49 protein-coding genes (2 of these 49 running past the window's edge) are annotated in these 57671 nt (G+C 38.4%); 29 read left to right on the top strand and 20 right to left on the bottom strand.

The annotated features are described in order from the left end of the window. Positions 1–553: the start of a PDZ domain-containing protein gene (locus ACZ1GR_RS14715; protein ID WP_472609658.1), read on the bottom strand. The gene continues 797 nt to the left of window position 1, outside the view; the window shows 553 of its 1350 coding nt (coding positions 1–553); the start codon lies at positions 551–553; its stop codon lies beyond the left edge, outside the window. A gap of 155 nt (positions 554–708) precedes the next feature. Here ACZ1GR_RS14715 and ACZ1GR_RS14710 point away from each other — a divergent pair, with 155 nt between their 5' ends. From ACZ1GR_RS14710 to ACZ1GR_RS14670, 9 genes are all read left to right on the top strand, one after another. Then, complete coding sequence (locus tag ACZ1GR_RS14710) at positions 709–1902, top strand: pyridoxal phosphate-dependent aminotransferase (RefSeq protein ID WP_472609657.1); 1194 nt, start codon at positions 709–711, stop codon at positions 1900–1902. Then, a complete protein-coding gene (gene murB, locus ACZ1GR_RS14705) occupies positions 1899–2915 on the top strand; it encodes a UDP-N-acetylmuramate dehydrogenase (protein WP_472609656.1) in 1017 nt (338 codons plus the stop codon). Before ACZ1GR_RS14710 ends, murB begins: the two co-directional genes overlap by 4 nt. A gap of 197 nt (positions 2916–3112) precedes the next feature. After that, a complete protein-coding gene (locus ACZ1GR_RS14700) occupies positions 3113–3676 on the top strand; it encodes an RNA polymerase sigma factor (protein WP_472609655.1) in 564 nt (187 codons plus the stop codon). After that, the gene (locus ACZ1GR_RS14695; RefSeq protein ID WP_472609654.1) at positions 3676–4434 is read left to right on the top strand and encodes an anti-sigma factor; all 759 of its coding nucleotides are present in this window, start codon (positions 3676–3678) and stop codon (positions 4432–4434) included. Before ACZ1GR_RS14700 ends, ACZ1GR_RS14695 begins: the two co-directional genes overlap by 1 nt. 72 nt (positions 4435–4506) lie before the next feature. Next, positions 4507–4707: a membrane or secreted protein gene (locus tag ACZ1GR_RS14690; protein ID WP_472609653.1), complete on the top strand. Its 201-nt coding sequence runs from the start codon at positions 4507–4509 to the stop codon at positions 4705–4707. A 32-nt stretch (positions 4708–4739) separates the two neighbouring features. Further along, entirely contained in the window at positions 4740–5303 is a 564-nt protein-coding gene (locus ACZ1GR_RS14685) for an RNA polymerase sigma factor (protein WP_472609652.1), read from the top strand. A 55-nt stretch (positions 5304–5358) separates the two neighbouring features. Next, positions 5359–6234, top strand: coding sequence for a lipoyl synthase (lipA, locus tag ACZ1GR_RS14680; RefSeq protein WP_472609651.1), 876 nt, complete (start codon positions 5359–5361; stop codon positions 6232–6234). Positions 6235–6287: 53 nt separating this feature from the next. Next, positions 6288–7298 carry a type I glyceraldehyde-3-phosphate dehydrogenase gene (gap, locus tag ACZ1GR_RS14675; protein ID WP_472609650.1) on the top strand — a complete coding sequence of 337 codons (1011 nt, stop codon included), beginning with the start codon at positions 6288–6290 and terminating at the stop codon, positions 7296–7298. After that, positions 7295–9514 carry a hybrid sensor histidine kinase/response regulator gene (locus ACZ1GR_RS14670; protein WP_472609649.1) on the top strand — a complete coding sequence of 740 codons (2220 nt, stop codon included), beginning with the start codon at positions 7295–7297 and terminating at the stop codon, positions 9512–9514. Before gap ends, ACZ1GR_RS14670 begins: the two co-directional genes overlap by 4 nt. On the opposite strand, the gene lpxK is transcribed toward ACZ1GR_RS14670, so the two are convergent. Next, entirely contained in the window at positions 9486–10502 is a 1017-nt protein-coding gene (gene lpxK / locus ACZ1GR_RS14665; protein WP_472609648.1) for a tetraacyldisaccharide 4'-kinase, read from the bottom strand. The genes ACZ1GR_RS14670 and lpxK overlap by 29 nt on opposite strands. A gap of 48 nt (positions 10503–10550) precedes the next feature. Between lpxK and ACZ1GR_RS14660 the strand changes: the two genes are divergently transcribed. From ACZ1GR_RS14660 to ACZ1GR_RS14640, 5 genes are all read left to right on the top strand, one after another. Beyond that, a complete protein-coding gene (locus tag ACZ1GR_RS14660) occupies positions 10551–11645 on the top strand; it encodes a Nif3-like dinuclear metal center hexameric protein (RefSeq protein WP_472609647.1) in 1095 nt (364 codons plus the stop codon). 3 nt (positions 11646–11648) lie between these two features. Further along, on the top strand, positions 11649–12428 hold the full coding sequence (locus ACZ1GR_RS14655) for a zinc ribbon domain-containing protein (RefSeq protein ID WP_377764793.1): 780 nt from the start codon (positions 11649–11651) through the stop codon (positions 12426–12428). 169 nt (positions 12429–12597) lie between these two features. Further along, complete coding sequence (locus ACZ1GR_RS14650; RefSeq protein WP_472609646.1) at positions 12598–12726, top strand: DUF2256 domain-containing protein; 129 nt, start codon at positions 12598–12600, stop codon at positions 12724–12726. After that, positions 12727–14022, top strand: coding sequence for a DASH family cryptochrome (locus ACZ1GR_RS14645; protein WP_472609645.1), 1296 nt, complete (start codon positions 12727–12729; stop codon positions 14020–14022). A gap of 1 nt (position 14023) precedes the next feature. Then, positions 14024–15556, top strand: a complete 1533-nt coding sequence (locus ACZ1GR_RS14640) for a cryptochrome/photolyase family protein (RefSeq protein WP_472609644.1) — start codon at positions 14024–14026, stop codon at positions 15554–15556. Positions 15557–15693: 137 nt separating this feature from the next. Here the strand turns inward: ACZ1GR_RS14640 and ACZ1GR_RS14635 are convergent, their stop codons facing one another. Next, a complete protein-coding gene (locus tag ACZ1GR_RS14635) occupies positions 15694–16242 on the bottom strand; it encodes a ClpP family protease (protein WP_377764790.1) in 549 nt (182 codons plus the stop codon). A 405-nt stretch (positions 16243–16647) separates the two neighbouring features. Here ACZ1GR_RS14635 and ACZ1GR_RS14630 point away from each other — a divergent pair, with 405 nt between their 5' ends. The 3 genes from ACZ1GR_RS14630 (at position 16648) to ACZ1GR_RS14620 (ending at position 28395) form a co-directional block, all read left to right on the top strand. Beyond that, a complete protein-coding gene (locus tag ACZ1GR_RS14630) occupies positions 16648–25266 on the top strand; it encodes a Calx-beta domain-containing protein (RefSeq protein WP_472609643.1) in 8619 nt (2872 codons plus the stop codon). 260 nt (positions 25267–25526) lie between these two features. Continuing rightward, the gene (locus ACZ1GR_RS14625; protein ID WP_472609642.1) at positions 25527–26429 is read left to right on the top strand and encodes a PorP/SprF family type IX secretion system membrane protein; all 903 of its coding nucleotides are present in this window, start codon (positions 25527–25529) and stop codon (positions 26427–26429) included. A 19-nt stretch (positions 26430–26448) separates the two neighbouring features. Next, entirely contained in the window at positions 26449–28395 is a 1947-nt protein-coding gene (locus ACZ1GR_RS14620) for an OmpA family protein (protein WP_472609641.1), read from the top strand. Between the two features lie 46 nt (positions 28396–28441). On the opposite strand, the gene ACZ1GR_RS14615 is transcribed toward ACZ1GR_RS14620, so the two are convergent. The 3 genes from ACZ1GR_RS14615 to ACZ1GR_RS14605 are packed head-to-tail and all read right to left on the bottom strand — an operon-like array spanning position 28442 to position 30049. Continuing rightward, positions 28442–29260, bottom strand: coding sequence for a mechanosensitive ion channel family protein (locus ACZ1GR_RS14615; protein WP_472609640.1), 819 nt, complete (start codon positions 29258–29260; stop codon positions 28442–28444). 27 nt (positions 29261–29287) lie between these two features. Continuing rightward, entirely contained in the window at positions 29288–29476 is a 189-nt protein-coding gene (locus ACZ1GR_RS14610; protein ID WP_377767111.1) for a hypothetical protein, read from the bottom strand. After that, positions 29477–30049, bottom strand: coding sequence for an RNA polymerase sigma factor (locus ACZ1GR_RS14605; protein ID WP_472609639.1), 573 nt, complete (start codon positions 30047–30049; stop codon positions 29477–29479). Positions 30050–30186: 137 nt separating this feature from the next. Between ACZ1GR_RS14605 and ACZ1GR_RS14600 the strand changes: the two genes are divergently transcribed. Next, positions 30187–30870: a hypothetical protein gene (locus ACZ1GR_RS14600; protein ID WP_472609638.1), complete on the top strand. Its 684-nt coding sequence runs from the start codon at positions 30187–30189 to the stop codon at positions 30868–30870. 1 nt (position 30871) lies between these two features. Here ACZ1GR_RS14600 and ACZ1GR_RS14595 read toward each other — a convergent pair whose 3' ends face one another. Then, positions 30872–32020 carry an MFS transporter gene (locus tag ACZ1GR_RS14595; protein ID WP_472609637.1) on the bottom strand — a complete coding sequence of 383 codons (1149 nt, stop codon included), beginning with the start codon at positions 32018–32020 and terminating at the stop codon, positions 30872–30874. Positions 32021–32058: 38 nt separating this feature from the next. After that, on the bottom strand, positions 32059–32520 hold the full coding sequence (locus tag ACZ1GR_RS14590) for a GNAT family N-acetyltransferase (protein WP_472609636.1): 462 nt from the start codon (positions 32518–32520) through the stop codon (positions 32059–32061). Between the two features lie 46 nt (positions 32521–32566). Here ACZ1GR_RS14590 and ACZ1GR_RS14585 point away from each other — a divergent pair, with 46 nt between their 5' ends. Next, complete coding sequence (locus ACZ1GR_RS14585; protein ID WP_472609635.1) at positions 32567–33208, top strand: O-methyltransferase; 642 nt, start codon at positions 32567–32569, stop codon at positions 33206–33208. Here ACZ1GR_RS14585 and ACZ1GR_RS14580 read toward each other — a convergent pair whose 3' ends face one another. The 7 genes from ACZ1GR_RS14580 to ACZ1GR_RS14550 form a co-directional block, all read right to left on the bottom strand. Beyond that, positions 33209–33778 carry a phosphatase PAP2 family protein gene (locus ACZ1GR_RS14580; protein WP_472609634.1) on the bottom strand — a complete coding sequence of 190 codons (570 nt, stop codon included), beginning with the start codon at positions 33776–33778 and terminating at the stop codon, positions 33209–33211. After that, positions 33779–34057: a Sec-independent protein translocase subunit TatA/TatB gene (locus tag ACZ1GR_RS14575; protein WP_377767118.1), complete on the bottom strand. Its 279-nt coding sequence runs from the start codon at positions 34055–34057 to the stop codon at positions 33779–33781. 83 nt (positions 34058–34140) lie between these two features. Beyond that, the gene (locus tag ACZ1GR_RS14570) at positions 34141–36462 is read right to left on the bottom strand and encodes a M1 family metallopeptidase (RefSeq protein WP_472609633.1); all 2322 of its coding nucleotides are present in this window, start codon (positions 36460–36462) and stop codon (positions 34141–34143) included. A 62-nt stretch (positions 36463–36524) separates the two neighbouring features. Further along, on the bottom strand, positions 36525–37031 hold the full coding sequence (locus ACZ1GR_RS14565) for a DUF6702 family protein (protein ID WP_472609632.1): 507 nt from the start codon (positions 37029–37031) through the stop codon (positions 36525–36527). 48 nt (positions 37032–37079) lie between these two features. Continuing rightward, the gene (locus ACZ1GR_RS14560) at positions 37080–37889 is read right to left on the bottom strand and encodes a carboxypeptidase-like regulatory domain-containing protein (protein WP_472609631.1); all 810 of its coding nucleotides are present in this window, start codon (positions 37887–37889) and stop codon (positions 37080–37082) included. Then, the gene (locus tag ACZ1GR_RS14555; protein WP_472609630.1) at positions 37889–38701 is read right to left on the bottom strand and encodes a carboxypeptidase-like regulatory domain-containing protein; all 813 of its coding nucleotides are present in this window, start codon (positions 38699–38701) and stop codon (positions 37889–37891) included. Before ACZ1GR_RS14555 ends, ACZ1GR_RS14560 begins: the two co-directional genes overlap by 1 nt. An 18-nt stretch (positions 38702–38719) precedes the next feature. Further along, positions 38720–39463 carry a carboxypeptidase-like regulatory domain-containing protein gene (locus ACZ1GR_RS14550; RefSeq protein WP_472609629.1) on the bottom strand — a complete coding sequence of 248 codons (744 nt, stop codon included), beginning with the start codon at positions 39461–39463 and terminating at the stop codon, positions 38720–38722. 209 nt (positions 39464–39672) lie between these two features. Between ACZ1GR_RS14550 and ACZ1GR_RS14545 the strand changes: the two genes are divergently transcribed. The 7 genes from ACZ1GR_RS14545 to ACZ1GR_RS14515 all read left to right on the top strand — a co-directional run bounded on the left by ACZ1GR_RS14545 (position 39673) and on the right by ACZ1GR_RS14515 (position 50277). Then, positions 39673–42792 carry a beta strand repeat-containing protein gene (locus tag ACZ1GR_RS14545; RefSeq protein ID WP_472609628.1) on the top strand — a complete coding sequence of 1040 codons (3120 nt, stop codon included), beginning with the start codon at positions 39673–39675 and terminating at the stop codon, positions 42790–42792. 3 nt (positions 42793–42795) lie between these two features. Then, positions 42796–43959, top strand: a complete 1164-nt coding sequence (locus ACZ1GR_RS14540) for a gliding motility-associated C-terminal domain-containing protein (protein ID WP_472609627.1) — start codon at positions 42796–42798, stop codon at positions 43957–43959. A gap of 158 nt (positions 43960–44117) precedes the next feature. Continuing rightward, on the top strand, positions 44118–47219 hold the full coding sequence (locus ACZ1GR_RS14535) for a beta strand repeat-containing protein (RefSeq protein WP_472609626.1): 3102 nt from the start codon (positions 44118–44120) through the stop codon (positions 47217–47219). Next, positions 47216–48364, top strand: coding sequence for a gliding motility-associated C-terminal domain-containing protein (locus tag ACZ1GR_RS14530; protein WP_472609625.1), 1149 nt, complete (start codon positions 47216–47218; stop codon positions 48362–48364). Before ACZ1GR_RS14535 ends, ACZ1GR_RS14530 begins: the two co-directional genes overlap by 4 nt. Before the next feature lie 69 nt (positions 48365–48433). Continuing rightward, positions 48434–49168, top strand: a complete 735-nt coding sequence (locus ACZ1GR_RS14525) for a M15 family metallopeptidase (RefSeq protein ID WP_472609624.1) — start codon at positions 48434–48436, stop codon at positions 49166–49168. 43 nt (positions 49169–49211) lie between these two features. After that, positions 49212–49982 carry a M48 family metalloprotease gene (locus ACZ1GR_RS14520; protein ID WP_377767129.1) on the top strand — a complete coding sequence of 257 codons (771 nt, stop codon included), beginning with the start codon at positions 49212–49214 and terminating at the stop codon, positions 49980–49982. 127 nt (positions 49983–50109) lie between these two features. Continuing rightward, positions 50110–50277: a DUF6747 family protein gene (locus ACZ1GR_RS14515; RefSeq protein ID WP_377767130.1), complete on the top strand. Its 168-nt coding sequence runs from the start codon at positions 50110–50112 to the stop codon at positions 50275–50277. Between the two features lie 99 nt (positions 50278–50376). Here ACZ1GR_RS14515 and ACZ1GR_RS14510 read toward each other — a convergent pair whose 3' ends face one another. Then, the gene (locus tag ACZ1GR_RS14510) at positions 50377–50766 is read right to left on the bottom strand and encodes an ankyrin repeat domain-containing protein (RefSeq protein WP_377767132.1); all 390 of its coding nucleotides are present in this window, start codon (positions 50764–50766) and stop codon (positions 50377–50379) included. Positions 50767–50976: 210 nt separating this feature from the next. Here ACZ1GR_RS14510 and gpmI point away from each other — a divergent pair, with 210 nt between their 5' ends. After that, on the top strand, positions 50977–52479 hold the full coding sequence (gpmI, locus tag ACZ1GR_RS14505; protein ID WP_472609623.1) for a 2,3-bisphosphoglycerate-independent phosphoglycerate mutase: 1503 nt from the start codon (positions 50977–50979) through the stop codon (positions 52477–52479). Positions 52480–52528: 49 nt separating this feature from the next. Next, complete coding sequence (map, locus tag ACZ1GR_RS14500) at positions 52529–53332, top strand: type I methionyl aminopeptidase (protein ID WP_472609622.1); 804 nt, start codon at positions 52529–52531, stop codon at positions 53330–53332. Positions 53333–53339: 7 nt separating this feature from the next. Here the strand turns inward: map and ACZ1GR_RS14495 are convergent, their stop codons facing one another. Next, a complete protein-coding gene (locus ACZ1GR_RS14495; RefSeq protein WP_472609621.1) occupies positions 53340–54560 on the bottom strand; it encodes a carboxypeptidase-like regulatory domain-containing protein in 1221 nt (406 codons plus the stop codon). Positions 54561–54684: 124 nt separating this feature from the next. On the opposite strand from ACZ1GR_RS14495, the gene ACZ1GR_RS14490 reads away from it, so the two are divergent. Then, on the top strand, positions 54685–55449 hold the full coding sequence (locus ACZ1GR_RS14490; RefSeq protein WP_472609620.1) for a class I SAM-dependent methyltransferase: 765 nt from the start codon (positions 54685–54687) through the stop codon (positions 55447–55449). Here the strand turns inward: ACZ1GR_RS14490 and ACZ1GR_RS14485 are convergent, their stop codons facing one another. The 3 genes from ACZ1GR_RS14485 to nqrF form a co-directional block, all read right to left on the bottom strand. Further along, positions 55450–56460 (bottom strand): FAD:protein FMN transferase, encoded by a 1011-nt coding sequence (locus tag ACZ1GR_RS14485; protein ID WP_472609619.1) that lies wholly within the window; start codon positions 56458–56460, stop codon positions 55450–55452. Positions 56461–56470: 10 nt separating this feature from the next. Further along, entirely contained in the window at positions 56471–56839 is a 369-nt protein-coding gene (locus ACZ1GR_RS14480; RefSeq protein ID WP_472609618.1) for a Na(+)-translocating NADH-quinone reductase subunit F, read from the bottom strand. 71 nt (positions 56840–56910) lie between these two features. Then, positions 56911–57671, bottom strand: partial view of an NADH:ubiquinone reductase (Na(+)-transporting) subunit F gene (gene nqrF / locus ACZ1GR_RS14475; RefSeq protein WP_377767143.1) — the 3' portion only. 547 nt of this gene lie beyond the right edge of the window; 761 of the gene's 1308 nt are visible here — the last part of the coding sequence; its start codon lies off the right edge, out of view — the gene reads right to left on this strand; it ends in the stop codon at positions 56911–56913.

Here is a 57671-nt window from a genome sequence, read left to right as displayed (position 1 = left end):
TTTTCTTATAAATAGCTAAAGGCAATTCTTGGTGTTTGGTTAATTTCTCTTTCTTGTATGAATCTGGATTATAAAGTTTTATATAACTCCTAGTATAGTTAACGTCAACTATAAAATTTTCAAAAACATCATAGCCAATTATACCGTGTACCGGAATTCCCAGTGAAGTGGAGAAGTTTAAATCCTTATCTAAAACAACAAATAACGATTGTTTAAAATTTGCTGCATTGCCTAGTTTTACTATGTTGTTTCTAGATTTTAATGCTTCCATTGGCTCTCCCTCGCCTAAACCTCGCAAGGTTATTTTAGATACATCGTTAATCTGAATCGAATCTTGATTTGTAATATTGAATAATATAGGGCTACTAACCCCTGAATCCAATATAAAAGAAAGCTTAGCCCCGTTCACCTCAACAGGAACAATCATTAGATTATTAACGAGCTCAAAATTTATTTTCTCGAACTTCTTACCTGGAGGAATCTGAAATTTTTGGGCGTACAAAATGCCCCCAAAACATAGAAGAAAGCATGTTATGTAGCTAACTCTTAACATGAAAGAAGTAGTATTTAATTGATTGACTCTTTTAAAGATAGCAAATAAATAGCTTGGTTACATTTAATTTAACATTAGTCAAACTGATAAATAAAACACCGTTAAATTGTTTTGTTTAAGTGGTTTATCGATTTTTGTGAAAAATTAAGCGCGAAATGCCAAAAATTTCTTTAAAAGGGAGCAAGATGCCTTCCTCGCCTATTCGTAAACTAGTTCCTTATGCTGAAGCAGCCAAAAAAAGAGGCACTAAGGTTATTCATTTAAATATTGGGCAGCCGGATATCAAAACTCCAAGAATCGCTTTGGATGCAATAAAAAATAGTGACATTGAAGTTTTGGCCTATAGCAGAACCGAAGGTTCAGAAGAGTATCGTGGTAAAATTGCGAAGTACTATGCCAAACATCATCTAAAAGTTGAGGCCGAAGAAATTATTGTAACTACCGGAGGTTCTGAGGCCTTATCATTTGCAATGGGAAGTATTCTAGACGAGGGCGACGAAGTCATTATTCCAGAGCCCTTTTACGCCAACTATAATGGCTTTGCGACGGCAAATGGTGTAAATGTCGTACCGATTGTCTCTAAACTTGAGGATAATTTTTCATTACCGGCAATATCTGAGTTTGAAAAATTGATTTCACCAAAAACCAAAGCCATTCTTATTTGTAATCCAGGTAACCCAACAGGTTATCTGTATAACAAAGAGGAAATTGAGCAACTGACTGAATTGGTAAAAAAACACAACCTTTTCTTGATTGCCGATGAAGTGTATCGTGAATTTGCTTATGATGGCAAACAGCATTATTCCCTATTAGGTATTTCCGGATTGGAAGATTATGCCATTGTTATTGATTCGGTTTCTAAACGATATAGCATGTGTGGTGCAAGAATCGGATGTTTGGTATCAAAAAATAAAGAAGTGATACAAACGGCCTTAAAATTCGCACAGGCAAGGCTATCCCCTCCAACTTTGGCACAAATAGCAAGTGAAGCAGCTTTGGATACGCCTCAAAGCTATTTTGACGATGTCATAGAAGAATACGTCTCTAGAAGAGACTTATTGATATCAGAATTACAAAAAGTTGAAGGAGTCAAAGTTGCCCAACCCAGTGGTGCTTTTTATTGTGTCGTAGAATTACCTGTAAAAGACTCTGATGACTTTGCACAATGGCTGCTTGAAAAATTCAATGTGGACAACGAGACCGTTATGGTCGCGCCAGCTGCTGGCTTTTATGCTTCCGAAGGTTTAGGAAACAATCAGATACGAATAGCATATGTGCTGGAGAAAGAACAGCTTAAAAAAGCAGTTCACATTCTCTCCGAGGGATTAAAACAATATCACAATTCGTGAACATTCAAGAAAACATCTCTTTAAAATCTTACAATACATTTGGTATTGAAGCAAAAGCTAAGTTCTTTTTGGAGGTGAACAGCTTATTGCAGCTGCAAAAAGCATTACAATTGTCGGCCTACCCCGAGAAATTTGTAATCAGTGGTGGTAGTAATATGTTGCTTACCAAAGATATTGATGCTTTAGTATTGCATATCAATCTCAAAGGAATCTCTGTCTTTGAAGAAGAGGAAGAAGCTGTAGTTATTAAAGTTATGGCGGGTGAAAATTGGCACCAACTTGTACTCTGGTCTTTGGAACAAGATTATGGAGGTTTAGAGAATCTTTCCTTAATTCCCGGAAATACCGGTACGGCTCCTATACAAAATATAGGAGCTTACGGAACCGAGCTGAAAGACATCTTTGTTAGCTGTGAGGCCATGGATATCCGCACGCAAGAACTAAAGGAATTCAAGAAGGAAGATTGTAAGTTTGGTTATCGAGAATCAATTTTTAAAAAAGAGGTAAAAGGGCAATTCATCATTACCTCGGTCAAACTAAAACTTACGAAAAGCAACCATAAGTTAAACACCCTTTATGGGGCCATCGAAGATGAATTAAGTAAACATAATATTATTCACCCCACCATAAAAGATGTATCAAATGCTGTAGTGGCTATTCGAAAGAGTAAATTACCAGACCCTCAAGAGATAGGTAATAGTGGCAGTTTTTTCAAAAACCCAGTAGTTTCAAAAAAGACCTTTGAAGCTTTCAGCAAAAAAAATCCAGACGCTCCGTTTTATGCGGTGGATAACAAAACCTTTAAAATACCTGCAGGTTGGCTTATTGAGCAATGTGGTTTTAAAGGAAAGCGTTTTGGTGATGCCGGAGTGCACGAAAAACAGGCTTTAGTACTCGTAAACCATGGCAATGCCACCGGAGAAGAAATTTTAGACCTAGCATACGAAATTAAAAAGGCAGTTTTAGATAAGTTCAATATCAGTATTGTTCCAGAAGTAAATATTATAAAATAACCCCCGAATTTCTAAGTAGAAAAACAGGGGTTATACCAAACCAAACTAACCAAAAATTTATATACGTTTAAACTGTTGTCTTTATTTTAAATTAAATACGCTGTAATAATCAATTTCTTACTTTAGCGTTTGTATATATACGATAAGAAATATTTTTTGGACTTTTTTAGAAGCTATTTTTTATCAACGCCCTATAAATGAGCACACTACTTGAAAAACATATTGTAGAATTATTACAAGATCGAGATGAAAAGGCAATTTCACTACTTTATGACAACTATGGTGATACCCTTTATGGAGTTGCCTATAAAGTAGTGAAAGATGAAGATTTAGCGCAGGATGTATTGCAAGAGAGTTTTATAAAAATCTGGAAGAAATCAGATTCTTATGATGCTAGCAAGGCAAAGCTTTTTACTTGGTTATTTAGAATTACAAGAAATACGGCAATCGATAAATTAAGGAGTGTAAACACAAAAGCCGATAAAGAAATCCAAATTGACGTTTCAGACGTATATAACTTAGGCACAAGAGGTATTATGCCCGAGTTGATGGATGTTAAGGAGAACCTTGACAAAATTGAGCCGAAGTATAAAGTAGTCCTCGAAGCCTTATTTTTTGAAGGAATGACCCAACAAGAAGCGAGTGATGAACTCGACATCCCTTTGGGTACAATTAAATCGCGACTGAAAATTGGACTTCGCGAATTGCGTAAAATATATGGCACATCAATGGTGCTGGCAATAGTTTTAAGTGTGTTGTAATGAAAGAAAAGATTAAAATATTTTTGGATACCGACCTGTTGGAAAAATACCTCTTAGGTTCTACAACAACGGAAGAATCGCTCAGAGTAGAGCGTTATATTGCCATGTACCCTGAAGTAAGGGAAGCATATAACGAACTGCAAGAAAATCTTGAAACTTTTGCCAAAATGCATGCCTTAAAGACACCTCAAGGCCTTAAAGAGCAGATTCTTTTTAGAATTAGGCAAGAAAAGCGAAGTAGAAGTAAATTTTACAGATTTGCTGTAGCGGCGAGTATTGCGGCCTTAATTTTTGCCGGAGCAACCTATTTCTTTTACAATCAGAATAAGAGTTTACAAGAAGAAAATTTGATTGTTAATAGTAAGATTCAAGATTTGGAGAATGATATGAAAATTCAACTTGAAGACATCAGAAACCAATATATCGTTCTTAACAATCCTAATACAAGAAGATTTACCGTTAATGGTAATAAAAAAGCCCAGGAGTTAAAGGCTGTTGCCTACGTAAACCCGGTAAAGAAATTATCGTATATAAACGTAAGTAACCTTCCACAACTTCCTGAAGACAAATGTTTTCAAATGTGGGCGGAAGTTAATGGTGAAATGGTGAATCTAGGAATCATCAAACAATTCGATGATAAGGAAAAACTGTTGGCCCTACCCTACGCAGATAATGCTGTTAGCTACATCACCATAGAACCTCAAGGAGGAAATGAAACGCCTACAGTGCAAAATATCGTAGCGAATATCAAGTACTAAATTTCCCTTAAAGGAAAATAGTTTCAGCATTTCTTCAGTGCATATTTTGTACTTTTGTACAAAATTCAATACATGAAGTTGATTCTTCTCACTATAGCACTTTTGGCCTTAGCTTTCGCCGGTATAGCCATTAAAATTTGGTCAAAGAAAGATGGCAAATTTGCAGGAACTTGTGCCAGTCAAAATCCTTTTCTAAATAAAGAGGGCGAAGTCTGCGGTTTCTGTGGAAAACTGCCCGATGAACAAGACTGCAAAAAAGATGCAGTTGCTTAATGCCCCTTGCAGACAACCCGTAAATTACTTTTTTGGATAAAACAGACGAAGTTTTAAAAGAGAGAATAGACAAGGCTAAAGCTGGAAATCAAATTGCTTTTAGTTCTTTATTAGATACCTTTTGGAATTATGTGTACTATTTTCAATTGGACCGGACCAAAAATGAAAATGACGCCGAAGACATTACCATTCAAACCTTCTCAAAGGCATTTGATAAAATAAAGACTTATGATGATAAGTATGAGTTTAAAACTTGGCTCATTACAATTTCGAAAAATATACACGTAGACCTTATTAGAAAACGAAAACATAATGTGTTGGCAGGTATTGAAAATAGTACTTCCGATGCTGTCAAAAAAGTGCTGGACGAATCCCCTACGGTGGAAGACCAGCTAATTACGGAACAAAATTTGGCTACTTTACTTTCTCATATCAAAAAACTGAAGCCCCACTATCAAGAAGTTATCAATCTGCGCTATTTCAATGAATTGAGCTATGCAGCTATTGCAAAAGAGCTTAACGAACCAGTAAACAACGTTAAGGTAAAGCTCTTAAGAGCGAAAAAATTATTAGCGGAAATCATTAAAAGCAAGTAGGTTTTCTAAAAAACAGTTGACCCCCAATTCGTATATTTGCAATAAAGAATTTGTTATGAGTGTAGAAACAGCCGAACATGTGCGCCCACCAAAAGGCAAACCAAAATGGTTAAGGGTAAAATTGCCCACAGGTAAAAAATACACTCAACTTCGCGGATTAGTTGAAAAATACGACCTTCATACCATATGCACCTCGGGTAGTTGCCCTAATATGGGTGAATGCTGGGGAGAAGGTACCGCGACTTTTATGATTTTAGGTAATGTTTGCACACGCTCTTGCGGCTTTTGCGGTGTTAAGACAGGCCGACCAGAAAGTGTAGATTGGGCCGAACCAGAAAAAGTAGCACGTTCCATCAAAATCATGGGGATCAAACATGCCGTAGTTACTTCTGTTGATAGAGATGATTTAAAGGACATGGGGTCCATCATTTGGGCCGAAACGGTAAAAGCTATCCGTAGAATGAATCCTGAAACTACTTTAGAGACGTTAATTCCAGATTTCCAAGGTATTGAAAATCATTTGGACAGAATTATAGAAGTTGCTCCTGAAGTAATTTCGCATAATATGGAAACTGTAAAAAGGCTAACCAGAGAAGTGCGAATACAAGCGAAATACGACCGAAGTCTTGAAGTTTTGAATTACCTCAAAAAAAATGGTGCTAACCGAACAAAATCTGGAATTATGCTAGGTTTAGGCGAGCTAGAAGAGGAAGTAATACAAACCATGAAAGACCTTAGAGTAGTAGATGTTGATGTAGTGACCATAGGTCAATATTTACAACCTTCTAAAAAACATTTACCTGTCAAACAATTTATCTTACCTGAACAGTTCAAAAAATATGAAAATATTGGTTTAGAACTAGGTTTCAGGCATGTAGAAAGTGGGGCTTTAGTGCGTTCTTCATACAAAGCGCACAAACATATTCATTAATAGACACCCGTTTTAAAGCACAATTTCATATTCGCTCTAACATATAATATCAAATGAAAAATATCACTATTGGTATTAATGGTTTTGGAAGAATAGGCAGGACGCTCTTTAGACTTCTAGCTGATAATCAAAACATAACTGTTGTTGCTATAAATGATTTAGCCGATGCGGAAACACTTTCGCATTTGGTGAAATATGATAGTATTCATGGCATGTTCCATAAGGAAATTTCCTTTAAAGAAAATAACATTCTTTTCAAAAATCAAGAGATACCCGTTTTAAACTTTTCCCGCCCTGAAGCCATTAATTGGGGCGATTATGACGTGGATATTGTAATAGAGGCTACCGGTAAATTTAAGTCGAAAAAGGATTTAGAAGGTCATCTTAAGAATGGTGCAAAAAAGGTTATTCTATCGGTACCACCCTCTGATGATAGCATGAAAATGGTTGTTTTGGGCGTAAATGAAGGCATTTTAGATGAAAGTGACCATATCATTTCCAATGCCTCGTGTACAACGAACAATGCGGCTCCAATGATAAAAGTAATTGACGAATTGTGCGGTATAGAGCAGGCTTATATTACCACTATTCACTCCTACACCTCTGACCAGAGTCTACATGACAGGCCCCACAGGGATTTAAGACGCTCAAGGGCAGCATCTCAATCAATTATTCCTACAACTACGGGTGCCGCCAAAGCACTGACAAAAATATTTCCTGATTTAGGTAATGTAATCGGGGGCTGCGGCATTCGGGTGCCTGTGCCAAATGGTTCGTTAACCGATATAACTTTCAATGTCAAAAAAGAAACTTCCATTGACGAAATAAACCGTACTTTTAAAAGTCGAGCTGAAAAAGACTTAAAAAATGTACTTTTTTATACAAAAGACCCCATAGTTTCTATTGATATAAACAATAGTTATTATTCTTGTACGTTTGATTCTCAGATGACTTCGGTTATTGGAAAAATGGTGAAAATTATAGGCTGGTATGACAATGAAACTGGTTACTGTGCCAGATTGATCGACTTAATAAATCTACTTATCAAGAAAAACTACGTTTGACGCGCAAAAGCTCATATACAATTTTACCCAATCTTATATTGGCTATTGTTTTTGTACTTCACTCTTTCGGTACAAGGGCTCAAGATACCTATTTGGCCAAAGATACCATGGCTACCGTTTACAAAGAAGCCCGTACCCTTCGAAATCAAAATGAAATTTCTTCCGCTATTGATGTTCTAAATAAAGCTACAGAAATAGCTGAAAAAAACGACAATCCGAAAACACTGGTAGACATCTACCAGAAAATTGCATTGCTTCATATCGAGTTAAATGACCACGACACCGCTTCTTTTTATAGAGATAGGGCAGGTGCAATATTGAAGAGCACAGAATACCGCCTGGGTGACGCTTTTCAAAAATTCATAGATGCCACGATTTTATATCGCGAAAAAAATAACTTTCAGGCCATAAAAATGCTTGAAGAAGCTAAATTGCTAAGCAACGATAAAAATCTAATAAATAATATTGAATTAACGGAAGCTACCATTTTTATCAATATTGAAAAGTTTGACGAAGCAGAAACTAAATTAAATGCACTGCTTGTAAATTCTGATATTGATGAACGGGTATATCTGGCCACCAAAGCAAATCTTGGTCTAGCCGAACTTAACTTCAAACAAGGTAATCTTGAAAAAAGCGCCAAACATGGTGAGGCAGCTTTAGAATTGGCTACAAAGAATAACTTTTTTAAAGAAATGTTACTGGCTAACCAGTTTCTTGCCAGAGTTTATGAAGATTTAAGGGAATATGATAAAGCTTTAGGATTTACCAAAAATCTATTAAATATCCGGGATTCACTTTACACCATAGAACGATTTAAACTTGAAACAAAAAATGCCGATAAGATTACCACCAAATTTCAAGGCGAACAAATTCAGAAATTGAGTGAAGAAAATGAAACTCTTAGCGAATCTAAGAATAGGTCTGAAATTACGGCAATATTGGCTTCAGCATTTTTGGTAATCATTTCTTTATTGGCCGTCTCACTTTTTAGAAACAATCAAATTAAACTAAAAACCAACGATTTACTTCAGACCAAAAACAGCGAACTAGAGACCGCAAGAGACTCTGCTGTTTCGGCAATGAAAGCTAAAACCAATTTTTTGTCTACGGTAACACATGAACTTAGAACACCGTTGTACGCCGTTACCGGACTCACACACTTGTTGTTAGATGAGAACCCTGCAGAGCATCAAAAAGAGCACTTAAAATCCCTAAAATTTTCAGGTGAATACTTATTGAACTTTATCAATGATATTCTTCAAATCAATAAAATAGATGCAGATAAGTTAGAAGCATTAAATGTTGAATTCAAATTAAAAACAGTACTAACAGATGTGATAGATTCATTGCAGCAAAAAGCGAATGAGAATAGCACAAAAATTGTATTGGACTATGACAACGACATTCCAATGCACCTAATGGGAGACCCCGTGAAGCTATCTCAAATTATAATGAATTTAGTCGGCAATGCCCTTAAATTTACGGAAGACGGTCAAGTAGATGTAATTACGAAACTTGAAAGTAAAGATGAAAATCGTGTAAATGTATATTTTGAAATACGTGATAACGGCATTGGTATTTCTGAAGAACAACAAAGAAACATCTTTGATAGTTTTGAACAAGGCTCTGTTCAGATAAATCGAGAATATGGTGGAACTGGTCTTGGCCTCACCATTGTTAAAAGCCTTTTAGGCCTATTTAACAGTAAAATTCAATTAAAGAGCGAGATTGATGTTGGCAGTTCCTTTTATTTCAACTTAGATTTAGAGTATCAAGACAGCGTAGTAGCTGATATCTCTTTTGAAATGAGCCAAGAAGATTTTGATTTTACCGGGTTACATATATTAATCGTTGAAGACAACAAAATAAACCAGGTAATTACCAAAAAAATGCTGAATAAAAAAGGTATTTCTTGTGATATTGCAAATAATGGTAATGAGGCGATTGATGCCGCCAAGAACAAGAGGTATGACGCCATTTTAATGGACATTCATATGCCGGGCATCAGCGGAGAAGAGGCTACTATACAAATACGAATGTTCAATAAAGAAATACCCATAATCGCTTTAACTGCAATTTCCATGGATGACAGCCTCGATAGTTTTTACGCTGCAGGCTGCAACGATGTCGTCACAAAGCCTTTTAAACCTGAGGTATTCTATCAAAAAATTGGAGAAAATATATTTAGGAAGAAGACCGAAAATCAGGCATAATATTCTTTATTGCTTTTTCAATACTTTCATTACCATTGCCCAAAAATTCATGCCGTACTTCTATATAGAACAGGTTTTTACATCTTCCTTTTAGTTTGGTAAAATCTTTTTCGGTGGTAACAATACATTCATTTTTAGAAAAACTTTCAATATCATTTTCGCTAAAAGAATGATGATCCGCAAATTGAAAGTGTTCAAAACTGCTTTTCACAGTAATTAAATAATCGAGTAAAGGTTGAGGACTGGCAATTCCGGTTACCAAAGAAAAACGTTTTCCTTGTAAACTGGAAAGCAATATTCGGTTATTCGATCCTACCAAAAACTCATTATATTTCAATGTACTGAACAATACTTGCTGATAGGCTCTAGGTTTTATTGCGTTAACAATGCTTTGTTTTTTTTCTTCCGTAATACAACTAGGGCATTTCGTGACGATTATAATTTGGGCTCTTCTAGCTTCCTTTTTACTATCCCTTAATTCTCCGGTAGGCAAGTACCAATCATTGACATACAAATTAGAAAACGTAGTTAAGAGAATAGAAAGCGTAGGTTTTACCTTTCTATGTTGAAAGGCATCATCTAACAAAATTAAATCCGGATTTATCTTTCGGACCAGTGTAGCGATTCCATTTTGTCTGTCTTCATCAACAGCAACGGTTACCGTATTAAATTTGGAGTGGATTTGAAAAGGTTCATCTCCTAGCTCTAGAACAGTCGATTGCTCATCGGCCAATAAAAATCCTTTCGTTTTTCTTCGATAGCCCCTACTCAATACCGCCACTTTATGATGCTCTTCAAACAGTCGTAGAATATATTCGATCATTGGTGTTTTACCGGTACCACCTACACTTAAATTACCAACACAAACCGTAGGCACTTGAAATGATATTGACTTGAACCAACCCTTATCATAAAAAAAATTACGCAGGTAAACCGCCATAGCATAGACTAAAGAAACCGGAAAAGCTATTTTACGTAAAAGTCGCATCTGGGCGAATTTATAATATTTTATCTTTAACGACATAAAATAGCCGTAATGACTGTTAATGATATTACTGAAATACTAGAAGACCTTGCCCCTTTACATTATGCCGAAGATTTCGACAATGTAGGCTTGCTGGTAGGCAACCTGAACCAAAATGTATCGGGTATTCTAGTAACTCTAGATACCTTGGAAAATGTGGTCGATGAGGCCATCGAAAAAAAATGTAACCTCATTGTGAGCTTCCATCCAATTATCTTCAAAGGCTTAAAAAAAATTACGGGACGAAGCTATGTAGAAAGAGTTGTAATGAAGGCCATCGCCAATGACATTTCCATTTACAGCATGCACACCGCCTTAGACAACTCAAACATAGGCGTAAATGCTAAAATTTGTTCGATGCTAGGTGTTCAAAACCCTAAAATTCTTATTCCTAAAAAGGGTACCATAAAAAAGTTGACCACTTATGTGCCTAAAACCGATATTGAAGAATTAAAAAATGCGCTTTTTAATGCCGGTGCCGGCAATATAGGTAATTATAGCAACTGTAGCTTTAGTACTGAGGGCACAGGAACTTTTAAAGCAGAAAAAAACGCAAACCCTGTAAAAGGAACTATTGGTGCGGTACATCATGAAGAAGAAATTCAATTATCGGTGACTTTTTTAAGTCAAAAAGAAGCTCAAGTTATCGCTACTTTGTTCAAACATCATCCCTACGAAGAAGTGGCCTATGAGATTACCACGCTAGAGAATGTAAATCAAAATATGGGCCTGGGTATGATTGGAGAACTAATGGAAGAAATGGATGAGGAGGAATTTTTTAATCATCTAAAAACTAAAATGAATGCACAAGGCATAAGACACTCTGCTTTTTTAGGAAAGAAAATAAAAAGAGTAGCAGTTTTAGGAGGAAGCGGTGCATTTGCAATTTCGGCCGCGAAAGCTTCAAAAGCAGACGTTTTTATTACTGCCGATGTTAAATATCATCAATTTTATGAGGCTGAAAATCAATTTATTATAGCAGATATAGGTCACTTTGAAACCGAGCAGTTTACAAAAAACCTATTGGTAGACTTTCTTACAAAAAAAATTCCTAATTTTGCGGTCACTTTATCGGAAAGTATAACTAATCCTATCAAGTATTTTTAACATATGGCGAAAAAAACGGAAACAACTGTAGAAGACAAATTACGTGCATTGTACGATTTACAATTAATCGATTCTAGAGTTGATGAAATAAGAAGTGTTCGTGGTGAATTACCTTTAGAAGTTGAAGATTTAGAAGACGATGTTCTAGGTCTTAAAACCAGAATGGATAAGTTGAAAACCGATGTTGAAACAATAAACTTTGAAATCACGGCAAAAAAGAATCTTATAGAAGAATCTAAGGTGCTTATCAAAAAATATGCTGAGCAGCAAAAGAATGTACGTAACAGCCGTGAATTTAATTCGCTTAGCAAAGAGGTTGAGTTTCAAGAATTGGAGATTCAATTAGCAGAAAAAAACATCAAGGAGTTCAAAGCTCAGATAGAACAGAAAAAAGAGGTAATCTCAGAAACTAAAGAAAAGCTTAGTGAAAGAGATGCACATCTTAAACATAAGAAGAGTGAGTTAAACGCCATTTTGGCTGAAACTGAGAAAGAAGAGCTAGCACTTTTAAAGAAATCTCAAGAGTTCGAAGATAAAATTGAAGAGCGCCTTATTAAAGCGTACAAGCGTATTCGTCACAATGTTAAGAACGGATTGGCGGTTGTGCCAATTGAACGTGGTGCATCTGGCGGTTCATTTTTTACGATACCACCGCAAGTACAGGTTGAAATTGCCTCTCGTAAAAAGATTATTACGGACGAACACAGTGGTAGAATTTTAGTTGACCCTACCCTAGCGGATGAAGAACAAGAAAAAATGCAAAAGCTTTTTAGTAAGATTTAGAATATTTTTTTTAGAAGATTTATGAAAGCCATCCCAGACTAACGGATGGCTTTTTCTTTTAATACATAGTTTAGTTTTTTGAAAGACGTCCACCCTACTTCAAATACAAAACAAAATCTTCAAAAGACTTATTTTGTTTAATTTTTTATTATTTTTATTAAACAGAATAATGAAGCGAAACCTGCCCGTAAAAATTTGCCTCACTTGCGATAGACCATTTAACTGGAGAAAAAAATGGTCAAAAGACTGGGATAATGTAAAATACTGTAGTGAAAAGTGCAGAAGAAACAAAAAGTAGATGAATACCCTAATTTGGTTTAGAAACAATCTTAGAACCACAGATAATCTTTCACTTCAAAAGGCGTGTAAAGGCGACAAAACGATAGCGGTGTACTTTTTCGACCCTAGACAGTTTGGTTTGGGTGAATTTGGCTTTAAAAAAACAGAAAAATACCGAGCACAATTTTTAATTGAGTCAGTAGCTAACCTAAAGACCAATCTTAAAGAACTGAACATACCCCTGTATCTATTTGTTGCTAAACCTGAAGAAAAATTAAGCGACTTGCTCGTTAAACATAAGATAGATGCTATTTATCTACAGGCCGAATGGACAAGGGATGAAAACACCGTTCTTGAAAATGTTAAAGCTTCAGTTCCCAAGAATGTTAAATTTGTAGAAAGTTGCGATCAATTTTTATTTGATCCCGAACACATCCCCTTTTCTAGTTTTAATGAGGTACCCGACATTTTCACAAACTTCAGAAAACAGTGTGAAAAAAATATATCGATTAGAGAAGAAATAGGTGTTCCTCAAAAAAAGCCCAGTGAAAACTATTTCGAAACAGAAACCCATATACCTTCCCTAATAGAATTGGGTTCCGAAACTTTTTCAGGAGATTCCAGAAGCGCATTTCCTTTTAAAGGTGGGGAAGAAAATGCTTTAGAACGTTTAAATTATTACTGTTGGGAGTCTAAAAGACTTGCTACTTATAAAAAGACCCGAAATGGATTAGTAGGAATAAACTATAGTTCTAAACTCTCTGCTTGGTTGGCCAACGGATGTATCTCTCCGGTGACCATTTACTGTGAAGTAAAAAGGTTTGAAAAGGAAATCCGTAAAAATCAAGACACTTATTGGCTAATTTTTGAACTAATCTGGAGAGACTATTTTAAGTACGTAAGTCTAAAATACAAGCAAAAAATATTTCAGTTAGGTGGAATTTTAGATAAAAAGTATACCTGGAATACAAACCAAGAAATACTTGACTCTTGGATCAACGGAAAAACCAAAGAACCCTTTGTTAACGCCAATATGATAGAGCTTTTAAAAACTGGGTGGATGAGTAATCGAGGTAGGCAAAATGTAGCCAGTTTCTGGTCTAAAGAACTACAACAAGATTGGCGTATCGGTGCTGCGTACTTTGAAAGTATGCTTATCGACTATGATGTTCACAGTAATTGGTGTAATTGGATGTACAACAGCGGGGTAGGTAACGACCCCAGAGATAGAAAATTCAATATTGGTCGACAGGCGGCTATGTACGACTCAAAAGGAAAATTTCAAAAGCTTTGGCTACAAGAACCACTATTTTAGAATGAAGAAAATACGTTTAATACTAGGTGACCAACTGAACTCAAAACATAGCTGGTTTAACACACAAAACGATGAGGTTATTTACCTAATGGCTGAAATGCGCCAAGAAACGGACTATGTAAAGCACCATATTCAAAAGGTGGTAGCTTTCTTTTTATCAATGCGCAATTTTAAAGAAGAGTTAACCGCTAAGGGACATCAATTTTTATATTTCAAGATTTCTGATAAGGACAATCCGCATAAGCTCGAAAAGATTGTACAAAAAGCGATTGAAAAAAGTGGAGCGAAAAAATTTGAATATCAACTACCAGATGAATATCGCCTAGATGAACAACTAAAAAAAATCTGTTCCGATTTAGATATTGAAACAGAAGCCTTCGATACAGAACATTTTTTTACCAAGCGTGAGGAGCTAAAAGACTTTTTTGAAGGGAAAAAACAATTGATCATGGAGAATTTCTATCGCATGATGCGAAAGAAACATGATATTATGATGGTAAACGGACAACCAGATGGAGGCAAATGGAATTTTGACCATAACAATCGTAAAAAATGGCCGGGCAGTCCAGAAATTCCTCATGAACGTGGTTTCCGAAAAGATATTAGCTCAATTTTAGAGGAAATTAAAAAAGCAGGGGTCAATACTTTTGGGAATATAGCATCCGATAATTTTAATTGGCCCACCTCACGTGCCGACTCGCTATCAGTGCTAAATTACTTCTGTAAAAAGCTATTGGTTCATTTTGGCGACTTTCAAGACGCCATGCATACCAAAGAAAAGTATTTATTCCACTCAAGACTTAGCTTTGCGATGAACAGCAAAATGCTATCACCTAAAGAGGTAATCGAAAAAGTGCTTGAGTATTATTATGAACATACCGATGAAATCGATATATCTCAGGTAGAGGGTTTTGTGCGTCAGATTTTAGGTTGGCGAGAGTACATGCGGGGTATCTATTGGAAAGAGATGCCGAATTATCGAAAACTTAACGAATTAGACAACAACAATCCATTGCCCGATTTTTTCTGGACCGGAAAAACAAAGATGAACTGCCTAAGCCATGCCATAGGCCAAAGTCTAGATGATGCCTACGCACATCATATTCAACGATTAATGATTATTGGCAACTATGCCCTATTAACGCAAACCAATCCTGATGAAGTAGACAATTGGTATTTAGGGGTATACATTGATGCTATTGAGTGGGTAGAAATAACCAATACCAGAGGTATGAGTCAGTTCGCCGACGGGGGAATCGTTGCCACTAAGCCTTACGTAAGTAGTGCCAATTACATCAATAAAATGGGTAATTACTGTAAAGAATGTCAATACAGCCACACTAAAAAAACAGGGGAAGACGCCTGCCCCTTCAATGCCTTATATTGGAATTTTTTAGACGAGAAAAAAGATTACTTTAAAAATAATCAACGAATGGCGATGATGCTGAACCTTTTGAAAAAGAAAGATTTGACAGAACTTCAGCAATTAAAGGATAGGGCTGCAGATGTAATCTCGAATCCTGATAAATTTTAACTTTTATTAACGAAAGGTACAAATCCAATCAACGACAGATTGCGTAAATATTGTAAACTATTCCGCGAGAGCGCCTATATATAAAAAGTCCTTCACAGTATACTGTGAAGGACTTTTCATTTATATCTTAATTACTTCTATTTTAGTATTTTATCAACAATACCATATTTTAAAGACTCCTCGGCTCCCATCCAATAGTCACGGTCAAAATCTTTCATCACTTTATCAAAATCTTGCCCGCAATTATCGGCCAAAATTTTAGCACCTAACTCTTTCGTCTTAATAATTTCTTTAGCTTGAATTTCGATATTAGACGCTTGCCCTTGAGCACCACCGCTCGGCTGATGAATCATTACCCGTGCATGGGGTTGAATGAATCTGCGGCCTTTTTCACCCACAGATAAAAGAATGGAGCCCATAGATGCCGCAAGACCTGAACAAACTGTAGAAACAGGACTTTTTATTTGTTTAATAGTATCGTAAATAGCAAATCCGGAAGTCACATAACCTCCTGGGCTATTGATAATTAACTGTATTTCTTTGTTGTTTAGCAAATCAAGGTATAATAATCTATCAACTACATGTTTTGCAGAATTATCATCTACCATACCCCATAAAAAGACTTTACGTTCTTCCAATAATCTTTCTTGTATAGCCTCTTGTACTTTTCCTTTTTTAGAACTCATTCTTTCTTTTTAAGATAGACCACAAAATTAACTAAATATTTTATGATTTTTTAATCGAAAAAAAATACGCAAACATATTACAACTATAAGCATATAGTCTATTTCTTACAATCCAATTTTACAGTCATTTGACATACAAAACTTGCTGTTTCACAACAATTTACCAATATCGGTGGTATAATACCGTTCATCTAGCTGATTGTTCTTAATCGATTTATTAACCACCAACAACGTGAAATTTATGCAAGATTCGTATTTGGGGCTACTTTTACCACGTAATTGAACCCAAATCAATTCAAGAATAAAATTAAAGCTTAACCTATGAACTCTCTCCCTTACTGATTAGTGTAATAAGACGTTCTAAGGTTTTGAAATTTTAAACATGAATTTCATAAACTGAAACCTATGACCACAATAATACAACGTGGCAGCAATTTTGCTAAACTCCCTATTATTCTACTGGTACTATTGGCTTTTTCCAGCACCGGTATTTTTGCACAAGCAAATTCCATTAAAAGTGGAGTGACCTTTAATTGGGCCGATGTGCAAGCATCAGATAACGATCCGGCAACGATTGAGTCTATAACCATAAACGGAGAAGAATATAATACCTTTGTGGTACCATCAAATTATAGTTTGATTCGTGTAGGTCCTCAGGGAGATGGATCTAATGGTATTCGACAGAATGGAAATCAAGTACTTGGCACAAGTGCTGATGTAAACTGGGCAAGTGAAGCACTTAAAGCATATCAGTCTACCAATCTTAACTACTATTTCGAATCAGGTCAAAATGGTGATGATATTTGTGAGGATTCTTTAGCCTTACCAACATCCGATACCCAAATACAAGAGATTACATATAGTCCTGGTATACCTTCTAACCCAGGAGGAGTAATAGCTATAACCGAAAGGGGTGGTAATAACTGCTTATATGTAGAATTATTTGGAATACCTCAATCAGGTGGAGCAGAACAACTATTGGGCGAAACGTTTGTAAAAACCGATGGTGATTTAAAAGGTAACTTACCACAAACTCCCCCTGCGGGTAATTCTGATTTCTGGGCAAGTGGAAGAAAAAATGACAGAAGTAATCAAGTTATAGGAATTGCTCTATATACATTATCCGATTTGGCACCTGTAGGATCAACAATTACCAAAATAAGATATTACGGTGCAACTAAAGATCACGGTGACGGTAAATTCTTTTTAATGCAAACCTATGCGCAAGACGACTTTTTTGACCCTGAGTTTGAAGAAGTGTTTAACGGAGATGTTGGAGCTAATGATAACGTACCAATTGGTTCAACATATAGCTTTTTTGCTAATGCCCAACCTTTAAACGGCACTGTTGTCGTAAATACCGATGGTACCTTCACCTATACTCCCAATCCGGGTTTTACAGGTACCGATGTTTTTGAAGTACAGGTATGTCTGCCAGCACCGAATCAAAATGTTTGTGACATTTCGGTGGTTACCCTTAATGTTAAGTCTAGTGTTAGTATAGATAATGCTTCCGCAAATGAAGGTGACAACCTGACTTTCACGATTTCAACGAATGATCCATCAAGCGAACCTCTTGATTTTAATATCTCTTATACGAACAATTCAACCACTAATGCTGATTATTCGGGTCCGTCAACTGTTACTTTACCGGCAAATGCCTCTTCGATAACATTTGATGTTCTTGCGATAGATGACGATTGGGTTGAAGCAACAGAACAAAATTTTACAGTCACCATTAGTGAATCAAGTGGTGCTGTTACTATAACTGATAGTGAAGGAACTGGAACTGTTATAGACACTGACATTGCCTATGTAGTAGGGGGGAATTTCAGTGTAGATGAAGGTGACACCATTCAATATAGACTATTTTTATCAACAGGTACTAATACCTCAGGGCAACAGTATGTAGGTATTGAAGATTCTTACAGTGTCGATTTTGCAACCGAAGAGCGACCCACCTCCTCAAATCCCGCAACAGATGGTTCTGATTTTAATAGTTTTAGTACGACTGTTTCATTCCCTCCTAATGCAATAGCAGGAACTGAAATATTTATACCCGTTCCAACTACAGAGGACAACTTAATTGAACCTACTGAAGAGTTTAGTGGTGTTAAATCTAGAAATTCTGCTGAAACAAGCAAATACGGGACAGGACCTTCAAGGGTAAGTATTAATACGGAAAAATCAGCCTTAAGAATTCTTGATGATGACAACAATCCGGGCAATGGGCTGTCCATCGTTCAGACCGATGTCATCGTGACCGAAGGGGCTGGCGTAACCGCTACTTTCGATGTAACACTTACTGGCGACTATGCTGCTGGATTTGATGTAGATTTCTCCACTGCCTTTGGTACCGCTACCGCGACCGACCTTACTCCGATCACCAACGGTACGATTTCATTCGCCGGTAACGATGGGGAGGTACAGCAAATCGTTGTTTCCATATTGAACGATAACATCATTGAGGCCCAAGAGGCCTATACCGTAACCCTGAACAGTACAACCGATCCTTTGGTGCCCATCAACGATGGTACAGCTAACGGTATCATCAACGATGATGACAACAATCCGGGCAATGGGCTGTCCATCGTTCAGACCGATGTCGTCGTGACCGAAGGGGCTGGCGTAACCGCTACTTTCGATGTAACACTTACCGGCGACTATGCCGCAGGCTTTGATGTAGATTTCTCCACTGCCTTTGGTACCGCTACCGCGACCGACTTTACTCCGATCACCAACGGTACGATTTCATTCGCTGGTAATGATGGGGAGGTACAGCAAATCGTTGTTTCTATTCTTAACGATAACATCATTGAGGCGCAGGAGGCCTATACCGTAACTTTAAATAGTACCACCGATTCTTTGGTGCCCATCAACGATGGTACAGCTAACGGTATCATCAACGATGATGACAACAATCCGGGCAATGGCCTGTCCATCGTTCAGACCGATGTCATCGTTACGGAAGGAACTGGGGTGACCGCTACTTTCGATGTAACACTTACCGGCGACTATGCTGCTGGATTTGATGTAGATTTCTCCACTGCCTTTGGTACCGCTACCGCGACCGACTTTACTCCGATCACCAACGGTACGATTTCATTCGCCGGGAACGATGGTGAGGTACAACAGATCGTAGTGTCCATACTTAACGATAACATCATTGAGCCGCAAGAGGCCTATACCGTAACTCTAAATAGTACTACCGATCCTTTGGTGCCCATCAACGATGGTACAGCTAACGGTATCATCAACGATGATGACAACAATCCGGGCAATGGCCTGTCCATCGTTCAGACCGATGTCATCGTTACGGAAGGAACTGGCGTAACCGCTACTTTCGAGGTAACACTTACTGGCGACTATGCCGCAGGCTTCGATGTAGATTTCTCTACGGCCTTTGGTACCGCTACCGCTACCGACCTTACTCCGATTACCAACGGAACGATTTCATTCGCAGGGGACGATGGTGAGGTACAACAGATCGTAGTGTCCATACTTAACGATAACATCATTGAGGCCCAAGAGGCCTATACGGTAACTTTAAATAGTACCACCGATCCTTTGGTGCCTATCAACGATGGTACCGCTAACGGTATCATCAACGATGATGACAACAATCCGGGCAATGGCCTGTCCATCGTTCAGACCGATGTCATCGTTACGGAAGGAACTGGGGTGACCGCTACTTTCGAGGTAACACTTACTGGGGACTATGCCGCAGGCTTCGATGTAGATTTCTCTACGGCTTTCGGTACCGCTACCGCGACCGACCTTACTCCGATCACCAACGGTACGATTTCATTCGCCGGTAACGATGGGGAGGTACAGCAAATCGTTGTTTCCATATTGAACGATAACATCATTGAGGCCCAAGAGGCCTATACCGTAACCCTGAACAGTACAACCGATCCTTTGGTGCCCATCAACGATGGTACAGCTAACGGTATCATCAACGATGATGACAACAATCCGGGCAATGGGCTGTCCATCGTTCAGACCGATGTCGTCGTGACCGAAGGGGCTGGCGTAACCGCTACTTTCGATGTAACACTTACCGGCGACTATGCCGCAGGCTTTGATGTAGATTTCTCCACTGCCTTTGGTACCGCTACCGCGACCGACTTTACTCCGATCACCAACGGTACGATTTCATTCGCTGGTAATGATGGGGAGGTACAGCAAATCGTTGTTTCTATTCTTAACGATAACATCATTGAGGCGCAGGAGGCCTATACCGTAACTTTAAATAGTACCACCGATTCTTTGGTGCCCATCAACGATGGTACAGCTAACGGTATCATCAACGATGATGACAACAATCCGGGCAATGGGCTGTCCATCGTTCAGACCGATGTCGTCGTTACGGAAGGAACTGGCGTAACCGCTACTTTCGATGTAACACTTACCGGCGACTATGCTGCTGGATTTGATGTAGATTTCTCTACGGCTTTCGGTACTGCTACTGCTACCGACCTTACTCCGATCACCAACGGAACGATTTCATTCGCCGGGAACGATGGTGAGGTACAACAGATCGTAGTGTCCATACTTAACGATAACATCATTGAGCCGCAAGAGGCCTATACCGTAACTCTAAATAGTACTACCGATCCTTTGGTACCTATCAACGATAGTACAGCAAATGGTATCATCAACGATGATGATAGTAATCCTGGGGATGGGCTGTCCATCGTTCAGACCGATGTCGTCGTGACCGAAGGGGCTGGGGTGACCGCTACTTTCGATGTAACACTTACTGGCGACTATGCTGCTGGATTTGATGTAGATTTCTCCACGGCTTTCGGTACCGCTACCGCTACCGACCTTACTCCGATTACCAACGGAACGATTTCATTCGCCGGGAACGATGGTGAGGTACAACAGATCGTAGTGTCCATACTTAACGATAACATCATTGAGGCCCAAGAGGCCTATACGGTAACTTTAAATAGTACCACCGATCCTTTGGTGCCTATCAACGATAGTACAGCAAATGGTATCATCAACGATGATGACAACAATCCGGGCAATGGCCTGTCCATCGTTCAGACCGATGTCATCGTTACGGAAGGAACTGGCGTAACCGCTACTTTCGATGTAACACTTACTGGCGACTATGCCGCAGGCTTCGATGTAGATTTCTCTACGGCCTTTGGTACCGCTACCGCTACCGACCTTACTCCGATTACCAACGGAACGATTTCATTCGCCGGGAACGATGGTGAGGTACAACAGATCGTAGTGTCCATACTTAACGATAACATCATTGAGGCCCAAGAGGCCTATACGGTAACTTTAAATAGTACCACCGATCCTTTGGTGCCTATCAACGATAGTACAGCAAATGGTATCATCAACGATGATGACAACAATCCGGGCAATGGCTTGTCCATCGTTCAGACCGATGTCATCGTTACAGAAGGAACTGGGGTGACCGCTACTTTCGATGTAACACTTACTGGCGACTATGCTGCTGGATTTGATGTAGATTTCTCCACGGCCTTTGGTACCGCTACCGCTACCGACCTTACTCCGATTACCAACGGAACGATTTCATTCGCCGGGAACGATGGTGAGGTACAACAGATCGTAGTGTCCATACTTAACGATAACATCATTGAGCCGCAAGAGGCCTATACCGTAACTCTAAATAGTACTACCGATCCTTTGGCACCTATCAACGATAGTACAGCAAATGGTATCATCAACGATGATGACAACAATCCGGGCAATGGCTTGTCCATCGTTCAGACCGATGTCATCGTTACAGAAGGAACTGGCGTAACCGCTACTTTCGATGTAACACTTACTGGCGACTATGCTGCTGGATTTGATGTAGATTTCTCCACGGCCTTTGGTACCGCTACCGCTACCGACCTTACTCCGATTACCAACGGAACGATTTCATTCGCCGGGAACGATGGCGAGGTACAACAGATCGTAGTGTCCATACTTAACGATAACATCATTGAGCCGCAAGAGGCCTATACCGTAACTCTAAATAGTACTACCGATCCTTTGGTACCTATCAACGATAGTACAGCAAATGGTATCATCAATGATGATGACAACAATCCGGGCAATGGCTTGTCCATCGTTCAGACCGATGTCATCGTTACCGAAGGAACTGGGGTGACCGCTACTTTCGATGTAACACTTACTGGCGACTATGCCGCAGGCTTCGATGTAGATTTCTCTACGGCCTTTGGTACCGCTACCGCTACCGACCTTACTCCGATTACCAACGGAACGATTTCATTCGCAGGGGACGATGGTGAGGTACAACAGATCGTAGTGTCCATACTTAACGATAACATCATTGAGGCCCAAGAGGCCTATACGGTAACTTTAAATAGTACCACCGATCCTTTGGTGCCTATCAACGATGGTACCGCTAACGGTATCATCAACGATGATGACAACAATCCGGGCAATGGCCTGTCCATCGTTCAGACCGATGTCATCGTTACGGAAGGAACTGGGGTGACCGCTACTTTCGAGGTAACACTTACTGGGGACTATGCCGCAGGCTTCGATGTAGATTTCTCTACGGCTTTCGGTACTGCTACTGCTACCGACTTTACACCGATCACCAACGGAACGATTTCATTCGCCGGGAACGATGGTGAGGTACAACAGATCGTAGTGTCCATACTTAACGATAACATCATTGAGCCGCAAGAGGCCTATACCGTAACTCTAAATAGTACTACCGATCCTTTGGTACCTATCAACGATAGTACAGCAAATGGTATCATCAACGATGATGACAACAATCCGGGAGTGACTGGCATTGCCTTTACCAATACCAATGTTATTGTGACTGAGGGTAGCGATGCTTTCGCTAGATTCACAGTAACACTTACTGGCAATATTTCAGAAAATGTCACTGTAGATTATGTAACGAATAATGGTACTGCAATGGACGGCAGCGATATGACCACTCAATCAGGCACTATTACCTTTACGCCCACCGTGAATTCATTTGATATTGATATTCCAATTTTAAATGACAACATCATTGAACCAACTGAGGAATTTACAGTTGTACTTTCTAATATTCAATCTAATTTAGAAATCGGTTTTGTAGACGGCAACACTACCAATACTGCTACGGGTACTATTAATGATGATGATAGCGACCCATCTTTAGGTGTTCAGTTCGATATCACCGGTATTGATGTAAATGAAGATGCAGGTACCGTTTCTCTTGAAGTTATCTTAAATGCTGATGTGCAAGATGAATTTACTGTAGAATATCACTCTACTGCTGGTACAGCTACTGATGCTTTTGACTATACCGGTATTGCCAGCGGCACACAAACATTAACTTTTGGTGGGGCTAATGCTAATACACAAACAATTACTATTCCTATCATTGATGATGTCATCATTGAAGATACTGAAGACTTTAATGTTATATTAAGTAATATATCAACAACTCTTGTAACTATTCTTACGAATGATACTGCTACTATAAATATCATCGATAATGATGGTAACGAAGGTTGGCCAGAAGATATCACTATCGAGGCTTGTGATACTATTCCTCCTGCTGAGGATATTACTTCAACTAGTGCTTGTGCTATTACTGTAGTACTAGTAGAAACTGTTGACGGGGATACAGATTCTTGTCCTACAGAATATACAATTACTAGAACTTGGACTATTACCGATTGTGTTGGTAATGTTCGTGAGCATGTTCAAGTAATTACCATAGAAGATACTATTGCACCTACTTTTGTGCAAGCACTTCCTGCGGATATGACCGTACAATGTGATAGTGTACCTGATGCTGATGTATTGACTGCTATTGATAGCTGTGAACCTAACATGGTAGTTGATTTTGCGGAAACTGTCACTGATAGTGATTCATGTCCTTCAGATTATATCATTACGAGAACATGGACAGTTTCTGACTGTGCCGGTAATAGTGTTTCACATACACAAACCATCATAGTAGAAGATACTGTAGCTCCAACTTTTGTAGAAGAGTTACCTCAGAGCATGACAGTACTTTGTAACGAAGTTCCTGATGCAGTAACCCTTACCGCCACTGACAATTGCGATAGTAACATTGTGGTAGACTTTACAGAAACTACAACTAATGATGCAAATTGTTTGAGCGGGTATACTGTTACAAGAGTTTGGACTACTAGCGATTGTGCCGGAAATACCATTTCACATACTCAAATAATCACTATTGAGCCTACTGGACCTATTACAGCTAGTGATTATGACGAGGAGGTTACTATTCTTTGTGGAGAGGAAATACCTCCTGTACCAGAATTAACCTTTATGGGTGGTTGTGGTAACTACACTGTAGTATTTAACGAAGTAAGACAAGATGCTACTGATGGTTCTGAAGATTTTATGTTAATCAGAACTTGGGATGTAACAGATTCTTGCGGTAATACTGCTTCTTTTGAGCAAATCATATTTGTATTCCAACCACAACTGGAAGAAGTGACCATAGATATTTGTATTGAAGATGAGCCTTTTGATTTAATCAATTACCTGCCAGAGTCATTCGATGCTAATGGAACTTTTGAAATTCTTGAGGGAAATGTAGTTCTAAACGGAAGTATGTTTGACCCTATTGACCATTTACCTGGCGAATATAAAATAGCCTATAGTTCGATTGAAGGAGACTGTAAGTATTATGTCGATTTTACCATTGTGGTTAATGCAGATTGTGTGCCGTGCGGTCGCGGTGAAATAGAAATCTCTGAAGCAGTAACTGCTAACAGCGATGGTATCAACGATACTTTTGAAATTAGAGGTGTAGAATTCTGTCAGTTTACTTTTGATGTTCAGATTTTTAACCGATGGGGCGATAAGGTATATGAGTCAAAAGACTACCGTAACGATTGGAACGGTTCTTCGCCAAGCGGCTCAGTTGGGACCTCTGGTGTACTACCTTCTGGAACATATTACTATATTATAAATGCTACAGACAATCAACTAGGCACAGCATTGGAGCCGTTTAATGGGTTTATCTACCTAGGCACCAAATAAAAATTTTTAAATACAAAAGGGTATCAACCCAAGTTGATACCCTTTTCATCCTATAAACCACAATACTTATTTTATCTACAAAAATTACATTCATCGTAAGAAAAAAACCGTTGAACGAATGTTTATTCCTACAACGAATATTAAATTGTTTTAGACGTTTAAATTCTTGATTTTAAAAGCTATTTCGTCAATTTGTATAGAAATTAACCCCAAATTAATTCTAAAAAAGATTTGTTCGAAAGAACCTTAACCTATTGATAATGAATAATCTCAAAACAATTTTATTGTTTTTTACTTTGGTTCTAAGCTCAACTGTAGGAGCACAACAATTGCCTCAGTTTACCCAATATATGTTTAATACGATTTCTATTAACCCTGCTTATGCCGGTAGTAGAGAAAAACTAAATATAACAGCGCTGCATAGAAATCAGTGGGCAGGTCTTGCAGGAAATCCAAGAACAAGTACCTTTTCAATACATTCTCCTTTGCGAAATGATAAAATAGGATTAGGATTCACTTATATAAGTGATCAATTAGGTTTTGAAAATACCAATTACGTCTATGGCGATTTTTCGTATACAATACCCATTTCTTTTGATGTAAACCTATCTTTTGGACTAAAAGGTGGTTTTACCAATTATACACGCTCAGAGATTGATCCCTTAGATCCCGATGCTCGTTTAATTAATAATTGGGTTCCGAATATAGGTGCTGGTGTTTATGTTAGTTCAGACAGGTGGTATGGCGGTGTTTCGGCACCAAGATTTTTTGAGACCAATTTTAACCAAGGTGAATTTGTTGGCGTAGAAAACATCAGTTTTTACGCAATTGCGGGTCTAGTAATGGATATTTCATTAGATTTTAAGTTCAGACCTTCGGTCATTACAAAATTTACGGATGGAGCACCAGCCACTTATGATGTTACTGCTGGGTTTTTAGGATATGAAAAATTCTGGTTTGGTGCATCATACCGTTTTAACGATGCTTCTAATTTTGGTGCTTTCATGGATTATCAAGTAAGCAAGGACTTTAGAATAGGATACGCTTACGATCTTCCTACTGGCGACCTAAGGCCATACACGGGCGGCACGCATGAAGTTATTTTAATTTTTGAATTAGGGAAACGAAAAGCTGGCGTATTCAAATCTCCAAGATATTTTTAAAAACCTCAACCTACGTAACATGAAAAATATATTCAAAAGTCTTTTAGTACTGTTGTTCATCACAGCGACCCAAGTACTTTCTGCACAGTATGGTTCTCAAAAAAAGGGAGACTATTATTTTAGTCAATTTTCATATGCAAAAGCAATACCCTTTTACGAAAACATGTTGAATGGTAATTTCAATACAAGTCACGCACACAAACAATTGGCAGAATGTTATTTGCTTATAAGAGATTTTAAAAAGGCAATGCCCCACTTTGAGGCTGTTATCAACAATGATGACATTCCCACGGATTATTACTTTAAATATGCCATGGCATTGCATAGCGACGGCCAGAGCAAAGAAGCTGCCAAATGGCTTAGAAAATATAAGAAATTCAATAAAAATGACTCTAGGGTTAAACGCTTTTTAGAGGATGGTAACTTTACTTCAGTTGTATTTAATAGCCGTGAACGTTATGAAATTTCAGAATTACACTTCAATTCGTCGGGTAGTGATTTTGGTACTTTCATCCATAAAGGAAAACTCTATTTTGCTTCCACCCGAGTAGATGAAGGTTTTGAAAAGACATACGGTTGGAACGGTGAGCCTTGGCTTGATATTTACGCTGTAGAAGAAGGAAATACCACCTCAATACCATCTTTAATAAAAGGTGATATAAATTCAAAATATCACGAAAGCTCTTTAATATTCACAACAGATTATAAAAAGGATACGGTAATTTATTTTACTAGAAACAACTATTTTGACAAAAAAGAGGGGTACGGCTTAGATAAAGAGAATAACCTTAAAATTTATAAGGCCGAACTAAAAGAAAGCGGTTGGAAGACTGTAAAAAGTTTAAGAATTAATAGTGATTTGTACTCCACGGGTCACCCTGCTATTAGTCCAGATGGTAAACGACTCTATTACGCCTCAGATAGACCAGGCGGCTATGGCGGAACGGATATCTATTATTCTGAAATACATGAAAGAGGGGGTATTGGGCAACCTATAAATGCGGGTCCTGTGGTAAACACCGAAGGTAACGAGATGTTCCCCTTTATTAATATTGAGGGAAAATTGTTCTTTTCATCTGACGGCCATGTTGGTTTTGGACAACTAGATGTTTTTTCTACCATAATCGATATTGATGGTAACTTTGTTGATGTTATTAACCTTGGAAGACCCATTAATAGCGCTGCAGATGATTTTAGCTTTTTTGCCGAGGATAACGGTATCAATGGTTATATAAGTTCTAATAGAGAAGGAGGTAAAGGAAGTGATGATATTTATAGGTTTGAGTTTACACCATCGCTAGCGGTAGAAGGTATCGTAAGAGATGCCGTAAACAATCAACCGCTAGATAACGTTGCAATTTCTTTATTTGATCAAAAAACCAAGGAAAAAGTAGGAGAAACGATTACGGATGAAAATGGACATTATAAAATGTTCATCAGTAGAAAGCGAAATTATATGATCGAAGCTGTACGTAAGACACATCCGCATAAAAACCTATTTTTTAATACACATGAAATTAGTAGAGCCGCCAAAGTGAAGACTCTTAATATCATGCTTGAACCTACATTAGACGTAAAATTGTTAGCTGGTCTTAAGAAAATCTATTTTGACTTTAACAAAAGTGATATTAGACCAGGTGCAGCCTTAGAACTGGATAAAGTAGTGAAGCTAATGACTAAAACATATCCGGATATGATCATAAAACTAGAGGCACATACGGATCCCGTGGGCAGTCATAAGTACAACGATGCGCTTTCTGAACGTAGGGCAAAATCAACTTATGAATACTTAATAGCTAACGGTGTACCGAAGCACCATATACTATCTTACAAAGGTTTTGGAAAACGTAAGCCCATAAATGAATGTACAAGCAAAGAAGATTGTTCAGCTGAAGATCTAGAATTAAATCGAAGAACAGAATTTCCAGTAATACAAATTAAGGGGAAGTCAGTAAATACGAAATAACAAAAATTGAGCTAAAAAAAGCGAGGTAAATACCTCGCTTTTTTATTTAAGATTTTATCTCAACGTGCTGTGAGACCACATCTTTTATAGGTATTACCGTTTTACCAGTCTTAGTCTTAAGCGTCAATGTGATATTATCGATAGCATCAATGGTACCCTCTATATCACCGATAGCAATTTTATCACCTACAGCATAGTTTTTTCTGGTGTAGAACGTCTTTAGCACATCTGAGAAAACATCTCTAGAGCCTAAACCAAAACCAAGTGCTGCCGCAAATAAAAAGGCTCCTAGAATCATTGTAAAATTGCTAGTGATAATCTCTGTATCAATACCCGCTTGGTTAAGCGCGGTGATAGATATAAAGAAAGTAATCAAGTAAAACAAAATACTACTTATCGCTTTTGACCCTCCAATACCCATAGAGTTAAACAAGGCCAGGGTACCTTTCTTTACCAGATTTGCCAAATACAGGCCTCCTGCAAAAATAAAAATGGCACTTAATAAAGTTGGCAAATATGCTAAAATTGAAATAATACCTTCGGAAATGGCTTTTAGGCCGATTACATCTGCAATGACGATGGTAAAAACCAAAATCAAAAGTATTTTGACCGCCCCAAGAATTATCTTGAGTAAATCAACTTTGATTTCTTTGTCTCCCATGAGTTTTGCCTCGGTAATTTTCTTAGAAAGTGCATCTATCTTAGCCGCCTTCAAAACACGCTTTACAACAAATAAAATTACTTTTAATAGTATCCATGCTACAATAAGACCTAGAACACCAATTATTAACTGCGGTAGTAGCTGTACTACATTGGATAGCATATCGCCTAGACTATCCGATAATACTTTTTGATATTTTTCCATGCTTCCTGATTTTATATTTTTGGTCGATTATTTTCTTTTATTGGTTTTGAACATTCCTGATATAAGTGATGAATAGTTTGAGGTTACCAAAATAGCCATATCCATGATAAGTTTAGCAACGGCAATATCGTTCATTACCTTCTGCCGCATTTCTGGCGGTACTTCCCGTAACTTTCTATCAAGCTCCTTAAACGGATTTTTAAATTCGTTTGCCATCTATGATAAGGTATTGTAGATTTCCAATAGTTTAGCCTTTGCGCGTTTCAATCGCATTTTAATAGCACTCTCGCCCAACTCGAGTACTTCACTTAATTCTTTGATAGAAGCCCCATCTTGGTATTTTAATAAAAGGATGGATTTATCCTCTGGTGAAACCAGTTCTAAGGCTTTCTCAAGCTTACTGGCCTTTAGTTCGTAAATACTCTCATCAGGCACTTCTTCCGTCAACCTATATTCAGCATCATCCATAGGTATCGAGTTATCGCTCATTTTACGCTGTTTGTTTCTGTTCACGTAATTAACACAGAAATTATAGGTAAAAGAATATAACCAAGTTGAAAATTTTGAACGGCCCTTAAAAGAAGCCAGTTTAACAAATAACATCAAAAAAACATCTTGGGTAAGATCTTCAGCCTCATCTTTAGATTTTGCAAAACCGTAACACTTATTGTAGACCATTTTCGAATATCGATCGTACAATACCCCAAAAAATAGCGCATTGTTATTGGCAACAATCTTTTGCACTAATTCTTCGTCGGTGAATTGGCTATAAGCGTCGTCAGCTTTCAATGACCTCTTATCTTGGTTTATTAAGATTAGAAACAGACGTTTTAAAAAAGTCACTTTTACTTAGGTTTTAATTCGACAGGCTTACTGCTAATTTTCAATATAGGTTAAAAACCGCTTATATTTGATAAAACTACCTCATGAAATACATTAATACTACAATAATCTGCTTTTTATTTCTGCTCACTATTAGCTGTAAAACCGATAAAAAAGAAGAAGCTATAAAAGAGACTGAAGCTATTTCGATTTTAGAAAAAGTTGCCAATGCCCATGGGTATGAAAATTGGAAAAAAGTAAAACAGATTGCGTTCACGTTCAATGTAGATAGAGACTCCGCTCATTTTGAACGGAGTTGGGTATGGAAGCCAAAAACCAACGATGTTATACATATTTCTAATGGTGATTCATTATTCTACAATAGAAAAAAAATGGACAGCATTGCCTATAAAACCAATGGCGGCTTTATTAATGACAGGTATTGGTTATTGGCCCCTTTTAATCTGATCTGGGATGCACCTAATTTTGAATACACACATTCTGAGGGTGAAATGGCGCCAATCGCCAAAAAACCTATGAACAAGTTAACTATAGTGTACAATACTGAAGGTGGATATACCCCTGGTGATGCCTATGATTTCTATTTTGAAGATGATTATTTAATTAAGGAATGGGTATTTAGAAAAGCTAATCAAGAAGAACCATCTATGACCACAACTTGGGAAAATTATATCGATCATAATGGATTCCATTTTGCTATGGACCATAAAAAACCAGAAGAAAATTTTAATCTATTTTTTGATAGAATTCAAACTGTCATGAAATAGATTACTTCTTTTTCGCATTCAAGATAAATGTAGTAGCCAGCACTAAGGCTGCACAACCTAACAACCCATAAAAACTCGTGACCAACGAGAACTTTTCTGCAGTAAAGCCTAGAATTACCGGGCCTAACAGAAAACCAAGATATCCTGTACCTGCTATAAATGCAACGCCCTGCGATGATTCTACGCCTTTTACGTTTCCACCAATTCTAAACAGCTCGGGCACCATTACCGAAAAGCCCAGGCCATTTAAGGCGAACCCAATGATAGCCAAAACAGTATTTCCTGATAGTACGAAAGCGTAGCCAATTGCTGCTATTACAGCCCCAGCTCCAACAATTTTAACCGAACCTATTTTTCCACTGATCCAATCACCAAAAAATCTACCCAAGGTCATTGTGATAGAAAATGCCAAAAAACCAGCCCCTATCAAAAATTCAGGTGCAAGAGTAATCTCTTTTAAATATAAACCGCTCCAATCTATGATAGCCCCTTCACTGCCCATACTAACAAAACCAATGATACCTAATATTAAAAGTGGTTTAAACAATTTAAAACTGAACGGTTCTTTTTCTATTGGTGCCGCTTTTAACTGATAGTAATGCTTCTTTAAAGAAAAATTAATGCTAAAAACTATAATGGTGGTAATTAACATATGCAAAAAAGGATTACCTATTAAAGGAATTAAAAAACTGCCCAGACCAACCAAAATACCTCCAAGACTGAAAAAACCATGTGCCGCAGACATAAAGTTCTTCTTATCTTCTTTCTCAATTTCGGTAACCAAAGTATTCATAGCAATATCTAAAAGACCATTTGAAGCTCCCAAAAAAAACAAAGCAACACAAAGTGAATAATAGCTAGGAGCCAGCAAAGGAAAAAGGGCCATTGCACTATTCAAAACCACTCCAAACCATGTCGCTTTACCTACCCCTAAACGATTTATAATTTTTGATGCAATAGGAGAAACAGTAAAAACACCAAGTGATAAAAAGAAAATGGCAATACCCAAGTCCGCTTTGTCAATGGCCAACTTTTCCTTGACCGTGGGTATATAAATTGCCCAGGTACCGAACCAAATATTTAGACTAGTAAATACAAAAGCGGGAGCAAAATATCGCGGATTGGAGAGTATTAAAAAGAGTGATTTCAATTTTTTTGATTATTGGTTTTAAAAGCTGTATCCACCATTTAATTATCAAGACGCATTTCTATCATATGGCAAACGAACTTTGCTTTTTGATAAGCCTTGATCGCCGACTCATTTTCATAATAAACTTTGAGTCTAATTTCATTTAAGTTATTTGCAAAGCACCAGTCTTTTAGTACTTCCACTATTTTCTTATTTATCCCTTTTCCCCTAAATTCTTCAACAGTATACATAAACCCTAAATGTCCATAAAAGTCATGTCTTAGAAAATCACTTGCTCGCTTTTTTAAGGCATACCCAGAACTTATTACCTGATTTTTATATTCAGCCACCACAACCTTAATATCTTGATTCTTTATATAAGATTCAATATCATAATAACTGATGGGAGTGTCTTTTATAGTTACATCAAAAGGTCTTTCAGCTTTTATCAGTTCTTGTTCGAACTTTAAAAGTACGGGTAAATCGACCGGTCTTGCGTCTCTTATAAGTAAATCTTTCATGTTCCTAAAATAATCCTTATTTGGTTAATTTTACCAAAAGCAAAAAATGCATTTTTTATCAGATACATTAGAAAACTATATTGCTCAAAATACTGAAAAAGAACCTGAACTGCTAAAAGAACTAACTAGGGAGACCCATCTAAAAGTCATTCAACCTAGAATGATTACGGGGCATTTTCAAGGAAGGGTACTAAGTATGTTATCAAAAATCATAGCTCCCAAAACAATACTGGAGATTGGAACCTACACAGGGTATTCCGCTATTTGTCTTGCGGAAGGTTTACAAAAAAATGGCGAACTGCACACTATTGATGTGAATGAGGAATTAAGTGACCTACAAAGAAAGTACTTTGATAAAAGTAGGTCCGGTAAGCAGATTATTCAACATTTAGGTAATGCTTTAGATATTGTTCCTAAGCTAAATGAAACCTTTGATTTAGTATTTATTGACGCAGAAAAAAAACAATATGATGCTTATTTTGAAGCTGTCTTAAAAAAATGCCGCCCTGGGAGTCTTATTCTATCAGATAATGTGCTTTGGTCAGGCAAGGTCATAGAGCCGCTCGAGAAATCAGATAAAGCTACCGAAGCACTGCTCAAATACAATAAAAAACTTAAGGAAGATGCTCGGGTAGAAACGGTACTGCTGCCTGTGCGCGACGGGCTCACCTTGAGCAGGGTTTTATAACTAAGAAACAGGTATTTTCTTCCTTTCTAGAAAACGTTTATACAAAGCATAGAATAACAATCCAGAGGCAACGCCTACAAAAATCCCAACGAGTATGTCTAGAGGAAAGTGCACTCCGACATAAATTCTACTAGTTGCGAATAATAGAGGCCATATAAAGAACAAGATGGCCCATTTATACTTTTTTCTTAGCAAAAGAAATACCAAAACAGTTATTGCAAAAGAACTCGCCGCATGGCCAGAGAAAAAACTATAATCCGTAGGACTTTTTAAAATCCGAATCAAAGCATTTATTTCTTCATCATTATTCGGTCTTAACCTGGCAACAAAATTTTTTGTCAAATTTGTTATCAAAAGAATGAATATGATCAGTGCCAAAAATACACTGCTCTTTCTTAGACCCTCTGCACTTGAGGTTTTATAAAAAAAAAGAAAAATGAATAGAAGATAGAGCGGAATCCAAGTGGTGATATCGGTTACTAAAGACCAAAAGGCGTCATATTTCTCTATGCCTAAACTATTCAGGTATAAAAAGGTCTCCCGATCCCATTTAAGCAGTTTTTCAAACATCTACTTGACACCTCTTTTGACCGCTCCGGTAACTTCTTCGACATTTTTCTTAACATCGTCTATGCTTTTCTTAATGTCTTTCGTGAAATCGGTGTCAATGCCTTGTTTGTCAGCACTTTTTTGAATCTCACGTTTTATGTCATCGGTAGCATCTCGAAGTTGTCGCATGCCTTTTCCTAAGCCTTTGGCTATACCGGGAATTTTATCGGCGCCAAAAACCATTACCACGATAAACATGATAAAGAAAATTTCACCTCCGCTAATAAACAAAAAATGCATAGTGCAAATATAAAGAGAAGTTGTTTGTAAACTAAAAAAAGCCCTGCGATTTGCAGGGCTTTTTGTTCTAGGCTCGAAGAAATTTATTTTCCTTTTACCTTTTCTTTAAACTGGTCAAAATCAGATTTCTCGTCTTTTATAGGCCAAGAATTGTTTGTCGTGTCGATATCGGCAGTTTCCAGCTTCGGATCAATCACAATACCTACCAATTCTTTTTCTGAAGAAAGCACTCTTTTAACCTCAGCATCATTTTTTCTCCAAATTTCAGGAGGATAAGTAACACTTTCGGTAGTACCATCAGCATATTTGTATTCTACAATCAATGGCATTGGTATGCCTCCTGGTTTATTAAAAGTAACTTCATAGAAGAATTTAGGCTCTTTAACTTGAGCTCTTTCTTCTGCGGTCATGTTGTCCATCATAAACTCTTTTAATGTTGGAGCAACTTCAGATGGTGCTTTTCCTTTAAGACCTTCATTGTAATCTTCGCTACCTTCTTCAACCAAATAAACCAACGGTGGTAAATCTGCATCGGTTAAATTACGGGCAGCCATATATTCTTTCATCTGCTTGGTCTTATCACCACTAACATAATATTTTTTTACTCCCTTAACACCTATATCAACATAGTCGGTTGTATAGAACCAACCTCTCCAATACCAATCTAAATCAACTGCAGAAGCATCTTCCATAGTTCGGAAAAAATCTTCTGGTGTCGGGTGCTTAAACTTCCAACGCTGCGCATAGGTTTTAAAGGCATGATCGAACAATTCTTCACCCATTACGGTTTCTCTTAAGATGTTCAATGCCGTGGCAGGTTTTCCGTAGGCATTCGGGCCTAATTGGTAAACATTCTCTGGATTTGACATTATTGGAGAAATTCTACTTTGATCCCCACTCATATAAGGAACAATTTTTGACGCCTCTCCCCTTCTAGATGGGTATTTGGCATTAGGTGCTATAACATCTGGATAATTTTTACCAAAATCTTGCTCCGCTAAATATTGCATAAAAGTATCCAATCCTTCATCCATCCAACCCCATTGACGCTCATCGGAGTTGACGATCATTGGAAAAAAGTTATGCCCAACTTCATGGATGATTACACTGATCATACCATATTTAGTTCTATCAGAATACGTACCATCTTCGTTTGGTCGCCCATAATTCCAACAAATCATTGGGTACTCCATACCTTGATTTTTTGCATGAACCGATATCGCCTTATGGTATGGATAATCAAATGTGTGCTTTGAATAGGTCACCAAAGTCTGGGCAACTGCCTTGGTAGACTGCTCTTCCCAAAGAGGATTTCCTTCTTTTGGATACAAAGAAACGGCCATAACATCTCTATTGGCCAGTTTAACCGCTTGCATATCCCAAATAAACTTGCGTGAAGAGGCAAAGCCGAAATCACGAACTAAATTACCTGGTTCGGTCTTAAATTTCCAAGTCTTTTTCTTTTCCGAAAAACTACCTTCTTTAGCTTCAGCCTCAGTTTGAGTAACAATTAGAACGGGCTTATCATAAGACTTTTTTGCCTGCTCGTAACGCTTCATCATTTCTTTGGTAAAGACTTCTTTTCTATTTTGAAGCACTCCTGTTGCATCTACAACATGATCAGCTGGTGCCGTAATATTCACTTCGTAAGCTCCAAAAGGTAAAGCGAACTCGCCGCTGCCCCAAAATTGATGGTTTTGCCAACCTTCAACATCGTTATAGACCGCCATTCTGGGAAAGAACTGGGCTATTACATAAGCTCTATTTCCATCTTTTGGAAAATACTCATATCCTGATCTTGCACGATTTACCGTGTGATCCGGAATGTTGTACCACCACTTTATGGAAAAAGACATCTGGTCTCCACTCTTAAGGGCTTGCGGAATGTTAATACGCATCATCGTCTGGTTAACGGTGTATGATAATGGCTTACCGCTAGCGTCTTTAACAGATTCAATATTAAAACCGCCATCAAAAGATTCCGTAATGTATGTTTGTGCAAAATTACTCGCTTGATAAGCAAAATTTACCCCATTACCATTACGTAGTGCCGACTTCGTATCTTTTTCTCTAACATTCTGATCTAACTGTACCCATAAAAACTCTAAATCATCTGGAGAATTGTTTGTGTACGTTATGGTTTCGTTACCGTAAATCTTAGCATTTTTATCGTCTAGTTCAATATCCATTTTATAATCGGCCTGCTGCTGATAATAATCTGGCCCGGGTGCACCCGAGGCGGAACGATAGGTGTTCGGTGTCGAAAATTCTTCATACAATTGTTTAAACCTGCTCTGGTTGGTATGACCAGGTTCGCGCTCTTTCTTTTCTTCTACTTCTTGCGCAAATACAACCGCCCCGAAAAGGAACAGCATGGAAGCAAAACAATACTTTAGTTTATTCATCTTTTTTTTTGATTTTTTGACGCGGTAAAATACTCCTTTTTTAAGTAAACTTTAAGAGATCATTATAAGTTTAACATTCCTTTATTATTCTCTCTGATGAGCACAAAGCTTTTCTTTTTTCCTTTCCATTTAATGTGTACCAAATTTTTTTGTTCCTCATAAAGATCGGATAAGACATCATTCTGTATTCCAATAGATTTTAAACCTTCAAAACCGACATTTGGCAGCTCTAAATAAAAGATAACAACATCATTATCATACTTCTTGCCAATATAATTATAGCTCACCCCCTCTTCATTTAACTCCAATACGAACTTTGCCTTTAAATACTTCTCAATATAGGCATCAGCAAGTACAGACTCTTCTTTTGTACCAAGACCTGCAGTAATTTCATAACGCTCTTGCAGCAGGGCCTCCAGATCATCAATAAAAATGCGAGATGTAATCTGCAGGGCATCGGTCTTTTCTGAGTAGTTAATATTGGTCACACTCACATAAAACTTGTGTGCAATGGTAAAAGAAGTAAATAGAATAAATACACTTAATAGCGAAAGAATTGTCTTTTTCATAGTTTAAAAATACATGTTAAAGATACACAAAGGCCATGCCAAGTAGATTCAGTCCAACTTGTTATTTTCACGATAGGTTAGACTTTTTTGTATCAAAAAATCCCATAATCTCAGTTCATCTTTACCTTCGGCCAATACAAAGAAATTTTTATCAGATTCGCAAAAACGAATAAACTCATAAAAATTTTCTTCTGGTATTTTCAAATGATGTACAAGGAGTGAATCAACGAAAGCAGCCTCAACCTTTTGTGTTGTCTTATATTTTTTATCTAGAGCTACACGTTCCTTCAACAATTTGGTTCTACCACTAAGGCGATTGAGCACTTTGTTTAAATTTATAGTTAGTGCAATTACATAATAATAGGCAAACTTACCGTGATCGGCATCATAAAGTTTATTTTCACTCTGGGTTACTACCCGAACGTCTGCATTAGGCAGGCCAAGGGCTTCGGCACTTACATCTTTTTCTAATTTAATATGAGATAGGTCAGAGTCTAGATTTCCGGATAAGTTATAAGGCTGCACCACAACTTCGCGTAACAGATTTACAAATTCTTCAAGCGGAACGTTTAAAAAACTTGAATTGTAAAAAGATGTAGTGATGGGTATTTCTTTCCGTTTGAACTGAACGGCAGAAAAAACCAAGGTATCGTTCAAAGAAGCTTGTATCGAAAAACTACCATCCTCACTGGTTATTGTAGCCCTTTTAGTAGACATGTTTCGTACAACTACCGCTGCCACGTCTTTATCCTTAGCGGTAACTTTTCCTTTAATGATTTTTGATGACTGCCCGATTGACAAAGAACAGCTGAGAGACAGCGTTATAAATAGTATCAGTTTAAAGTTAGGCGCATTCATTAGTCCAATTTATTGTTCGCCCTGTAACTAGCACTTTTTTGAACTAAAAATTCCCAAATTTTAAGTTTGTCATGTGTGTCAACGGTAGCTTGAAAGGCACTGTCCACTTCACAGAAATACATAAAGTCGGGTATCTTTTCATACGGAATCTTTAAATCCTGCATAAAAATAGAATCCACATAAAAATTTTGCACCCGCTGTGTTCTGGCATAAGCCTTATCGACTTTTACCCTGTTCTTAAGCATTTTTGTTCGACCTGTTATTGCATTGATAAGAGGGTCCAAAGGTGGGCTCAACAGCATACCAACGTTAAACTTACCCATAGTAGCTTGCTGTAATTTACGTTCGCTTTGCGTTATAATTTTCACATTTGCATTGGGCAACTCCAATGCCTCGGCACTCACATCTTTCTCTAAGTTTAAACCGCCTAAATCAGCGTCTAAATTACCGGATAGATTATAAGGCTGTACAACAACTTCTCGTAGTTCATTTACGAACTCTTCTAAAGGCACCGTTAAAAAACTTGAATTGTAAAATGGTTCGGTAATTGGCAGTACTTTTCGCTTAAACTGAACTGCAGAAAAGACCAAGGTGTCGTTCAACGCAACTTGTATTATAAAACTACCATCAACATCGGTAATTGTGGCTTTACCAGAAGTACTATTTTGTACCACGACTCCCGTTACGTCTTTGTCTTTTGCAATTACCTTACCCGATAGCTGTTTTTTTGTCTGTCCTAAAAGGACAAAAGGTAAGATAAGCACCGAGACAAAAAGTAACTTTTGTCGGATATGTGAAATATTTAAACCCAAAATTGAACGGTTATAAGACTACTCTTCTTCTAGACTAGCTCTGAAAGTTTTGCTATGGGTCACCAAAAAGTCGATCAATTGAAACTCATTTTCTTTTTTTAAAAGCGATTGAGAACCCATTTTATCGTCACAATACAACAAAAAAGCATCTATTTTATCTTGTGGCAACTTTAAATCTGAAACAAAAAATTCATCATCATACACTTGGCGCATTACTTCACTAACCTTTAGCGGTTTGCTTTCTTCTTTATTTTTATTTTTAGAATTGAAGATTGCCTTAAAAATATTTACAAAATTGACACCATCCGTCATACCCCTTTCTATCTGTGATTGCGCTACATTTTGAACTTCGGTGCTTCGGTCAATCTCATATTCAAAATCTTTAAATTTCTCATTATTTACCTCTAGAAACTTCTCTTGATTTTCAGGACTAACCACTACCTCGTCCAGCTGGGTTATTTTTTCATTTACTTCGACCACCAATCGATTATTATCTAAAATCTCCTGTGTAATTTTAACGACCATAAGTTGGTAGTTGACCGCCGTAAAAACCAGTTGGTCCCCCGCCTTTACCCGAATTGCAAATCGGCCATCATCATTAGTGATGGTTGCCATTTCTGTATTTGAATTAATAACATTCTCATTGGCTACATTACTACCCCTATAGATTACTTGGCCTCGCAAGATTTGCCTATTGTCTTCTTGTGCGGTTATCGCCAAAGTAAAGAGTAAAAGAAATATGGATAAAAACAGGTTTTTCATAAACATAGCTGTTAGTCAGTAAGCTATAAAGAAAGTGGCTAAAGTTCATTTAAAAAAGGAAAGGCACTCTAAACTTTTGTTAATCTTTTAATCAGTGAGCAAATATTCTTTCCGTTCAGCTATCACAATGGTATTTGAACGTATAAAATTAGGTGAATATTAGGATTGCATTATTTTTACGGTTGAGTCACCCCTCATTAAACCTATTTATGAAAAAGTATTTCTTAAGCGTTATGCTAGGTATTTTTGCGATGAGTTTTCTTCAGTCGCAAATTAAAATCGGTAACAACCCTCAGAATATTGATGCTTCCTCGGTTTTGGAACTAGAAAGCAATAGTCGTGTTCTGGTCATTACCAGAGTGAGTGCTGCCCAAATGAACTCCATCACACCTTTACAGGGCGCTTTGGTCTATAATACCGATGAAGCATGTGTTTTCTACTTTGATGGCGCTGCTTGGCTAAACCTTTGTGAAGAAGGAATTTTTAATACGAATTTTGAAGTAGTAGGCGAAGAACTAGTATTAACCGACAGTCAGGGTGATACGGTTTCAGTACCATTATCGGATTTAGGAGTAGTTACGTTTAGCGCCGACCCCGTTTTCAATCCGGTAGATAACGACAATACCATTGTAATTACAGAAACTGGTGATAATGTAAACATTGAAGTGGGTGAAATTACGGGTTTCAATATCGTCGATTCGAGTATTAATGGATTTTTAGATATACAAGATGGGTCTATTGTGAGTTCTAAACTTCAAGATGATTCCGTAGATCGTTCCAAAATAGCGGCAAACGTTGCCGGAATTGGCCTTACACAGGCACCTGACGGTTCGCTAGATGTTGATGTCACCGAATTTTCAGGCGAAGGCGTGCTTTCATCACCTGCAAACACCTTGACCATTTCAGGAGACCCTGCCAACGCCCTTTTTAATAGTGTGGGTCTTGATGTTGCCGATAATGCGATAACCCAGATAAAAATGGCCGACAATGCCATTGGTACGGCTGAAATTATTAATGATGCCGTGACCACCGATAAGATTTTAGATGCAAGTATCACGAATGGAAAACTGGACAAGCCAACAATTCCTATTAGCGGTTTTGCCCCTGCAGCGGCAAATATTGATTTTGGGAACAATAGATTGCTCAATGTGGTTGATCCTGTTGACATTACCGACGTTGCCAATAAAAATTATGTTGATAACGCCGTTGGCGGATTAAGCAATCTAGCGGATGGTACCATATATATTGGTGATGCCGGAAATCAAGCGCAAGAAATCGCAATAAGTGGTGACGCTACTATGGATAATGCTGGCGTTCTAACCATTGAACCGGATGCCGTGGGAACAGCTGAAATTATCGATGCTAACATTACAAACGCCAAACTAGACAAGGTGAATATTCCGTTAAGTGGTTTTGGTGATGCAGCAGCGGATGTGGCCTTAGGTGGTTTCCAATTAAAAAATGTTGCTGAACCTACCGATGCCCAAGATGCAGCAACAAAAAACTATGTCGACAATTCTATTGCTAGCTCAAATGCACTTGCAAATACAAATATTTTTGTAGGAAGCGCAACTGGTGTTGCAACTGGTGTTGCAATGAGCGGCGACGCTACTATAAACAACGCTGGGGTTTTGACGATTGAACCCAATGCAATTGAAACAAATGAAATCGCCGACAATGCAGTTACTTCTGCTAAGATAAACGATGGTGAAATCATTGATGCTGATGTATCGGGAGCAGCCGCCATTGCCGGAACAAAAATCAATCCTGATTTTGGGTCACAAAACATTGCAACAACAGGAACAGTGACCGTTGGAGCAAGCACTATTACAGCTGCAGCTGGAACAAATGGACAAATACTTACCAATGATGGAGTTGGAAATGCCACTTGGCAAAATCCAGCACCTTTGGCAGTAGCTACCACAACGGCTCTTGACGGGGATGGGCTTGCCGCAACTCCACTAGATTTAGCAGACAATGCGGTTACTTCAGCTAAAATTACCGACGGAGAAATTGTAGATGCGGACATTGCCAATACGGCAGCCATAACAGGTACTAAAATCAATCCTGATTTTGGAGCACAGAACATATCAAGTACAGGTACTTTGACTTCTGGGAACACGACCATAACAGGTACTCTTTCAACGACCGGAACTGCAACGGTAGGCGCAAATACCATTACTGCAACGGATGGAACCAATGGTCAGGTCTTAACTACGGATGGCGCTGGTAACGCCACTTGGCAGAATACAGCTCCACTCGCCATAGCTAGCACAACTGCTTTTAATGGGGATGGACTTGCCGCAACTCCGCTAGATTTAGCAGACAATGCGGTTACTTCGGCTAAAATTGCCGATGGTGAAATTGTAGATGCGGACGTTGCCAATACGGCAGCCATAACAGGTACTAAAATCAATCCTGATTTTGGAACACAGAACATATCTAGTACAGGTACTTTGGCTTCTGGGAACGCGACCATAACAGGTACTCTTTCAACGACCGGAACCGCAACGGTAGGCGCAAATACCATTACTGCAACGGATGGAACCAATGGTCAGGTCTTAACCACTGATGGCGCTGGTAATGCCACTTGGCAGAATTCAGCAGAAGCCACCATTACAGCTACAGCAGGTTCCGTTTTCTTTGCTAATGGTTCTAATGGAGCAACAGAAGATAACGCACAACTATTTTGGGATGACACAAATAATGTTTTAGGTATAGGGACCAATACACCCGACACTTCAGGTAACATAAGAATTCAAGTTAATGGTAGCACTAGATCGGGAGGTTTTATTACTTCAGACGGAAGTGCAAATGCTCCTTCATATCGCTTTAATAGCGATCCCAATACCGGTATGTTTTGGGGAGGTGCTGCGGATGAATTAGGATTTTCCGTTGGAGGTATTGAAGCGCTGAGAATAAGAGATGAGGGAACAACAGATTCGGAATTAGTTGTTAATGGAAGCTTGGAACTTACAGAGCAGTTATTAGATGAAACTGGAGCAACAGGAAATACTGGCGATGTTTTAACCGCAACCGCAACCGGTACGGAGTGGAAAGAACCTGCTGTTGTAGCTATGGGGAAAGCAAATGGTGCTAACTCAATTAGTGTTAACGGGGCAACTATAGGCGGTGGAGCTGGAATAAATATAGTAACCTTGTCAACTGCTAGGCCAGATGACAATTATATAATCCAATTATCTGTCGTTGGAGATAATAGAATTTATATAACTTCTCAAAACCCTGGAAATTTTACGGTGGAAATTAGAAGTAATGCAACTGGACTTTTAGTAGTCGCTGATTGGCACTTTACAATTCTGGATTTTTAAGTAATGAAAAAACTACTCCACATATCCTTTTTACTGGTTGGTTTTTTTACAACCGCACAAACTGCCTTCTATAACAGCGGTAATATGCAGTTACATGGTAATGCAGAACTAGGCTTTCATACTAACCTGATCAATGAAAGCACCTTTGAGACCACCTCGGGTCTGGTTGGGTTTTATGGCAATAACCCCATACAGGTAAGTGGTTCCATCGCTCCTACCCTATTTGACGCCGAAATATTTTTACCAAGTAACCTCTTTTTGGGTACCACACTTAATATTTCCAATAATTTCAATTTTGTTGAAGGCAACGTACTTAGTTCTTTGAACAACCAAGTGGTTTACCTAAATTTTTTGGATAATGCTTTTTTTACAGGTGAAAACGATGCTTCAAAAGTCACCGGGTTCGCGGCGATTACCAATAAAACTATTTTTTCGTTCCCCGTTGGGGATCAATCCCAATTACGGCCATTAATGTTGGAATCCGATAGTAACAACGAATTGGCGATTTGTGCTTATTTGAGGCAAGATCCAAGTAATCCTTCCGCTATCTCAGAGAATTTTGACATAGAAGAAAAGGTAAGAAACATAGGCGCTATAACCGATAAAGAGTTTTGGATTTTGCAAGGTGATGTTCCCTCAACCGTAACACTAAGTTGGAATCCAGAAAGTGATTTAGTGAATTTGGGCAATACCGTTGAAGATATTATTCTAGTGGGCTGGTCAAAAACCGGTAATTTATGGACCGTAATCGGCAATACCGCTTTTAGCGGTGATTTGAACCAAGGTTTTTTGGTTTCAGAAAAGTTTGTACCTAGCGACTATGCGGCAATTACTTTTGGTACCGTACCCTTACCTTTAGATACATTTGCGGTTAACAACCCTACTTTAGGCAACTACTTTGTATCACCTAACGGCGATGGAATCAATGACGTGCTTATTATCGATAATCTTGGCGAAGCGGAAAGCAACAATCTTCAGATTTACAATCGATTCGGTCAGAAGGTATTCGAAATGGACAATTATAGCGATGAGTTCAATGGTTTCTCTAATCAAAATAATCTCGTTATCAATAAATCACAAGGGCTGCCAGAAGGGGTCTACTTCTATATTGTAACGCTATTTGACCTAGAATTAAATTATCAGGGCTTTCTCTTTTTAGATAAATAACAATCTGTCGAAGTTCAAACGAGTAGGTGAACTACCTATTCTAAAAAAAACAAACCACACGATTTTATTATTTGACATACTTTTCCTACACAAATAACAACATTTAGCTACATGTATTTGGAGTAATATTTAGTTTAGAGTCATATTATTCAGGAAATATGATAAAAACGCTCTACCCTTTTGTTTTTTTTGCTCTAATCTTCCATTTTACTGCAACAGGTCAAGTAAAAATAGGCAACGATATTGATACTATAGATTCTTTCTCGCTCTTAGAGTTGGAAAGTAATACAAAAGCTTTGGTACTTACCAGGGTAACGGATAACCAAATGCAAGAAATGCTTCCATTAAATGGAGCATTAGTATTTAATGTTGATACCGAATGTGTCCACTATTTTAATGGCTCATCATGGCAAAATCTTTGTGAAAATACCGGAATAACCAGCACAACACTTACAGATAACCTAGATGGTACATATACTTTTTCTAGCGGTAATGGAGTAGCAACCACTTTTTATGGGCAACCCGAAACCATCACTACTTTAATTGATAATGGAGATGGAACATACACCCACACCAATGAAAATGGCCAAAGCACAACTATTGCCTTCGCAGGAAATAGTTTTAGTGGTGAATTCACGGATTTAAACGGTATCCCTACCAATTTGGATACCGACTCCACCGATGACTTTGATGGCAACTTCAACAGCCTTAGCAACATTCCCGCAGGGCTGGCCGATGGGGACGACGATACCATCTATTCCGCAGGCACCGCGATGAACCTTTCGGGGACCACCTTTTCCGTGGACAATTCCGCCATTGCACCCGTATGGACCAACATCACCGGGGTGCCCACAAACCTTGATACCAATTCCACCGACGACTTTTCTGGGAACTTTGCGGATTTAAACGGCATACCCGCCAATTTGGATACCGATTCCACTGACGATTTTGATGGGGACTTCAACAGCCTTAACAACATTCCCGCAGGGCTGGCAGATGGGGACGACGATACCACATACGCCGCAGGCACCGCGATGAACCTTACGGGGACTACCTTTTCGGTGGACAATTCCGCCATTGCACCCGTATGGACCAACATCACCGGGGTGCCCACAAACCTTGATACCAATTCCACCGACGACTTTTCTGGGAACTTTGCGGATTTAAACGGCATACCCGCCAATTTGGATACCGATTCCACTGACGATTTTGATGGGGACTTCAACAGCCTTAACAACATTCCCGCAGGGCTGGCAGATGGGGACGACGATACCACATACGCCGCAGGCACCGCGATGAACCTTACGGGGACTACCTTTTCGGTGGACAATTCCGCCATTGCACCCGTATGGACCAACATCACCGGGGTGCCCACAAACCTTGATACCAATTCCACCGACGACTTTTCTGGGAACTTTGCGGATTTAAACGGCATACCCGCCAATTTGGATACCGATTCCACTGACGATTTTGATGGGGACTTCAACAGCCTTAACAACATTCCCGCAGGGCTGGCAGATGGGGACGACGATACCACATACGCCGCAGGCACCGCGATGAACCTTACGGGGACTACCTTTTCCGTGGACAACTCCGCCATTGCACCCGTATGGGCCAACATCACCGGGGTACCCACAAACCTGGATACCGATTCCACTGACGACTTTTCAGGAAACTTTTCGGATTTAAACGGCATCCCCGCCAATTTGGATACCGACTCCACCGATGATTTTGATGGCGACTTCAACAGTCTTAGCAACATTCCCGCAGGGTTGGCCGATGGGGACGACGATACCACATACTCCGCAGGTACGGCAATGAACCTTTCGGGGACCACCTTTTCCGTGGACAATTCCGCTATCGCACCCGTATGGACCAACATCACCGGGGTGCCCACGAACCTGGATACTGATTCCACTGACGACTTTTCTGGAAACTTTGCGGATTTAAACGGCATCCCCGCCAATTTGGATACCGACTCCACTGACGATTTTGATGGGGACTTCAACAGCCTTAGCAACATTCCCGCTGGGCTGGCAGATGGGGACGACGATACCATCTATTCCGCAGGCACCGCGATGAACCTTTCGGGGACCACCTTTTCCGTGGACAATTCCGCCATTGCACCCGTATGGACGAACATCACCGGGGTGCCCACAAACCTTGATACCAATTCCACCGACGACTTTTCTGGGAACTTTGCGGATTTAAACGGCATACCCGCCAATTTGGATACCGATTCCACTGACGATTTTGATGGGGACTTCAACAGTCTTAGCAACATTCCCGCTGGGCTGGCAGATGGGGACGACGATACCACATACGCCGCAGGCACCGCGATGAACCTTACGGGGACTACCTTTTCGGTGGACAATTCCGCCATTGCACCCGTATGGACCAACATCACCGGGGTGCCCACAAACCTTGATACCAATTCCACCGACGACTTTTCTGGGAACTTTGCGGATTTAAACGGCATACCCGCCAATTTGGATACTGATTCCACTGACGATTTTGATGGGGACTTCAACAGCCTTAGCAACATTCCCGCTGGGCTGGCAGATGGGGATGATGTTAATGATGCTGATTTTGACCCTGCCAATGAAAACCAGACTGTAAGTGCCGGTACCGGTATCTCAATTAGCCAGACAGGACAAGACTTTGAAGTAACAAACATTTCGCCTGACCAAACGGTTACCCTTACTGACGGTGGAAATGGCAATGTGACGATTGGCGGCACTTATCCTAATTTCACCATCGATGTAGAGGATGCTTCAGCCTCAGGAACCGCAGGTTCTGTCTACTTTGCCGGCACAACAGGGCAGCTTGACCAAGACAACACCGAGTTTTTTTGGAATAAAACAAATAAACGTCTAGGAATCGGAACCAACAATCCCCAAGTGAAAATGCATGTAAACGGTAAGCTAAGGGCCTCTCAATTGGAAATTGGAACTGCCGCAGCGACTTCAACCTTACAATCTCCCGGTTCTTTTGCAACCGCCATAGATACCACCGTCGGCAACACCACCTTAGATGACACAAACCATACGGTTATATTGGGTGGCCAGCATGACCTTACCTTACCGGCTGCAAGCAGTTGCAGAGGGCGTGTCTATGTCATCAAAAACCCTAATGTGCTTCCTACTAATATTTCTACGTACAAAACTTTGGTCAACCTAGACGCCACTGTCATTCCCGGTCAAATTGTACTTTGGCTTCAGAGTGATGGAACCAATTGGCAACAAATCAATCAATTATGAGAAACCTTACTATATTTTTGTTGCTACTGGGCTTATACGGCTATACCCAAGAGGCATTTCGAAATAAGGGTAGCTTGAAAATTTTCGAGAATGGAAATTTAGCTGCTTACGGTAATATTGTCAATGAAGGCCATTTTTCAAAAAATGACGGCACCGTGAGGCTCAATGGCCGAACCACCCAGTCCATTTTAGGAAACACAACAACCAATTTCGGAACTTTATTGGTCAACAACAGCGAAGATATATGGGTAGATACACAGGTTACCATAAACAAAGAGCTTATATTTTCAATAGGTGATGTGAAAACTATTAGAACTACCCCAGAAAACCAGATGACATTTGCTTCGGGTTCAGGTTATGTTGGTGAAGGAAATCTTAAAAAAATTGATGGTTACGTATTGGCCCAAGAGGTAATCAATTTTCTTTTTCCAGTAGGCGATAGCGATGAATTACGTCCGCTACTTATCGAATCGGAAGTGATGCAGGCAAACGCAAAATGTGCTTACTTTTTTGAAAACCCTGAAGCATCACTAAACTTTTCAACTAACTTTTCATTAAATCAAAAAGAAGCCGCGATTGATAGAATAAGTTCCTTAGAGTTTTGGGTGTTAGAAGGCACCAAAAATTCAAGAATCAATCTTTCATGGAATGCCAGAAGTACTATGAGTGCCATAACCGAAAACCTAGAATCTGTCTGCCTTGTCGGTTGGAGCAAATCAGAACAACTTTGGAAAAGACTTGATACCGAAAACGTTCAAGGCACACTTGAGAGTGGTATAATTTCCGTTTTTATTCCAAATTCCGATGCTTTTGAAATAATTACTTTTGGTTCATCAGTTCAACCGGTAACATCTTTAAATCCAGAAAAATACCTAGTTACTCCGAATAATGATGGCAAAAATGATTTTCTTATCATTGAAGGCATAGAAAACTTCCCCAACAACCTTCTCCAAATATATAACAGGCATGGTATCATGGTCTATAAAAAGCAAAACTACCGCAATGAATTTAACGGTTATACTAATGTAAACTCCGCAATGCGAAGAGAAAGCGGTCTTGAAACAGGAATTTACTACTACATTGTAAACCTCATAGATTCAGAAGAAAAAGTACAAGGTTTTTTCTATTTAGGCCCAACCAAGTAGTATAAAAATCATTTTGGCACAATCTTTTCATATTTCTATACATTTGTAATAGGAAGTAAATAGATTAGGATGCAAAGACGAACATTCATTAAAAAGACAAGTGCCGGCGGGTTGGCATTAGCTGCAGTACCATCGCTGTTTACAGTAAATGACCCTGAATATTCTATAGAAGAATTAATGGGAAAGGCCGATATCGAACTTTTTGGTGAAGGAATCAATCTTAGAAAAGAAGCGCATGATGCTTTTCTTGATATGAAAAAAGCGGCCTATAGTGCCGGTTTCGATATTAAAATGGTTTCCAGTTACCGTAGTTTTGACCGGCAACAAGCTATTTTTGAAAGAAAATTCATCAAGTACACTGAAACTGATGGCATGAAACCTATCGATGCCATTGATAAAATCATTGAATACTCCACCATACCCGGCACTAGTAGACACCATTGGGGTACCGATATAGACATTATAGATGGTTACCCAAAAGTATCGGGCGATGTGTTGGTTCCTGAAAAATTTGAGGAGGGAGGTCCTTTTGAAGCTTTTAAAAAGTGGTTGGATGCCAATGCACAAAAATTTGGCTTTTATCTGGTATATACAGATGATTATTTTAGAAAAGGCTTTAAATACGAGCCTTGGCACTATAGTTATGCACCGCTTTCAAAACCCATGCTCGAACAGTTTAGGGGTGTAAATATCTTTAGACAGCTAATTCGTGAAGAATTTGAAGGCAGCGAACACTTTACTACAGGGTTTTTAAAAACCTATATTCAAAACAATATTCTAGGGATTAATGAGGATTTGTTATAATTCTTTTTTTATATCTTTCAGACAACTAGAACACTAGCGCAAAATGAGAAATAGAGGTAGCTGGAAAATTAGAATATTTATCGGTTTGGCCATCGTAGCGTTTGCATTTATCAAAAAATGCAATAACACAGAAGAAAACCCTTATACAGGTAGGTCTCAGCACATTAATATGTCTACGGAACAAGAAATTGCCATCGGCTTACAAAGTGCGCCTGAAATGGCACAGCAACACGGAGGGCTCTACCCCGATGAACGTTTGCAAGCTTTTGTTGATGCCGTTGGGCAGAAACTAGTAAACAATAGTGTTGCCAGAGAAACACCTTATAAGTACGACTTTCATCTTTTAGCAGATGATAGAACCATAAATGCTTTTGCATTGCCTGGCGGTCAGTGTTTTATCACCTACGCACTTTTCTCACAGTTAAACGAGGCTCAACTTGCAGGGGTCTTAGGCCATGAGATAGGTCACGTAATCGGAAGACACTCTGCCGAACGTATAGCGGATAGTAATTTTTGGAGAACTGCAACTATGGGAGCTACCGTAGGCGCAGGGGATTTAGGAAGTGTTGTTGGTGGAATCGGGCAAAATACGCTCTTGACCAATGGTAGAGGTGATGAATTAGAAAGCGATGAACTTGGGGTACTATTCATGATTCAATCAGGGTACGATCCCTATGAAATGATTCAAGTGATGAAAATTTTAAAAGCAGCTGCGGGACCCAATCGTGTACCAGAATTTCAAAGTACGCATCCTGATCCTGAAAATCGTATTGAAAAGATAAAAGAGGCGATTATCAAATATCAAGGCAGTTAAAAGATAAAACAAGAACTTTATCGAATAATAAGTGACTTTGGTTCTATTTTTGTACCTTTAAATTTCCAAATCACAACCCACTTAAACCTAATTAGCTAAGTCGTTTTACAAACAAAAGACATAACTAATGGGAACACTTACACATTTTAAAAGCCTTTATTCTGAGGCATTTGCAAATTGCAAACCAGAATTTTTGGTCATCATATTAAAAGCTTATTCTGCATTTTGTGCAGTTATGATTTCTATGGCACTATATGCATTTTTATATCGTGCTTTTACCGGTTTTGAATTTTAAAAATCAAGAAAATATATTTACTCTTTTACTTGAACACTATAAGGTAAATGAAAAACCCATTGCGCTGCAATGGGTTTTTTGATGAAATGAATAAACTCCTTATCCTTTCATAGCTACTTTTAATACCTTTAATGCTTCCATAGCATTTGATAATTCTGCGTACTTTTTAACAGTATACCCTTTATCACAGCGTGCTTTGAGATCGGCCCCATTGTTAATGAGCACTTTCAAAATTTCTGGTTTATTGTAACGAGCCGCAAAATGAGCTGGTGTCATACCCAGAGATTTTTTGTTTACATCTTCGCCAAGGTCAATTAATTTTTGAACAGTTTCAAGGTCTCCTTTCATAATTGCCTTACAAAAAGAACTTAGTTCAAGATTTGTAGAAACCTCAGTATTCAAAACTGGGTCATTGTTTGTTTCATTGGCATAAATGCCGGTTACTGCGCAAGAAATTGCAACAGCGATAGTTAGGATTGTTTTTTTCATGATGAATGAATTTTGATTAATGAAATGATTATAAATTATATTGATATAAATATAGACTGCGTCGATAATGGATTGTTACAGGATTAACACTTAAATAACTAAACTTTAACAAGGCCATATTTTTTAACATAAATATTTAACAAATTCGCATTAAAAAAAACGCAACAAGTATTATCAGAGGCTTTATTTTTGATAATTCAAAACCATAGCATGAACAAAAAAGTTATCCTTATGATTCTAGATGGATGGGGCAAATCTCCTAATCCTGAAGTTTCGGCAATAGAAAATGCCAATACACCATTCGTCGACGCTCTTTACAAATCATACCCTAATTCCGATTTATTAACCGATGGTATGAACGTTGGGCTACCTGAAGGGCAAATGGGCAATAGCGAAGTAGGTCATATGAATTTGGGGGCAGGCAGAATAGTCTATCAAGATTTGGCTAAAATTAATAAAGCTGTTAAAGAGGATACCTTAAAAGATGAAACTGTTTTAAAAGAGGCTTTTGAATATGCCAACAAAAACGATAAGCCAGTCCATTTTCTCGGTTTGGTAAGTGATGGTGGTGTTCATAGTCATATCAGCCATTTAAAGGCTCTAATAAACGCTGCAGAAAGTTATGGTGTAGAAAAAGCCTTTGTACATGCATTTACTGATGGGCGCGATGTTGACCCAAAAAGTGGTAAAGGTTTTCTAGAAGATCTTTCAAAATTCTGTAGCACCAAGAATACAAAGCTAGCATCGGTTGTTGGACGCTATTTTGCAATGGACAGGGATAAGCGTTGGGAACGTGTTAAAAAAGCCTATAATCTTTTGGTAAACGGAATTGGCATCTTCTCAGACGATATTTCCACTGCTATGGAAAAAAGCTATGCAGACGGTAAAACGGATGAATTCATAGAACCAATAATTCTGAACGAAGAGGGAAAAATAAATAAAGATGATGTTATTATTTTCTTCAATTTCAGAACAGATAGGGGTCGAGAATTGACACAGGTCTTAAATCAAGAAGATTTCCCGGAACACGATATGAAGAAGCTTGATTTGTATTATGTGACCATGACCAATTATGATGATTCTTTCAAAGGTGTCAAAGTAATCTATGATAAAGACAACATTGAAAATACCTTGGGAGAGACGATTGCCAAAGCTGGTAAAAAACAAATAAGGATAGCAGAGACTGAAAAATACCCTCATGTAACCTTCTTTTTTAATGGAGGGCGTGAAGAACCTTTTGAAGGCGAACAACGTATTTTATGCCCCTCACCTAAAGTAGCGACCTATGACCTAAAGCCCGAAATGAGCGCATATGAAATACGTGATGCCATTATTCCTGAATTGGAAAAAGGAGATGTAGATTTTGTATGTCTCAACTTTGCAAATCCTGATATGGTGGGGCATACGGGTAGTATGGAAGCTGCCATTAGGGCCTGTGAAGTAGTGGATGAATGCGCGAAAGCTGTTATTACCGCCGGTCTCAAAAATCATTACAGTACAATTGTCATTGCCGACCATGGCAACTGCGACACTATGATAAATCCTGATGGAAGCCCAAATACCGCACACACGACAAATCCTGTGCCCTTGATTTTAGTTGACAAGGATATTAAAGAAATTAAAAATGGCGTTCTTGGCGACATTGCCCCAACAATTCTAAAAATGATGGGAATCTCTCAGCCCGAATTAATGACACAAAAAGCACTGGTTTAGGCATTAATAATCGTAATTGATTAATGCAATTCCTCTTATCTTTGCGGCTATGATTAAAATCAAAACGGCAGAAGAGATTGAACTCATGCGCGAGAGTGCATTGGTAGTTTCTAAAACCTTAGGCATGATCGCCTCTGAAATTAAGCCTGGAGCAAATCCGTTAAAGCTAGATAAACTTGCTGAAGAATTTATTCGGGAACAAGGTGCCGAACCAGGTTTTTTAGGCATGTATGATTTTCCTAATACACTAAACTGGAGCCCAAACGCGCAGGTAGTTCATGGTATTCCAAATAACGATGAGCTAAAGGATGGCGACATCATTTCAGTAGATTGCGGTGCTTTAAAAAATGGCTATTACGGAGATCATGCCTACACCTTTGAAGTTGGCGAAGTAGCCCAAGAAACCAAGAAGCTTTTAAAGATTACCAAAGAATCCCTGTATGCAGGAATACGTGAATTCAAACTTGGCAATCGTGTTGGTGACGTTGGTTATGCCATACAAAATTATTGTGAAAATCAGGGTTACGGCATTGTACGTGAATTGGTGGGTCATGGACTAGGTAAAGAACTTCATGAAGACCCTCAAATGCCAAATTATGGCAAAAGAGGTCGAGGCAAAAAATTTGTTAATGGTATGGTCGTTGCCATAGAACCTATGGTAAATATGGGTACGAAACGCATAAAACAACTTAGGGACGGATGGACGATTTTAACAGCCGATGGACAACCTAGTGCACATTTTGAGCATGACGTTGCATTAATAGATGGTAAACCGGAGCTTCTTTCTACTTTTAAATACATTTATGAAGCTTTGGGCATTACCTCGCGCGAAGAAGAGGAATTTGCAAGTTAAAACATCTTTAATTTCCTTTGAAATAAGTTCCAAAGGCATTCTCTTTTTCAAACGAGGATATGATTAAGTTTTCTCTTTCTGTTCGATAAATAACTGGATTATCTCTCCAAAAACGGGGCTTGTACTTAGCTTTTTCAAAATTTCTTACATCTTCAAGCTCCAAACTTGAAGTTCTAAGCTTTTTATGCGGTCTTATTGCATTTTTGTATATAATAAATTTTGAAGCCACCCTACAAGGAAATACTACATCATTTTCAATAAAATCATAGAAGTATTCTACATTTATAAAATCTAAGTGTCCTGTTATTTCAGAATAGTTAAACTGTAACTTGTGTCGAGCATTATCAATTGCCAATTTTTTATCTCCTTTATAATTAGATAGATCATCAGAGCCCAAAGCGTGGTCAATAAAAACGGTATACTGAACAAGTTTTTTTTCAGAGGGTATATATACAAAACTCCCATAACTGTTGATTGGGTTTGTTATATCATCGTCGGGTTCAAAATGTATTACATGATATGTACTTTTATTTTTTTGATAACTTTTTTCAATATAAAACTGATAGTTTTTAATAAAACTTTCCCCAAATGGCTTGCCTACGGTAACCTCATTAGTTTTAAGTACAGGCGAATATAGTTGAGGGGTTAACGTTAGAGAGGAAAAATTTGAATGGATCAAAAATAGTGAGGTAGAATCACTCCTTTTTCTTGCAAATCTTGCCTGGTCTATTTTAATTTTATCTATTCCATTTTTAGAGTGCGTTATTTTATAAAAAGCCTCTATCCATTCCGTTGCTACAGTATCTTTAAATGAAGTTTGTCTATAGAATGCATAACTATTTTTAATCTGACTTTTTTTTAGGGTTTCCATGATATCCATAATCATTTCGGATACTCTATCATTTGTAACCGTAACTCCTTGTAATTCTAACAAATTCGGTTTTAAATACAGTGTATCGGAATAGTTTATAGAAAACTCTTTGACAGACAATTCTAATGCTTCATATCCTATATGGGATATTCTCAAAGAATCTTTTTCATTTGATGAGTTTATTATCTTAAACCTTCCCTCTTCATTGGTTATAGTGCCATGATTACCTGACAAACTTTGAACATGAACATCTGCAATACCAACTCCTGTTATACTATCCAAAACTACACCTTCGACACTTTGAGAAAATGAAAGCGTAATTGAGAAGAAAAAAATTAAAATGAGCTTATTCTTCATATTATGAAATAACCATTAACGTTAATTTAAAAAAGTGTAGTCAAATACATCACCATATTTAACTCAAACACTTATTTTTGGGCAAAAATCGTGCCTTCCCAAGTTTTGTATAACTTTCTTTGTTATGTCCAAAATCTTTAAATCCATTTTAAATTTAGTTCCGAGGCCTTGGCTTATTAGCTTAAGCTATTGGATAAGACCCTTTTTGGCCCTTTACTATCGTGGCAAGACTTATATTGACCCTATAGATGGAAAGGGATTTCGTAAGTTTTTACCTTACGGATACGAAAATCCGAGAGAAGGAGTTTTATCGCCTTCTACCCTATCATTAGAGCGCCATCGACTACTTTGGCTATATCTAAAGAACGAAACCAACTTTTTTAGCGCCCCACTAAATGTGTTACATTTTGCCCCCGAACAAGCATTTCATAAGCGTTTTAGGCAACTTAAGAACATCAACTATACAACTACAGACCTTAACTCGCCCATCGCAGACATTAAAGCAGATATTTGCAACCTTCCCTTTGACAATAACGCTTATGATGTCATCTTATGTAATCATGTTCTCGAACACATTCCCGACGACAGCAAAGCTATGCAAGAACTGTATCGTGTTTTAAAACCTGGGGGATTCGGCATTTTTCAAATACCTCAAGACTTGAATAGGGAAAAGACTTTTGAAGACGACTCGATTACCGACAAAAAGGAACGCGCAAAGATATTTGGCCAGTACGACCATGTACGTATATACGGCAGAGACTTTTTTGATAAGCTTCGAAGTATTGGTTTTAAGGTTGATGAAGTGGACTATACCGGCAAATTAAGTTCTGAGGACATAAATCGTTATCGTTTGGCAAAAGGAGAGATAATTCCTGTGGTGAGTAAATAATTACTTTGCCAGTATCGCCTCGAATCCTGAAGTCATGAAGTTTTTCATAGTACCCTCTTCATCCAAATAAATAATAAAGGCGTCCAACTCCTTTCGCTTAAGTTCTAACAAGGCTTTAGTATCATTTAAGTCCATTGCCATAAAAGCTGTGGCATAACCGTCGGCCTGTATGCAACTGTTTGCTACAACAGTCGCCGAAAGCACATTAGAATTTTTTGTGTAGCCCGTTTTTGGGTCAATGGTATGCACGTACTTTTCACCAGTTTCTGGGTCTATTCTAAACTTTCTATAATTTCCTGAAGAAGCCAAGGCTTTATCTTTTAAGTTAACCACAGCCGCGGACCCTCTTTTCATAAAATTATTAGGCTTATCTATACCAACTGTCCAGGGCTTGCCAGAGATTATATTAGTTCCTTTTGCAAGAACCTCCCCTCCTACTTCAACCAAATAGTTTTTTATCTGATGTTTGTCAAGCATTCTTCCCAAACGATCAATGGCATAACCTTTGGCAATGGCATTAAAATCGAACTGTATTTCGGGTTTGCTTTTTGTAATTCTAAAATCTCTTGTTAATCCTATATGCCTCCAACCCACATATTGCATAAGACTATCTACCCTAGTACTGTCCATTTTCATTGTACTATCCTCAGGGCCAAAACCCCAAGCATCTACAAGAACACCGACGGTTGGGTCGAAATAGCCGTCCGTTTCTATATTTATTACCTGACTTTGAAAAAAAACGTCCCTAAACATTTGATCTACTATTACCGTAGTATCCCCACCGTTGATTTTCGAAATATCAGAATCAGGAATATAGGTAGACATTGATTTGTTGAATACGGTAAAAACAGAATCAATTTCGCGTTGAAAATCAAGTTCTTTATCAGATATATATTGAATTGCATAACTAGTCCCCAAAGCGGGACCAGTGTTCTGATTCTTCACTAAATTTGGCCTCGTTTCGCACCCAAACAAAATCAGCACTAGAACAACTAAAAGTATGTTTTTCATCTTCTCGCAGTTAAATTTCAATTAAACCTTCGTAATCAACGACATACTCCTCATTCAAATACACGGGCAGGTTATAATCAGACGCATTGACCAAACCGACGGCGGCATAAAAGGTTCTCGCCTCAAACTTTAAAGCATGGTCTTTCATTTTATTCAAGTCGGCCATAAAGAAATCCTTGTCCCTTGGGTCTCCAGGGTATTCAATGCTTTTGACCACTATAAAACTTAGCTTTTTATCTTTAGTACAAACAAATTGAGGATTCTTTTTCAACTCACTATTTACGGCTAAAAATTCGTAACCATTTTCTTCGAGTTGTTTCCCAACAATATTCATTGCCAAATTATGCAATTCTTGTTCCGTAAGTTCTCTTCGTTCCATATGTAAAAAGCCGATACGGGTTGTATCGGCTTATATTTAGATTCTTGTATAACAAGAATTATATTTACTATTTATCCACCGAAATCATCGAATCTGATATGCTCATCAGGTATCCCGAAATCTTCACCCATTTTTTGAACAGCTTTGTTCATTAATGGAGGACCACAGAAATACAACTCAATGTCCTCTGGAGACTCATGATGGTTCAAATAATGGTCTATTACACAATTGTGTATAAATCCGACAAAACCATCACCAGGGGCATCTATGCTCTCTTTAACCTTCCAATTATCTTCTTCTAAAGGCTCAGAAAGCGCTAAATAGAATTTAAAATTCGGAAACTCTTTCTCCAATTTATAAAAATGGTCTAAGTAGAATAGTTCACGTTTTGAACGACCACCATACCAATAGGTAACTTTACGATTTGTTTTTAAGGTTTTGAACAAATGATATAAATGTGAGCGCATTGGTGCCATACCAGCTCCACCTCCAACATATAACATCTCAGAATCAGACTCATTGATAAAGAACTCACCATAAGGTCCTGAAATTACCACATCATCACCAGGTTTTAAACCAAAAATATATGAAGAAGCTACACCAGGATTAACATCCATCCAACCATTCTTAGAACGATCCCATGGTGGCGTTGCAATACGAACATTTAGCATAATTTCTCTTCCTTCAGCAGGAAAAGAAGCCATAGAGTATGCTCTCTCTACCAGTTCTGGGTTTTTCATAACTAAGGGCCAAAGATTAAATTTGTCCCATTCTGCTTGAAATTTATCAGGTTTGTCATGCTCCTCAGGATGCGCGGTGATATCCATATCGG

This window comes from Croceitalea sp. W27, from assembly GCF_055693185.1.
This window is presented reverse-complemented; position numbering and strand designations above follow the sequence as displayed.

Coding starts and splice junctions, on each gene's coding strand:
- ACZ1GR_RS14710 (WP_472609657.1), top strand. CDS start 709: ATGCCAAAAATTTCTTTAAAAGGGAGCAAGATGCCTTCCTCGCCTATT.
- ACZ1GR_RS14700 (WP_472609655.1), top strand. CDS start 3,113: ATGAGCACACTACTTGAAAAACATATTGTAGAATTATTACAAGATCGA.
- ACZ1GR_RS14695 (WP_472609654.1), top strand. CDS start 3,676: ATGAAAGAAAAGATTAAAATATTTTTGGATACCGACCTGTTGGAAAAA.
- ACZ1GR_RS14690 (WP_472609653.1), top strand. CDS start 4,507: ATGAAGTTGATTCTTCTCACTATAGCACTTTTGGCCTTAGCTTTCGCC.
- lipA (WP_472609651.1), top strand. CDS start 5,359: ATGAGTGTAGAAACAGCCGAACATGTGCGCCCACCAAAAGGCAAACCA.
- gap (WP_472609650.1), top strand. CDS start 6,288: ATGAAAAATATCACTATTGGTATTAATGGTTTTGGAAGAATAGGCAGG.
- lpxK (WP_472609648.1), bottom strand. CDS start 10,502: ATGCGACTTTTACGTAAAATAGCTTTTCCGGTTTCTTTAGTCTATGCT.
- ACZ1GR_RS14660 (WP_472609647.1), top strand. CDS start 10,551: ATGACTGTTAATGATATTACTGAAATACTAGAAGACCTTGCCCCTTTA.
- ACZ1GR_RS14655 (WP_377764793.1), top strand. CDS start 11,649: ATGGCGAAAAAAACGGAAACAACTGTAGAAGACAAATTACGTGCATTG.
- ACZ1GR_RS14650 (WP_472609646.1), top strand. CDS start 12,598: ATGAAGCGAAACCTGCCCGTAAAAATTTGCCTCACTTGCGATAGACCA.
- ACZ1GR_RS14645 (WP_472609645.1), top strand. CDS start 12,727: ATGAATACCCTAATTTGGTTTAGAAACAATCTTAGAACCACAGATAAT.
- ACZ1GR_RS14640 (WP_472609644.1), top strand. CDS start 14,024: ATGAAGAAAATACGTTTAATACTAGGTGACCAACTGAACTCAAAACAT.
- ACZ1GR_RS14635 (WP_377764790.1), bottom strand. CDS start 16,242: ATGAGTTCTAAAAAAGGAAAAGTACAAGAGGCTATACAAGAAAGATTA.
- ACZ1GR_RS14630 (WP_472609643.1), top strand. CDS start 16,648: ATGACCACAATAATACAACGTGGCAGCAATTTTGCTAAACTCCCTATT.
- ACZ1GR_RS14625 (WP_472609642.1), top strand. CDS start 25,527: ATGAATAATCTCAAAACAATTTTATTGTTTTTTACTTTGGTTCTAAGC.
- ACZ1GR_RS14620 (WP_472609641.1), top strand. CDS start 26,449: ATGAAAAATATATTCAAAAGTCTTTTAGTACTGTTGTTCATCACAGCG.
- ACZ1GR_RS14615 (WP_472609640.1), bottom strand. CDS start 29,260: ATGGAAAAATATCAAAAAGTATTATCGGATAGTCTAGGCGATATGCTA.
- ACZ1GR_RS14610 (WP_377767111.1), bottom strand. CDS start 29,476: ATGGCAAACGAATTTAAAAATCCGTTTAAGGAGCTTGATAGAAAGTTA.
- ACZ1GR_RS14600 (WP_472609638.1), top strand. CDS start 30,187: ATGAAATACATTAATACTACAATAATCTGCTTTTTATTTCTGCTCACT.
- ACZ1GR_RS14590 (WP_472609636.1), bottom strand. CDS start 32,520: ATGAAAGATTTACTTATAAGAGACGCAAGACCGGTCGATTTACCCGTA.
- ACZ1GR_RS14585 (WP_472609635.1), top strand. CDS start 32,567: ATGCATTTTTTATCAGATACATTAGAAAACTATATTGCTCAAAATACT.
- ACZ1GR_RS14580 (WP_472609634.1), bottom strand. CDS start 33,778: ATGTTTGAAAAACTGCTTAAATGGGATCGGGAGACCTTTTTATACCTG.
- ACZ1GR_RS14575 (WP_377767118.1), bottom strand. CDS start 34,057: ATGCATTTTTTGTTTATTAGCGGAGGTGAAATTTTCTTTATCATGTTT.
- ACZ1GR_RS14570 (WP_472609633.1), bottom strand. CDS start 36,462: ATGAATAAACTAAAGTATTGTTTTGCTTCCATGCTGTTCCTTTTCGGG.
- ACZ1GR_RS14565 (WP_472609632.1), bottom strand. CDS start 37,031: ATGAAAAAGACAATTCTTTCGCTATTAAGTGTATTTATTCTATTTACT.
- ACZ1GR_RS14560 (WP_472609631.1), bottom strand. CDS start 37,889: ATGAATGCGCCTAACTTTAAACTGATACTATTTATAACGCTGTCTCTC.
- ACZ1GR_RS14550 (WP_472609629.1), bottom strand. CDS start 39,463: ATGAAAAACCTGTTTTTATCCATATTTCTTTTACTCTTTACTTTGGCG.
- ACZ1GR_RS14545 (WP_472609628.1), top strand. CDS start 39,673: ATGAAAAAGTATTTCTTAAGCGTTATGCTAGGTATTTTTGCGATGAGT.
- ACZ1GR_RS14540 (WP_472609627.1), top strand. CDS start 42,796: ATGAAAAAACTACTCCACATATCCTTTTTACTGGTTGGTTTTTTTACA.
- ACZ1GR_RS14535 (WP_472609626.1), top strand. CDS start 44,118: ATGATAAAAACGCTCTACCCTTTTGTTTTTTTTGCTCTAATCTTCCAT.
- ACZ1GR_RS14530 (WP_472609625.1), top strand. CDS start 47,216: ATGAGAAACCTTACTATATTTTTGTTGCTACTGGGCTTATACGGCTAT.
- ACZ1GR_RS14525 (WP_472609624.1), top strand. CDS start 48,434: ATGCAAAGACGAACATTCATTAAAAAGACAAGTGCCGGCGGGTTGGCA.
- ACZ1GR_RS14520 (WP_377767129.1), top strand. CDS start 49,212: ATGAGAAATAGAGGTAGCTGGAAAATTAGAATATTTATCGGTTTGGCC.
- ACZ1GR_RS14515 (WP_377767130.1), top strand. CDS start 50,110: ATGGGAACACTTACACATTTTAAAAGCCTTTATTCTGAGGCATTTGCA.
- ACZ1GR_RS14510 (WP_377767132.1), bottom strand. CDS start 50,766: ATGAAAAAAACAATCCTAACTATCGCTGTTGCAATTTCTTGCGCAGTA.
- gpmI (WP_472609623.1), top strand. CDS start 50,977: ATGAACAAAAAAGTTATCCTTATGATTCTAGATGGATGGGGCAAATCT.
- map (WP_472609622.1), top strand. CDS start 52,529: ATGATTAAAATCAAAACGGCAGAAGAGATTGAACTCATGCGCGAGAGT.
- ACZ1GR_RS14495 (WP_472609621.1), bottom strand. CDS start 54,560: ATGAAGAATAAGCTCATTTTAATTTTTTTCTTCTCAATTACGCTTTCA.
- ACZ1GR_RS14490 (WP_472609620.1), top strand. CDS start 54,685: ATGTCCAAAATCTTTAAATCCATTTTAAATTTAGTTCCGAGGCCTTGG.
- ACZ1GR_RS14485 (WP_472609619.1), bottom strand. CDS start 56,460: ATGAAAAACATACTTTTAGTTGTTCTAGTGCTGATTTTGTTTGGGTGC.
- ACZ1GR_RS14480 (WP_472609618.1), bottom strand. CDS start 56,839: ATGGAACGAAGAGAACTTACGGAACAAGAATTGCATAATTTGGCAATG.